This window comes from Pseudocoprococcus catus, assembly GCF_019734885.1.
Taxonomy (GTDB): domain Bacteria; phylum Bacillota; class Clostridia; order Lachnospirales; family Lachnospiraceae; genus Coprococcus_A; species Coprococcus_A catus.
The window spans coordinates 1-57,671 of sequence record NZ_JAAXCM010000041.1 but is presented as its reverse complement, the minus strand read 5'-3'; the positions used below and the strand labels follow the sequence as shown (position 1 = coordinate 57,671).

The window sequence follows — 57,671 nt, the reverse complement described above, 5'->3', positions numbered from 1 at the left end:
ACATCCGGTATAAATTGTTCCGTCTGCAGCCAAGAGTGCTGCTCCCACCTTAAAATGAGAATACGGTGTATAGGAAAATCGAAGCTGTTTTACAGCGGTCTCAATCAGTGTCTGAATCAGCGTTTCCGACAATTTTTCATTATGTCCAATAGGATTTATCCACTGCTCACCCATCCTTTTGCCTCCTTTATCCACAGAATTTCAACCTTTTCCAACACTATTCCTAATAGGTGCCGAAGCTCCTATGCCTGTATCTCTACTCTGGCCTATCTGCAAATCCTGCCCATACCAACGCCTCCGAAGAGCTATCTGTTGTCCTCCCGAATCAGATTCCTGATAGCCTCCACAGCCACATGAATGGCCCCATCTGTGTCATGAACCACCGGATTCTCAAGGCCCAGCTTCGCCCGTTCCTGATTGGCCATGACAAGGAAACAGGAGCCCACACGTACCCCCAGATGGCCGCCTACAATGAACAATGCCGCCGATTCCATCTCCGATGCCAGACAGCCCATCCGCTTCCAGGCTTCCCATTTATTCTGCAGCTCATAGCTCACCGGCATCAATTCCGGCGCATGCTGTCCGTAAAAGGCATCCTTGCACTGGACAACCCCGGTATGATACGGCATCCTCAAAGCTTTCGCTGCGGAAACAAGGGCTGTTGTCACACCAAAATCAGGCACTGCCGGATACTCAATAGGCGCATATTCTTTGCTGGTACCCTCCATACGAACCGCACCCGTGGCAATGACGATATCTCCGCTTTTCACATCCGGCTGCATACCGCCGCAGGTTCCGATTCTGACAAATGTGTCCGCACCGCACCGATACAATTCTTCCATGGCGATTGAAGCCGATGGCCCGCCGATACCTGTGGATGTCACGCTGACTTTTACGCCGTCCAAAGCACCTGTATAAGTCGTAAATTCTCTGTTATCCGCAATCAGCACCGGATTCTCAAGATACCCGGCGATCTTCACACACCGCTTCGGGTCTCCCGGCAGAATCACATACCGGCCCACTTCCCCTTTGGCCACCTGAATATGATACTGTCTGCTCGCATCTTCTGAATAATTAATCATATAGACACCCCCATTATTTTAACTTTACAAGACATCGCATGATACTGCTCCTTCCCCTAATATGCCATATCCTTATCATAACATGAAAAAGAGGCTGCAACAACAGCCTCTTTTTCCCTTACTGAGCCTTGACTTTTGTCCAAAGCTCAGCAAATAATTTCTTAATATCCGTATCCTGATAACGGAAAATTTCATCTTTTTCGTAGCCGACACGCGGTACATATGCCTCGATACCTTCGTAATCCTCTTCCTGTGCCTGCTCATAAGCAGCCACAACCGGTGAACTGTAACCGACATATTGGGTATTTCTGTAAGCTACGTCATCTCTCAGCATAAAATCCATAAATTCGTAAGCCAGTTCTGTATTCTCACAATCCCTGGTCATAACCATGGCATCATACCAGAGGTTCGTTCCCTCTTCCGGCATCAAAAAGCCCAGATCTTCATTTTCCGACATAATATAGGCACCATCACCGGAATAAACAACTGCCAGTGCTTTGTTACCGGAAATCATGTTGTCAATGACATCATCGCCGGCATAAACTGGTTTCATGGTATCTCTCTGCTGAATCAGCCATTCATAAGCCGCCTGAATCTCGTTTTCATCGTGGGTATTCATGGAATATCCCAGGGCTTTCAGGGCGATCATAAAGGAATCTCGCTCAGAGTCATACATATACAGATTACCTGCATATTTCGTATCCATCAGCAGATTCCAGCCTTCACTGAGATCCGCTGGATCCACAACTGTTGTATCATAGAGAATACCCACATTACCCCAGAAATAAGGAACAGAGTAAACATTGCCCGGATCATATTCTTTGTTCATAACATCCGGATTCAATCCCTCTGCATTGGTCAGACGATCCCAATCGATCGGCTGCAGATAATCTTCCCTGATCAGACGCTCGATCATATAATCCGAAGGAATCAGAATATCATAGGCATCTCCGGCCTGAAGCTTTGTATACATCATCTCATTTGACTCAAATGTTTCATAAATAACCGTGCAATTGTACTCATCCTGGAACTCTGTCAGAAGATCCGGATCGATATATTCGCCGGCATTATAAACCCTCAGCACTCTTGCCTCTTTGTTATTGCTCTTGTTGGCCACACAGGTCACAAGACTGAGTACTAATGCAAAAACAGCTACACCTGCCACCAATTTCTTCATGTTCTGATTATTCTTCTTGTTGTCACCGCCGCCCAGTCTCGGAAGCAGATTAGCCAGAAGCAGAATCACAACAATCACCACAATAACAATGGTTGACAGCGCATTAATCGTCGGATTGATACGTTTTGTCATGTTATAAACGACAATTGAAATGTTCTTGACGCCGTTTCCTGATACAAAATAGGAAATAACGAAATCATCAAAAGACATAGTAAAAGCCAGCAGCGCACCGGCAAATATGCCCGGTCGGATCATCGGAAGAATAACTTTCGTCAGTGCCTGATACGGTGTGGCACCAAGGTCCATGGCCGCATTGGCCAGATTCGGGTCCAGGCTTCTCACCTTCGGATACACACTGGTAATGACATACGGCGTACAGAAGGCAATGTGTGCCAGAAGCATAGTCATATATCCCTTCTGGAATCCCAGAGATGAGAACAGCAGCATCCATCCAATGGCTGTAACGATATCCGGATTCAGAATCGGAATATCATTCATACTGAGCACCATATCTTTGATAATCTTCCGTGACTTTGACAAACCAATAGCTGTCATTGTTCCGAGAACTGTTGACGCAATGGTTGCCAGTATAGCAATCGTCACAGAAACATAAACTGCTGACATAATCTCGCTGTTTTCCAAGAGCGCTTTATACCAGCGCAGGGAAAATCCTGTGAATTTCGACAATGATTTCGATGAATTAAATGAAAATACCATCGTCACCAGAATCGGCAGATAGAAAAAAGCAAAACATATCGCAATATAAAATTTTGAAAATAAACTGTTTTTCTTTCGCATGGCCGCCTCCTAATTGTCCTGTACATCCATCTTCTTCATGAGACGCATGGCCACAAGAATCAGAACCGCCAGAATCAGTGAAATGGCACTGCCAAAATTCCAGTCTCCAACAGATACAAACTGAGATTCGATCAGATTACCAATGAGGACAAACTGCCCGCCGCCCAGGAGCTTCGGAATAACGAAAGAAGAAATCGCCATCAGGAAAACCATCACAATACCGTTGATCACACCGGGCATGGACAGTTTCAGAACAACCTTCTGAAATGTCTGGAACGGATTGGCGCCCAGATCCATGGCTGCCTCAATGAGAGAATTGTCCATTTTTCTCAGTGAAGTATGAATCGGAATGATCATAAACGGCATAAAGTTGCAGACCATACCCACAACAACAGAAAAATTCGTATACATCATGGTTACCGGATCAATACCCAGCATACCGAGAAGACCATTGATAATACCGTTGTCTGACAAAAGGTTCATCCACGCATAGGTTCTCAGAAGCATATTAATCCAGGTCGGAATGGTTACCGCCATAATCAGCATATCCTGCATCTCCTCCGGACATTTTGCAATAAGGTAAGCCATCGGATAGCCAAGAATCAAACAGACTCCGGTTGTCAGGACACCCATCTCAATGGACTTGATAAATACTTTGATATAAGTTGATTCATTGATTTTCGCAAAATTCATCAACGTAAAATTCAGTGTTTTCACCGGATTACCGCTTGTAGTAAATGCATAGATTGCAATGAGTACCAGCGGAATCAGTACAAACAGCACCAACCAGGCAAAATACGGCCCTGTTAATTTTCTAAAATGCTTCATCTAGTAACTCCCCATCTGCCACATAACATGAATGTCTTCCGGCGTAAATGTCAGTCCCACTTCCAGTCCGACAGCAAAATAATCCGTTGTGTCAATTCTGTAATCGCGGTATTTAGTAGTAACAATTATCTCATAATGCACACCCTTGAAGGTAACAGACTTGACGATGCCCTTCAGACTGGCCTTATCCGGCTGCACAATATCAATATCCTCAGGACGGATCACCACATCCACCGGCTCATTCTCAGGGAAGCCTTTATCCACACAGACAAACTCAAAATCATCAAAAGCTACCAGGAAATCCTTGATCATAACACCTTCGATAATATTCGACTCACCGATGAAGCCTGCCACAAAGCGGTTCTCCGGTTCATTGTAAATGTCAATCGGTGTCCCGATCTGCTGAATGGTTCCCTCATTCATAACAACAACCGTATCAGACATAGAAAGGGCTTCTTCCTGGTCATGGGTAACAAACACGAAAGTAATACCCACTTCCTTCTGAATCTTCTTTAACTCAATCTGCATCTCTTTACGAAGTCTCGCATCCAATGCTCCCAACGGCTCATCCAGCAAAAGCACCTTCGGCTCATTCACCAGTGCTCTGGCAATAGCCACACGCTGCTGCTGGCCCCCGGACAACAACGTCACATCCTTAGAACCATAATTTGCCAGACCAACCATAGCCAGCATACGCTCTACCTTTGTCTTGATCACAGCTTTGTCCATCTTCTTGATATTCAAACCAAAAGCCACATTGTCAAACACATTCATATGCGGAAATAATGCATACTTCTGGAAAACGGTATTAATCTCACGTTTATAGGCCGGAATTTTTGAAATATCCATGCCATCAAACAGCACTTCACCGCTGCTGGCCTCCTCAAAACCGGCAATAATACGCAGTGTTGTTGTTTTGCCGCAGCCGCTCGGCCCCAGCAGTGTCAGAAACTCATTCTGATGAATGTCCAGATTGATGCCCTTCAAAACCTGTTGGTCATCAAAATTCTTCGTCAGATTCTTAAGCTCAATAATCTTCTCCATGGTCTTCTCCCTTGCCAATTTAGATTCAGGACTTATTCGCCAGTCCTGATACAGAATCCGGTTCCGAATTCATGCACGTTCATTACATTAAAATGAAGGTGGATTGGAAACCCATATCACCTTCGCCTCGGATTCTCCTGCGTTCTTCAGATAATGTTCTCTATCTCCCTTCAGATAGAAAGTCTGCCCCTTTTTCAACATATATTGTGCCTTGCCGTAATGCAGCTCCACCTTTCCCTGAAGGACATAACCGAACTCCTCCGCCTCATAAGGGCCGTATGTCTCCGATTCGCATCCCGGATGCAGCTTAATCAGAATCGGCTCCATGCTGTTCTTCTGGGCATTCGGCACAATATAGGAAATGTCATAGGCCTCCTGCTCATTGATAAAATAATCATTGGCCGTAAATACCACACGCTCATCTCTGTCATCGGAAAAAAATTCGCCCAGTGAAGTACCGAGGGCCTCAAGTATATCCTCCAGCGTTGCAATAGACGGAGACGTCAGATTCCTCTCAACCTGAGAAAGAAACCCCTTCGTCAGCTCACTGCGGTTCGCCAGCTCCTCAAGGGTCAGCTGATTCTTAATCCTGAGCAGCTTAATCTTTGCACCTATATCCACGCTGATTCCTCCTTAACTTTTAGTTCGATATTACTAAACAAATCTATTATAGATTAATTCCTGTCGTTGTCAAGTATTTTTAAACAAAAAGTTTAGTAAAATAAAACTGACATCTTGCAGACATATTTTCTATAATTGAATCTCTGCACAATGTCAGCTTTTTCTTATTGTTCTTCCAACTGTTCATGATTTGGCATCCGCTGTTTCTCAATCATTTTCTGCAATTCTTCCTGATCAATTCCCAACACAAGCAACGTCTGAAGTTTTTCACTATCAATCAATTTCTTTTACCTTATACATTGCAAAAATTATGCCTGTTTTTATATGCAGAAAACCCCAGAGGCTGACACCTCTGGGGTTTTCTTTTTTCTCTTGGAACTTTTAATATCTTTCTTCGAAGACATTATATCATATGTGCTTTACACAATGCGCTTCTCCATTGCGCTGTTATTCGCCCTTTTCCTGTCTGTGCTTTGCTCTCATCAATGCCATTCTCTCTTTCGCTGACATTTTCTTAAGTGCTGCTTTTCTTGCCTCTTCCTCTGCAAAGGCTGCATCATCAAGGACACGCTGTTCGAAAACTCTTCCTTCAATAGCCACAGATTTCACAATGGCATCCGACAGGGCATCCAGTTCGGACGCATTGGAACGGTTTGCCGATGAGTTGATGGTCATTCTGGCATTCAGGATCTTGCAGTCCTTCAGATTCTCATCAATATACTGCTCCATTAATGAACCGGATTTAATCGCCCATGAACCGTTTTCGATGATGCCGAAGACACGTTTTGACAGATTCAGTACCTTCAGATGGTGCAGGAAGTCTTCCATCACCGGATAAATATTCAGGTTATAAGTTACCGATGCCAGTACAATATGGCTGTATTTGAAGGCTTCTGCCACCAGATAGGATACATGAGTCTTTGACACATCGTATACTCTCACATTGGTAACGCCTTTTTCACACAGCTGTGCTGCCAGTGCCTGGGCTGCGGATTCCGTGTTGCCGTACATAGATGCATAGACGATCATAACACCGTTTTCTTCCGGAATGTAACGGCTCCATTTATCATGCTTGTCCAGATAATATCCGAGATTGGTACGCCATACCGGGCCATGAAGAGGACAGAACATCTTAATCGGTGCAGTTTTAGCCTTTGCTAACAGCTGCTGCACAAATGGTCCGTATTTTCCAACAATATTGGTGAAATATCTTCTGGCATTGTCAATCCAATCTCTGTCGAAGTTCACTTCATCATCAAACAGACGGCCATCCAGTGAGCCAAAGGAACCGAATGCATCTGCTGAGAATAAAACGCCGTTGGTTGTATCAAATGTTACCATGGCTTCCGGCCAGTGAACCATCTGTGCCATCAGGAACGTAACGGTATGTTTACCAAAGCATCTTGTATCTCCCTCTTTAACTGTATCTTCACGGCCATCCACGTCAAAACCAAACTGGCGCATGAACATAAATGCTTTCTCATTGCTGATAACTTTACACTCTGGATAACGGATCAGCACTTCTTCAAGAGAAGCAGCATGGTCCGGTTCCATGTGGTTAACAACAAGATAATCCAGCTTTCTGCCGTCCAGAACCGCTGCAATATTCTCAAGAAATACGCGACATCCTGACCAATCTACAGTATCAAAAAGCACTGTTTTTTCATCCAGCAAAAGATAGGCATTATAGGAAACACCCTCCGGAATCGGATGAATATTCTCAAATAACTCAATTCGCTTATCATTAACGCCAACCCAATATAAATCTTCTGTTACTTTTCTTACTCCGTTCATTCTGCGCCCTCCTATCCTCTTGTTACCGCACTGATCATTTCACTCTTTGATACACCGCATTCCGGACAGATCCAGTCTTCCGGCAGTGCCTCAAATGGCGTTCCCGGTTCAATTCCTGCATCCGGATCACCCTTTTCCGGATCATATTCATAACCGCATCCCATACATACATAGCGGCCATCTGCCGTTGCTGTTGTCTTCGAGTATAATGGCATTTCACGTTTAACCGGTTTGGCATTCGGATCCGGTTTCGGCAGATCACTGTTCAGTTTTTCCGTCAGCAATGGCAGAATTGTTCGAATATCACCGACAATACCATAATCTGCGTGTTTAAAAATCGGTGCCTTTTCATTTCTATTGATAGCTACAACTGTATGTGCCTTTTCAATACCTTTCAGATGCTGCTGTGCACCGGAGATCGCACAGGCAATATAAAGTGTACCTGTAAATTTCTCGCCGCTCATACCTACAAATCTTTCTCTCGGAAGGACTTTCAGACGTTCAAAAGCCGGTCTTGAACATCCAAGTGCTGCCCCCGCTGCCTGAGCCAGATTCTCCATCAGGTACATGTCACTCTTAACCGCAATACCCATACCAACAGAAACAACACGTTCAGCCTCATCAATCGGTGTCATCGGATCCGCCGTTAATGAAAAATCAAATCCATCATCAATCAACAATTCCACCAGTTTGTCCACATTCGCTGCATCACTGCCTTCATTAATCATCTCGCGCAGTCTTTTTTTAGGATCCCATGCTCTTGTTGGTTCGTTCACAAAATTCATACTCATATAATGGCACCTCCGTTAAATTATATCTTTTATTTAAAAACAGTAATTATTATTGATTTAATATAATTATATATATAATAGCAAAAGAAGTCTGTAACAGCTGTTACAAACTTCCATATTTTACAAAATTTTTTCCAGCTTTTCTTTATCCAAAATACGTATCTGATTCCGTCTGGTCTCTATGATGCCTGCCTTCTGCATCTGCATAAGAGTCCTCGACAGGGATGGTCTGGCTACGCACAGATAATCCGCCTGTTCCTCTCGGTTCGTCTTCAGCTCCACCATCCCCTTCTTATCCGTCTCCTGCAAAAGCCAGGCAGCAATCCGCTCCTGTACACTGGAAAAACCAAGTACATTCAGCTTTCTTACAGCCATCCATTCTTTGGTTGACATGCTCTCATACAGATTCTGGATCAGCTGCTTATGGTGATCGCAGGCTTTGTCACAAAAACTATACAGATACTGCCACGGCACTTCCAGTACTTCCACCGGTTCGCATGCTACTGCCTCATACCAGTAGGCCCTGCCTTTTGTTGCCAGATGACTGCTGTAATGCTCTCCAAGCAGTGCTCCGGAAGCAACATGATACAACGCATTCACCTTGCCGGATGGCATATAACAGATAACTGATACCGTTCCCTTTAATACGGCATAAAAATAATCTGCTTTGTCTCCCTGGCAAAATATCGTTTCATTCTTTTTATATGTATGCATCTTTGCACCGGAACAGACAAGAATCTGTCCGATACTCTCTTCTGTAACATTTTTAAACAAGCTATTTTGTGCCAGACTCGGAGCTAAGAACTGTTCATCCTCTTCTTCCGGCGCGGACCTATAATTGCATTTTGTCATATTGTATTCCCCACTTACACTTTTGACTTGATATGTTTTTATCTGTTATCTTTATTTTAACAGTCCCAAAGGCCAATAGCCAGCTTTATTTCAATTCCACACACCAGTATCCAAAATCACCGCTCCTCTGTTTTTCATGACTCACCGGTTTAAATTTTCTAAAGCCAAACATAGATGCCATATATTGTTCCCTATGCTGCCAGATACCCGGTACTCCCATCAGATAAATATCTTCATGCTCTGCCATATCATCAATCCCATCCTTATCTTTCCTTCGTTCTACTTTTGCCAAAATTAAATGCCTGTAACAATAATAACCATGAAGCAGAAAACTATTGCTGCCATAAACCCAACAGGACATCGGCATACGTCCGATATCCTGAAGTTCCATCCGGACACAGTCCTCTACACTGTCATCCTCAAAAGGATACATCTGTGGAAGCTGCGACATCAACAGTTCATAGACGTTCATCGGACATTCCTTCCCCTTTTCATGAATAGATTCTGTTTCTTCAATTTCTGCATCTGAAGCCAACGCCATAGAGCTTTCTTCAATTTCTGTATTTCTTTTATCCATATTTCTCAATTCCGCTGCATTTTCCAAATTAGATTCTAAAGCCAACTCTTCTTCCGGAATCAGCGGATTCTCATCCGCATGCTGTACGGGCTCCCTCTGCAATATCTCCCGCAAATTAAAGCCATCTGCAGACTGTTCATCCTGCTGCTCAGCATTTTCCTTCATATCGGCCCCATCATCTTTTTCATCCACTGCAGCGTCAGCATTTGCATTTCCAAACCTCACTAATTTTTCCGAAAGTTGCTCTCTGTTAACAAATTTATCTGTTTCTAATGGCTCATCATCCCACCGTGTGCCATAAACATTGCCATTCTCCCCTAATAAAACCATTCCCGCAACACGACTTAAATCATATGCCGTCCCCATCAAATGCGCACTGTCCATAATAATCTCCATTTCTCCTGTCTGCTGACGGATCTGAACTTCTCCGACTGCAATACCTATGTAACCGCCGGATTCCCGAATCAGCATATACACCCGATAAACATCATTCTCACTATTATAGATTCCCGACATATGAATCAATATACGGCACTGGTCATCCCTGTTTTCAACCCGCACAAACCCACTGTTAATTGTTTTTCTTCCATCTTCATATAAATACATATAAGAAATAAAACGCCGATACTCCGCCACAGAAATCCCCTCCTAGGCCATCGATATAATTCTTTTCACAATCATTTTTTCACCACAGCGCTTATTCATATATATATGCCTGCACATCAAAAAATATGCAAAAAAATTATCATCAACTACAACAGAAAAATGCAGAGTTAATGATAACTTTTTTTATCTTACTTTATAAACCTTTATTCTCCAAGTTCTACCATTCGACGAATGCATCTTCCGGCACCCTCAATAACATTCTCCGGCAGCCGGATTTCTTCTCCACCCCGGCCTTTAAGACAGTTATAAATATCCATCAATGTTGTGATTTTCATATTCATGCATGTCAGCGGAACAGCCAACGGATAGAAGGCCTTGTCCGGACAGTCAAACTGCAGATGTTCTACAATACTGTTTTCCGTTCCGATAATAAATTCTCTGCAGTCAGATTTTCTGGCATAATTCATAATACCTGTTGTGGAGCCGACATAATCGGCCTGTTCAACCACTTCCTGACGGCATTCCGGATGCACCAGAAGCAGTGCATTCGGATGGGCCTTGCGCGCTTTCTCCACATCTTTGGTGCTGACAACAATATGTCTTGGACATCCGCCGTTATAAAAGGCAAATGTTTTCTCCGGCATCTGCTCTGCCACATAACGGCCCAGATTCGGATCCGGGATAAAAAGAATCTTGTCATTGTCCAGACGGCTGCAGATCTGTACTGCAGAAGAAGATGTGACGCAAACATCACACTCTGTTTTTAATTCAGATGTTGTATTGATATAAGCCACAACTGCATAATCCGGATACTTTGCCTTTAATTCACGAAGTCCTTCCAGATCCAGTTGTTCTGCCATTGGACATCCCGCCAAAGGATTCGCTAACCATACCTTTTTGTCTGGACTAAGAACTTTACAAGTCTCTGCCATAAACCGCACGCCGCACATAATCACGCCTTTGCAATTACTCTTTGATGCCTGCACACTTAAACCATAAGAATCCCCCATATAATCGGCAACTTCCAGTATTTCCTGACCCTGGTAAGCATGAGCCAGAATACAAACATCCTGTTCCTTTTTCATACGCATAATTTCCTGCTGAATTTCTGCAATTGTCATCTTTTTTATGCCCCTTTCACTGTTACCAAATCTGTTATAATATATATCATTGATTATCAGTCCACCGCAGCTACCCGACTTTATCCTTATGTTCCCATGGCTGAAGCGGTGCCAGAAAACCAGCCTTTTTCAGCTCCTCACCAATTAAATCCAAACGTTTCTCACTGGCCGCCTCTACCAGATGATAATGATAGCCTGAAGTAGCTGTACTCAGTACAGTTGACTGACTGTCATTTAATGCTGCAATAAACTCTGCAACATCCTGTCTTGAACGAATATCCATCTCTGCACTCACACGCCCGTAAACTCGATGACTGATACTGACATTGCACACTTTGCCGCCGCAATCCACAATCAGATTCAATTCTTTTACCGCATCACTTTGTGTATGGCGTACTTTAAATTCTCTCACACAGCGAGGTTCCTGTTCCATAACATAGCCTTTTGTTGTTGAAATAATTCCCGGTGTATACGCCCGAATCACCGCCATATCCTGAACAATCACCTGCCGGCTCACCCCATATTTTTCTGCCAGCTTTCTGGCCACAACAGGCTCTTCCGCATTCTGAAGGAGCTTCAAAATCGCATTTCTTCTCTCCGAAGCTTTCATTTTTTCAGCTCCTCTCACACTGCATGCAAATTCTTCATAGAAATGTCCAAAATTGGTGCTGAATGAGTTAATGCGCCGCTTGATACAAAATCTACGCCAATTTCACGAATACGTGCAATATTTTCCTTTGTAATATTACCTGAACACTCTGTCTGAGCTCTGCCATCAATCAGAGCAACCGCCTGCTTCATCACTTCCGGGGTCATATTGTCCAGCATGATAATATCCGCACCGGCCTCCACCGCCTCTGCCACCTGTTCCAGTGTCTCAGTCTCGATCTCAATCTTTCGGACAAACGGCGCATACGCCTTTGCCATCTGAATCGCCTTTGTAATGCTGCCTGCTGCTCCGATATGGTTATCTTTCAAAAGAACACCGTCGGACAGATTGTATCTGTGATTACATCCGCCGCCGACACGAACCGCATATTTTTCAAAAACACGACAATTCGGTGTGGTTTTGCGTGTGTCGAGCAATGTCACGCCGCTGCCCTCCAAAAGCTTGACCACGCTCCTTGTATAAGTTGCAATGCCGCTCATTCGCTGCAGATAATTCAGTGCAACTCTTTCCCCTGACAGAAGGACTCGAATGTCCCCTGTCACCTTTGCCATCAGATCACCTTTTTTAACCTCATCGCCGTCCTGACAGAACATCTCAATCTCCATACTTTCATCCAGAAGCTTAAAAACTCTGGCATATACATCCATCCCTGCAATCACGCCGTCTTCCTTGGCAATCAGATCTACCGTTCCCTTTACATTTGTTGGCATCACCGCATTGGTTGACACATCCTCGCTTGTAATATCTTCCTCCAACGCCATGCGAATCAATTTGTCTGCCTGAAGCTGCATTGTAATACTATTCATTTTCTCTCATCCTTCCTATTCCTTCTAATACAATCTGATGATACCTCTCAAGCAGTGCCTCTTTATCCTCATATCGCTTCAAATCCGTCTCTGCCTGACACGGATCCGGTGCCTGACCAAACAGCATATCATAGGCTGCCCTTCTGGCAAACACAAGCGATTCCAACAGAGAATTGCTGGCCAGACGATTCTTGCCGTGTACACCATTGCAGCTTGTCTCACCACAGGCATAAAGGCCTTTCATAGACGTCCGGCTGGACAAATCGACTTTAATACCACCCATAAAATAATGCTGGGCCGGTACAACTGGAATCGGCTCTTTGATTGGGTCAAATCCTTCTTCCATGCAATGCTGATAAATATTCGGGAAATGCTCTCTTATGGTCTTTTCCCCAATCGGACGCATATCCTCCCAGACAAATTCCGTACCGTCTTTCTCCATCTGTGCAAAAATCGCCTGGCTGACAACATCTCTTGGCTGAAGTTCATTTGTAAAACGCTGTCCGTTTTTGTCATATAATAATGCGCCTTCACCGCGCACCGATTCAGAAATCAGAAATCTTCTTCCCCTACTTCTGGAAAAGAGTGTCGTCGGATGGATCTGTATGTAATCCAGATGTTCCACCTCAACTTGATGTTCCATGGCAATACCAAGGCCATCCCCGGCAATATGCGGATAATTGGTGGAATTCTGGTACAAACCGCCGATACCACCGCAGGCCAGTACCACATACTGTGAACGGATCGGATAAACATGATTCTCCTCATCCATGGCTACTACACCGCCGCAGATATTATCCTTCTCAATCAGATCCACCATGGTCATATGCTCACGGATTTCAATATTCTCTTTTGTCAAAACCTGTTTCAGCAGTGTACTTGTAATCTCCTTGCCCGTGATATCCTTATGAAACAAAATTCTCGGTCTCGAATGGGCACCCTCTCTTGTGAAATCAAGTTCTCCATCCGCTGTTCTGGCAAAATCCACCTTTCTGGAAACCAGATCCCTGATAATGTCGTTGGAACTGCGGATCATCAAATCCACGGCACGTTCATTATTCTCATAATGTCCAGCACGCATTGTATCTTCAAAATAGTCTTTATAATCATCTTCCCCACGGAGCATACAAATACCGCCCTGTGCCAGAAAAGAATCTGACAGATCGGCTTCCTGCTTTGTCAGCATCAATATTTTCTTCCGCTCCGACAACATCAAAGCGCAGTACAATCCGGCTGCACCGGTTCCCACGATAATGACGTCATAATATTCATTCATTTTATTTATACCTCTTTCCCGCTAAGGTTTTACTGCTTTCGTCATTATACAACCTGACATATCAGCTGTCAAGACAGATGATATGTCAATGCTTATATATCTAACATATTATCTGAATTTCTGACATAAAAAGCACAAAAAAAGAATTCAGACAACCAAGATCTGAATCCTTTTTTTGTGCTTTTTATGTCATTTATACGCGTTAAGCCTGCTGTGAGTCTCTCTTTTATTTCAGTTTCTAACTTACCGCACAGTCTCCTTTTAAGCGTTCAGCAAAATGTCCGTCAATCGTGCAAACTGCTCCAACGTCAGTGCCTCACCCCTCACAGATGGTGAAAATCCTGCTGCTGCAATAGCTGCTGCAATCTGGTCCTTTGTAAAGTTCAATTCCGAAGAATTGTTCAGGCCATTCTGAAGTGTCTTGCGGCGCTGGTTAAAAGACGCTCTGATAATTTTAAACAGCATCTTCTCATCCTTCACCTGTACCGGCGGTTCTTCATAACGAGTCAAACGAATGACCGCTGAATCTACATTCGGGCGCGGCATAAAGCAGTTACATGGCACATTAGCCACAATATACGGCTCCGCATAGTACTGCACCGCCAGAGACAGCGCCCCATAATCCTTGGAACCCGGACCGGATTTCATGCGGGCTGCTACTTCCTTCTGCACCATAACCGTCACATTGGCCAACGGTACATGCTGCTCAAATAATGCCATAATAATCGGTGTTGTAATATAATACGGCAGATTGGCCACAACCTTGATCGGTCTGCCGCCATTCTCCTCCTGCACCAGTTTTTCAAGATCAAGAGACAGAACATCTGCATGAATCACTTTTACATTGTCATAATCTGACAAAGTTTCCTGAAGAATAGGGAGAAGATTTCTGTCAATCTCTACCGCAACAACTTTGCCTGCCGCCTCTGCCAGATACTGTGTCATCGTTCCGATACCCGGACCGATCTCCAGAACCATATCATCCTTTGTCACACCGGCCCCGGCAATGATCTTGTCCAGAACATGTCCGTCAATCAGGAAATTCTGTCCGAACTTCTTCTGAAAACAGAATTCGTATTTCTTTATTACCTCAATCGTTCTCTGCGGATTGGATAGTTTTTCCATAAATATAAAAATACCTTTCTAAATAAACTCTTTACCTTTTGTACCTGATTCTGTTAAGAAACTTCATTTTCTTTTCAGAAAGCGGTCACATATTCGCCACATTTCTTTTCTATAATAAAGCCATAAAAAAACAAAAGCAAGTGCTAATAACACATTATATAGATTTTTTCTTTTCTTTTTCATAATCGGATGAGGCCGCATGCAATGACTTTTGAATAAAGCGGCCGCATCCAATCCTCCCCTTTTTATTTGAATAAACGAATTTGCAAAATGGTCAGAACAAATAGTCTGACCATTTTTATTTACGCGAGCAACGAGCCAAAGTCAGTGCTTGCACGAGACCTTGGCGTTGCTAAGCGCCAGTGGCGCTTGTTTAGCAACGACCGAAACGGAGTGTAGAGGCCGCGATAACTTGAGAAACTCGCGGAGCGTGTTTCTCATAGTTTGCAAAGTAATAACTCTAACCCAATATGACCGTCATATTGCAGACGCTTCTTCCAGATAGTCGGTTCAAATAAACTATAGCATCATTATAATGGACGAAACACTTTTTGTAATCATTTACAGAGACATCCGATACATTTTTACAGCATTTTCCCAGGTTATATCCTCAACTTCTTTCGTTGTGATTCCCTTGATCTCCGCAATAGCCATCACCACATAGGGAAGATTCTGTGAAGAATTGCGTTTGCCGCGGTTTGGCACCGGTGTAAGGTAAGGAGAATCTGTCTCCAGTACCAGTCTGTCCATAGGGGCATAGTCCACGACTTCCTTCAGCACTCTGGCGTTCTTATAAGTCAGCACCCCGCCGATGCCAAGATACATCCCCATATTCAGATATTCTCTGGCCATTTCCACCGAATAAGAAAAGCAATGGACAACACCGCCGATTTCTGATAACTTCTCTTCTTTGGCAATATCCAGTGTATCCTTTGCTGCATCTCTTGAATGGATAACAATCGGAAGTTTTTTCTCCCTGGCAAGGTTCATCTGGCGTCTGAACCAATATTGCTGATTTGCCCTGGCCTTTGGATCCTTTTCCCAATAATAATCAAGTCCAATTTCTCCGATTGCCACAACCTTCTCATGCTCTGCCTGCTCACCGAGCCATTGAAAAGTCTGTTCATTTAACTGGCCGGCATCACTTGGATGTACGCCTGCTGCCGCATAAACAAAAGGATATTGGTCCGCAAGAGCAATACTTGACGCTGTAGATGCAAGATCAGCGCCGATATTCACAATTCGCCCGATTCCTGCTTCCTGCATGCCATCCAGCAGACTTTCTCTGTCTTCATTAAACATCTTGTCATCATAATGTGCATGTGTCTCAAAAATCATTCTTTATCTCTCCACTCTAATCAATTTTAGGCAGATCCCATCGGTAAGTAGCCGCCAGAATACGAATAATGACCACCACTACTGCTCCCAGAATCATACTGGCCGATTTGTGATAAGGCATCAGCCAGATACAGACACCGGCACCGATCAGTGATGCACAGGCATAAATCTGCTTTACCAGAATAAATGGGATCTGCTGCGCCATCATATCACGAATCATACCGCCGCCGACACCGGTGATAACACCGACAAATAACAACAGAAACCTGTGGTGGACAAATCCGATCTCATAAGCTGTTTCCACACCAATGACCGTGAAGGCTCCCAGACCAATGGCATCCAGAAGAATCATTATTTTCTCATAATAAAACAATGCCTTGCTGTCAAGCATTTGTTTTTTGATATAAAAAACAATAAAAAGTATCACCGCTGTCAGAACCGAATACTCTACATAAATCGGGTTCTTGAAGGTATTCGGCGGGTGAATGCCCAGCACCAGATCCCTGATAATTCCGCCTCCGACAGCGGTCATGACAGCCATCACAATAACCCCCAAAACATCCATTTTTTTGCGGATGCCGACCATAGCACCGGATGAGGCAAAAGCCACCGTTCCGATGATTTCTATGATAAATACAAGCATTTCCGTATTCACAAATTATTCCCTCGCTTTACACCCAAACCTTTACTGAACACTCCCAAGGAGCGTATAACAGATAGAAAATATCTCTCCTCTGTTTATAAAAAGCCCCAGAAACAACCCGATATTCTTCCGTGTCATCCCTGAGGCTCTCTTATTTACTTTTTAAGCTTCAGCCGTCAAACTCTAAAATCAACCGCCAGCCTAATGCCTGATTCAATTTCCGCTTATTAGCAGATCTCAGCACCTGCAGGCATCTTCTTCTCCGGAACCATCAGAGACAGATTGCCATCTGCATCTTCTGCACAGAGAATCATACCTTCAGACTTCACACCCGCAAGAGTCGCCGGTTTCAGGTTGGTCACAACCATGACTTTCTTGCCTACCATTTCTTCCGGTGAATAATGCTTTCTGATGCCGGAAACAATCTGGCGCACCTGATTGCCGATCTTCACCTGCGAGCAAAGCAGCTTCTTGGATTTCTTCACCGCTTCGCAGGCAATGATCTCACCTACCTGGAACTGCAGCTTCTCAAAGTCATCAAATGTAATCTCTGCCTTCGGCTCAATATCGATGCCTTCTTCTGTCTCAGCTTCCTCCGCAGGTTCTGCTGCCGGCTGTGCCTGTGCATTGGCTGCCTTGTCCGCTTCAACCTTCTCCATCAGCTCTTTGATGTCCACACGAGCAAAAAGAATCTCAGGCTTTTCAACGACTTTGCCGCCTGTTTCGAGAAGTCCGAACTGGTCAAGCTTCAAATAATCTCTTTCCTGTGTACCCAGCATATCCAGAATCTTGGCAGATGTATCCGGAAGATAAGCTGCCAGTGCAACGGCTGCCATACGGATACCCTCCATCAGATTGTAGAGAACGGTTGCCAGTCTGTCCTGCTTTGTCTCATCCTTCGCCAGTTTCCATGGTTCTGTCTCATCGATATATTTATTGCATCTTCTGAGCAGTGTAAATACTTCAGTAATCGCGTCTGCCACTCTGAGTTTCTCCATCTTGGCATCCACTTTCTCATGCATAGCCAGTGCAACTGCCTTCAGATCATCATCAACAGGCTCATTCACACCCGGATTGGAAATCACACCGCCGAAATACTTGTTGTTCATGGAAATGGTACGGTTCACCAGATTGCCCAGAATATTCGCCAGATCTGAATTCATACGTTCAACCATCAGTTCCCATGTGATAGAACCATCATTATCAAACGGCATCTCATGCAGAACAAAGTAACGAACTGCATCTACACCAAAATAATTCACCAGATCATCCGCATAAATCACATTGCCCTTTGACTTACTCATCTTGCCGTCACCAACCAGCAGCCATGGATGACCAAATACCTGCTTTGGCAGCGGCAGATCCAGTGCCATCAGCATGATCGGCCAGTAAATCGTATGGAAACGGATAATATCCTTACCGATCAGATGCAGGTCGGCCGGCCAGTACTTCTTGTAGAGTTCATCACTATTGCCGTCCACATCATAGCCAAGGCCTGTAATGTAGTTGCTGAGAGCATCGATCCATACGTAAACAACATGTTTATCATCAAAATCAACCGGAATACCCCATTTGAAAGAAGTTCTGGATACACACAGATCCTGCAGACCCGGCAGAAGGAAGTTGTTCATCATCTCATTCTTACGGGATTCAGGCTGAATAAATTCAGGATGTGTATTGATATAATCAATCAGTCTGTCTGCATATTTGCTCAATTTGAAGAAATAAGCTTCTTCCTTGGCATCAATGACTTCACGGCCGCAGTCCGGACACTTGCCGTCCACCAGCTGGCTTTCTGTAAAGAAAGATTCACATGGTGTACAGTATTTGCCTTCATAATAGCCTTTATAAATATCGCCCTGATCATGCAGTTTCTTGAAAATCTTCTGAACCTGCTTCTCATGATATTCATCTGTTGTACGGATAAACTTGTCATAAGATGTATTCATCAGATCCCAGATTTCTTTGATCTGACCGGATACATTATCTACAAACTGTTTCGGTGTAATACCGGCTTCACTGGCTTTAATCTCAATCTTCTGACCATGCTCATCTGTACCTGTCTGGAAACGGACATCATAGCCCTGCATTCTCTTAAAACGTGCAATACTGTCAGCTAAAACAATTTCATAAGTATTGCCGATATGTGGCTTGCCTGATGTATAGGCAATCGCCGTTGTAATATAATATGGTTTTTTTGCCATTTTTTCTCTCCTCCTGATCTATCCAACGCACCGAGGCGCAAATATTCATTCTAGTTACTAATTATAGTATAACCAAAACATGAATACAACTGCAAAATAACATAAAAATAGAAGAAGACTGCCATACTACTCCTATGCTATAATGTGCATAAACAATCCATACTGTCAATCAGCACACACCTTCGCTCTGAATAATAATACCCGCAAAGAGAGGAGTCCCTTTATTATGAAAAAAACATTTCGACAAATGACTGCCAGCCTGATCATTTCATCTATACTTTTATGCGGCTGTTCATCCAACAGTCTGCTGACATCAGCTGCCGCTCAGGACCTTTATGATCATCGTTACAGTGTTGGTTCCTCAAGCATAGAGGCCAATACTGAATTCGATGACTTTACACGGGAAATTTTCACCCAATCCATCAGTACGGATGCATTGACGCTGCATTTTGAACTCCAGGATCCATCCGCCTATGATATTGACCTTGATAACATAAATCTTGGCCGTATTGACCTGCAGAATCCGATTTCAACCTTTGTATCCGATATCAGCACCTCCGCCCTCCAAAGTGAACTGCACGATTTTGATTATGACAGCCTGGATAAAAAGCAGCAGCAAACCTATGATATTCTTGATGAATTTCTTGACACAGACCAGATGTATGACACCAGGGAACTCTTTTATTATCCCGAGTATTTAAGCAGCACTTCCGGTATCCAGAGCCTGCTGCCTGTGATGATGTCAGAGTACGCTTTTTACAGCCGTGCTGATATTGATGACTATTTGACACTGCTGAAAGATTTTCCTGACTATTTCAACAATATTCTTGATTATGAAAAAGCCAAAGCCAATGTGGGCCTGTTTATGTCTGATGAATCTGTAAAAGAGGTTGTCGATGCCTGTCAGACATTTATAGAAGATCCGAACAACAACATGCTCATAGAAGTCTTTCCTGATAAACTCGAAGCCATCTCTGATCTGTCAGACGCTGAAAAATCATCCTATATCGATCAGAATAATCATTCTGTAAAGAATTATGTCATTCCTGCTTATCATTCCCTCATTGATGGCTTAAACGCTTTGAAAGGCAACGGAACCAATGACAACGGTCTGTACTATTTTGACCATGGCAAAGAATACTATGAATATCTGATCAAAACTAAGACCGGTTCCTCCAAGTCCCCTGATGAATTGATCGAATGGCTGGATGATACCCTCAAAAGCAGTATGCTGCAAATGGTTGTTCTTATCTCTTCTGATGAAAAACTGTCTGATCAATTGGATGAAAACATGGATATTGCTATCAGCGATCCGAAGGACATCCTTTCTGCCCTTCAAAAAGATCTGAAAGACAATTTTCCCGATGCTGTCACAGATCAATATACCCTTAAATACGTACCTGAATCACTGGAAGACAGCATGAATCCTGCTTTCTATATGATTCCGCCGGTAGACGTCACTGACAGCAATGTCATTTACCTGAACAACAGTCAGATTACAGACAATCTGACTCTTTTCACAACGCTGGCCCACGAAGGCTATCCGGGACATCTCTATCAGCAGTCTGCCTTTTCAGCCACCAAGCCAGATCCATTGCGTCAGACTATGAATTTTCTCGGTTACGTTGAAGGATGGGCCACCTATGCGGAGAATATGTCTTACGAATGGACCGGACTTGACAGCTCCCTCATTCGCTGCCTGCAGCTGAATCAGGATATCACCCTGGCCCTCTACGGACGCATTGACCTTGGTATCCACTACGAGGGCTGGACTGAAGAAAATACGGCCGAATTTCTGGCTGATTATGGCTTTGATGATGACGAAACCGTTCATTCCGTTTTTCGGGCTATCGTAGCCGATCCCGCGTCCTACCTGCCGTACTGTATCGGCTACATGGAATTTAAAGAACTGCGGGAGGATACCGAAGAAACCATGGGAGATGATTTCGACTTAACACAATTTCATCAATGTATCCTAAATGTCGGTCCATGTTCCTTTGACATATTAGAGAAATATATACAAAAAGATTATATTGATGCTTGATTCTCCTGTTCAACTTGACATTCCCTCTTTAATCAACTAAACTATTGATTAGTGGTATGCGCTGCACAACTATGTGCAAGTGATCAACTTGAATTATCATTTCAGGAGGAGTATAGATATGTCAACAAAAGCTTATTATCCACTCAACGAAATCGGTGCCGGAAAAGTTGGTTTTTCCAAGACACGTTCTATCATCGAAGCTGCCTTCTACGGCAATAATGTTGTCAAAGTCAACACCTTAAAAGAAGCTTACAATCTGGCTAAGAATTCACCTGGTACAATCGTAACAGATATGCCTGTTTACAGAGGTGAAGAATTTGGTCTTGACAGCGATGCAAGAGTCCTTCTTTTCAACGATGGTGCCATTACAGGCCGTTATGCTACTGCCCGCCGTATTGCAGGTGAACCTGGGGTTGACTGTGATGCACTGGACAAAATTGTCATGGATGCGGTTTACACAGCAAGATTCAAGAAATTATATCATGCAACCGTTTATGCAGGTCTTGATCCTGAATTCATGGTTAAATGCCATCTTCTGATTCCGGAAGGCGAGGAGAATATTCTTTACAACTGGATGCTGAACTTCCAGTATATGTCCGATGATTATGTAAAGATGTATAAGGCTTCCAAACCTGTGGGTGACGGCAAAGAAGCAGATATCTATATCTTCTCTGATCCGCAGTGGATCCCGAATGAAGCACCTGGCGTCAGCCTTGACTGCTTAAGCGACCCTGCTAAAAAGACACTCTGCTACTTCAATACAGAAACCAACTGCGCATGCATCCTTGGTATGAGATACTTTGGTGAACATAAGAAAGGTACACTGACAATGGTATGGGCAATCGCCAACCGCAACGGCTATGCTTCCTGCCATGGCGGCCAGAAAGAATATCTCCTTCCTGATGGTTCCAAATATGTTGCATCCGTTTACGGTCTGTCAGGCTCAGGTAAATCCACTCTGACACATGCAAAACACGGCGGCAAATACGAAATTAAAGTTCTGCATGACGATGCCTTCATTATCAACACTGATACATGTTCATCCATCGCCATTGAACCAACCTACTTTGATAAGACAGCCGATTATCCTACAGGATGCGCAGACAACAAATTCCTTCTGACAGCTCAGAACTGCTCCGCTACAATGGATGAGGACGGCAAGATTCAGCTTGTCACAGAAGATATCCGTAACGGCAACGGCCGTGCCATCAAGTCCAAGCTCTGGTCTCCGAACCGTGTGGACAAGATTAACGCCCCTGTTAATGCGATCTTCTGGATTATGAAAGACCCTACAATTCCACCGGTTGTTAAGCTGAAAGGTGCATCCCTTGCTTCTGTTATGGGTGCAACACTTGCCACAAAGAGATCTTCAGCTGAAAGACTTGCTCCTGGTGTAGATCCTAACAAACTGGTTGTTGTTCCTTATGCCAACCCATTCAGAACATATCCGTTGGCCAATGATTATGCGAAGTTCAAGAAACTGGTAGAAGAAAAGAACGTAGACTGCTATATCGTCAATACAGGCGATTTCATGGGCAAAAAAGTCCAAAAAGAAGATACGCTTGGTATTCTTGAAGCCATCGTTGAAAAACGTGCAGATTTCCATCAGTGGGGTCCATTCTCCGATATCGAGATCATGGATTGGGAAGGCTTCGTTCCTGACATGCAGGACAAGAATTACACTGATCAGCTGAAAGCCCGTATGAATGACCGTGTCAATGAGATCAAGGCTTTCGCAACTGAAAAAGAAGGTTATGATAAACTTCCTGATGATGCACTTGCTGCTATCCAGAAAGTTGTCGATGAATTGAAATAATTGTTAACGCTGGTTAACTGAATTTTTAATAATCATTCCTGCAGGAGGAGATGTGCTGTCATCTCCTCCTGTTTATTTATTTTTGTTGCCCTCCCCTGACACAAATGCTATAATGAGCCTTAGAAAGAATGCGCGTTAATAAACAGAAAGGGCTTTTTTATGGACAATTATGATCAACTAAATGAAATTCTTGTTTATCTTTTTGATTACGCACTGGATATTGAACGGAATTTTCTTATCAGAGACACTTTCAAAGACATCTCCGTCAATGACATGCATGTCATCAATGCCATTGGCCTGAGTAATGAAGTCAACATGTCTTCTCTCGCCAGGAAGGTGGGGGTCACTGTCGGTACACTGACCATTGCCATCAATGGCCTGGTCCGCAAAGAATATGTACTCCGAACCCGCAGTGAGACAGACCGTCGTGTTGTTCTCGTATCACTCACCCAAAAAGGTGAGGCTGCATTCAGACATCACGCAGATTTTCACACAAGAATTGTGGATGCCATTCATTCTTCTCTGACGGAAGAAGAATGTAAAGTTCTGATCAAAGGCCTCTCCTCATTTGAAAATAACCTGAAGAATATCTGAGTCTTTTATGAACAGAGTCTGAATCCTAAAGACGCGAAACCAGACCGCACAAGCTGAAAGGTGGTAATAAATATGAAAGAAGAAACAACCCGATTATCTGCATCTCTGGAAGATTATTTAAAAGAAATATACCTTTTGAACCTTGAAGGTCAGGAAGTTCGAGTTACGGATATTGCACGCTCTCTGGGCATCTCCAAGCCAAGTGTCAACAGAGCCATGAACACATTAAAAGAGCTTCAGCTGCTTGAACATGAACATTACGGCAAAATTATTCTGACGGAATCCGGATCTGATATGGCCAAGAATATTCTTGATACCAACAAGATCATCTATCGTTTTCTCACTGAAATTCTTGATGTGGATGAACAGACAGCCATCGCCGAAGCCGATCTGATGGAACATGATATCAGCAAAGGTACCCGTAAGAAATTAAAGAAATTTATAAAAAAATCGGCAGACAAAAAATCTGCCGACAAAAAACCAAAATAGTTCAGATCATAAACACCGCATAAAAGATGGGCACTATCGCCCATTTTTTATTTTACCAGTTTAGAAATGGCCTTAAAACATGGATTGGTAGAATCCAGTGTCAGTTCAAACAAAACAGCCTCCGCTGTTGTCACCAGAATACCTTCCTGAATCGCCCTCTCAATGGCAATCTTCTTATCCTCTTCACGTCTTGAAGCCACTGCATCCACGACCATCACCGGCTGAAAACCTGCTGCTTTCAGATCCATACATGACTGCAGCACGCAAATATGGGCTTCTGTTCCCATAACAAGCATATTCTTCTTGCCCATAGCTTCGAGTTTATCCAGAATGGCTTTATTCCTGCAGCAGCTGAATGAAGCTTTCTCGCAATATTCTGTTGTGCCTGCTGCCTCATAAAGTGACGGCAGTGTATTGCCAAGTCCCTTTGTATACTGCTGCACGATCACAGTCGGAACGGATAAAACCTGAAGTCCTTTCAAAAGCATAGCTGCCTTCTCTTCACATGCCTTCGTTTCGTGCATGGCACTCATCAGCTTCTCCTGCATATCGATCACAACAGCCCCTGTTTCTTCCGGTAAAATTCTCATTGTAAACCCTCCATTATTGTTCTATCTAGTCCGACACATTTATCCCCCGTTTCGGACATGCTCTCCCATTCATTCTACCATTTATCCCTTCATCTGACAATATAAAACAGACGTCTGCCATGTATAATTTCGTAAAACTGTCGTCCAACAACAATTTTCCGCCGTCACAAATATGGAAAAATTCAACAAATTTTATTGACATCTTCTTTTGTAAATGATATATTAAGACGCAGATAAATATGTATGTCGAAGAAGACAATCAAAACACTTGTTTTGGTTGTCTTTTTTATTTTTCGCAGGCTGCCTTACCGTTTGCCTGCCCGAAATAAGGAGGTTTTTTTGATGAAAAGTACAGGAGTTGTCAGAAAGCTGGATGATCTCGGAAGAATTACGCTCCCTATTGAGCTCCGACGCAACTTGAATATCGGTGAACACGATCCCCTTGAAATCTTTGTGGATGATGACCGCATCATTTTGAGAAAATACGAAGCAAGTGATATCTTCACAGGCAATATGGATGAACTGATCGACTTTCACGACAAAAAAGTTTCTAAGCAATCCATCATGGAAATGGCCCGCCTTGCAGGTCTTCATGTCATTGAAAACGCATAAAAGATGGGAGATATCTCCCATCTTTTGTCTATTCATCAGGCTTTACCCGGCTTATTCTTCATGATCGATCAGATACTGATAAATATCCCTCTTCGTCACACCTCTGTCCGTTGCCACGTGCTTCATCGCTTCTTTTTTTGGGAGGCCTCGGCTCATATACAGCGCCATATGATCTTCAATGGACATACTCTCCCAGGACTGCTGCTGTTCCTCATCCAGTTTCCTCTGTGAGACTCCTTCCAATACCAGAACAATTTCCCCTTTCGGATCATTAGCCTGATAATAAGCATATGCTTCCCCCAGAGTCGCTCTGAACACCGTTTCATGGCGTTTTGTGATCTCACGGCATACAGAAACCTTTCTCTCCTCTCCTGCCGCCTCTATGAGCAGAAGAAGGGTCTTTAAGAGCCTGTGCGGTGCTTCATAAAAAACTGTCGTCCTTGTCTCTTTCTTCAGACGTTCAAGAACAACCTGCCTTTCCTTTTTATCTGTCGGCAGAAACCCTTCAAAACAAAATCTTCGGGTGGATAACCCTGACAGCGTCAGCGCTGTAATGCACGCAGCCGGTCCCGGAAGGGAAGTCACTTCAATCCCTGCCTCATAGCAAAAACGTACCAGCTCTTCTCCCGGATCCGAAATCCCCGGTGTTCCGGCATCTGTAATCAACGCAATGTTCACGCCTTCTAACATTCGATTAACCAGATACTTTGCTTTATCTATTTTGTTAAACTCATGATAACTTGTCATCGGTACATGAATATCAAAATGATTCAGTAATTTGATGCTGTTGCGGGTATCTTCTGCAGCAATCAGATCTACTGATTTCAATGTCTCAAGGACACGGTAAGTAATGTCATCCAAATTGCCGATAGGTGTTGCACATAAATATAATTTTCCTGCCATTGACGCCGTTTCCTTTCTAATAACCATAGATATCATAAATTTCTGAAGTATATATTCCCGGTTTCTCATACACGATCAGCGGTTTCTCGATCTTGATCATCGACTTTGCCCCGCGTATGCCTTCGATCAGTACCATATTCGGTTCACGATCTGCCATTGGATACACTAGCTTCATCCGCTTTGGTTCAAGCTTATACTTTGTCATCGTCTGAAAAATCTCAACCAGTCTGAAAGGGCGATGCACCATATAAAATCGTCCCCCAGGCTTCAGCACTCTGGCACCTTCACGCACCACATCATCCAGTGTACACATTACCTCATGACGTGCAATGGCCTTTGGCAGATCAGGGTTCTTCAGACCATGAGTATCTGTCATATACGGCGGATTCGTCGTAACAACCTCAAAAGAAGCAGCTCCAAATATCTGAGATGCTTCTTTGATATCCCCTGTTACGATATTGATCTTCTCCTGCAGGCCGTTGCAGGCCACACTTCGTGCCGCCATATCAGCGCTTTCTGACTGTATCTCAAGGCCCGTAAAATGTTCACCTTCTGTCTTGGCTTCCATCAGAATCGGAATAATTCCTGTTCCTGTTCCAAGATCCAGCACCTTTTCACCACGTTTTGCCCGTGCAAAACCTGACAGCAGCACCGCGTCCATTCCAAAACAGAATTTTGCCGGATTTTGGATAATGCGGTAACCATTTCTTTGAAGCTCATCAAATCTTTCCCCAGGTAATAAATATTCCATTATAATGATGACTTTCCTTCCTTGCGATCCATTGCCTCAAGAGCTTTCAGTTCTGCATCATTCACATTGCCTTTGTCTCTGCGGCGTTTTGGCCGAAACTTCAGCTGACTCACTTTGTATTCACGGATTTCTTTCTCATCGTTCTCAAGGTTTACAATGACCTTTACAAGCTGTCTGAGGACACTGACACTCTGCACCTCGCCTTTAAATCCATCATCTGTTGTCACACGATCACCGATATTCGGAAGTTTACTGTTCAGCCATTCATACGTCTCTTCCTCATTCTTCAGACAACACATCAGTCGTCCGCATACACCGCTGATCTTTGTCGGATTCAGCGACAGATTCTGCTCCTTTGCCATCTTAATAGATACCGGTGCAAATTCAGACAGGAAAGTATGACAGCAGAGACTTCTGCCGCAAATACCAATACCGCCCATAATCTTTGTCTCATCACGGACACCGATCTGACGCAGTTCAATACGTGTTTTAAAAACAGATGCCAGATCTTTGACCAGCTCACGGAAATCAATACGCCCGTCTGCCGTAAAATAAAAAAGGACCTTATTGTTGTCAAATGTGTATTCCGCATCGATCAGTTTCATCTGTAATTTATGTTTTGCAATCTTTTCAAGACAGATCTTAAATGCGTCTTTTTCTTTTTCTTTGTTCTTTTGTTCTATCTCATCATCTTCCGGCGTTGCAAGACGAATGACTGCCTTCAACGGCTGGATCACATTGCTGTTATCCACTTCACGCGGTGCGATGAGGACATGGCCATATTCAATACCTCTCGCAGTTTCTACAATCACATTCTGCCCCACTTCTATATCCATATCCAGCGGATCAAAATAATAGATTTTTCCTGCGTTTCGGAATCTCACGCCAATTACCTTTACCATTTTAATTCTCCTTTATTGTTAATAGCAGCATCTCCATCGTAATATCAAAATTGACATTGGCATTCAGACGTATCTTTGCCTTCTCCAATGCCTCCATTATATTGTTCAATCCTTCATAAGAAGACGTGATTGCTTTCTTCTGAAGATATTTATGTTCATCCTGATACACAAGCTGATTGATATCTTCTGTTGCCTTCAGAATCAGAACATCACGATACCAGACCATCATCAGATCAATAAGATCTCTGATATCCATCTTATACGCTGTCATATCATGAATGGCCGCAACAATCTCATAAACTTCCATATCGTCTACACGCTTTAAAAGTCTCAGAAGGAAATCCTGCATTTCCCTGAAATGTTCTGAAGTTGCCATCATGATCGCCTTACCCACATTCCCCTGGGCATAAGCAGCACATACTCTGGCCTGATAATCCGGAAGCTGATACTTCTGCATCAGATACTGCTGGATCATTTTCGTATCCACACTTCTCAGATTCATGATAATGCATCTTGAACGAACTGTCTGAAGCAGCACATCCAATGTATTCGTCAGGAACAGGATAACCGCATATTCCGGCGGCTCCTCAATGGTCTTCAGAAGTGCATTCTGCGCCTGCACGGTCATCTTCTCAGCTTCATCTATAATATAAACTTTATATTTGCTGCTGTAAGGTTTGATCACAATATCGTTGTTGATCTGTTCACGGACATCATCTACACCAATACTGTTGGCCTTCTCATGCGTAACCCACTTTACATCCGGGTGATTGCCGCTGTCAAACTGATGGCATGCCCGGCACATATTACATGAATCGCCATATCCCGCCTCACAAACCAGCGCCTTGGCGAATGCCTTCGCCAGCATGCTCTTACCTGATCCATTTTCCCCATTCAAAATATAAGCATGAGATACCTGATGATTCTTAAGTGCACTCTTAAAATGTTCAATAATCTGTTCATGTCCAATAATATCGCCGAAACCTGTCATACATATCACCTCTATCTACAGTATAACATATATTCACTATTTTTTGTACAATTGATGCTTTTTTACTCTGTGAATTTTTGTGAAATCCAACTTTCAAAACGCCTTTATGGTGCGGACAATTTCCAAACAACATTTATCAAGATCCAGATTCTCATACCTTCTGTCGATTCCAGCTTCCGCCAGTTTCTCCTCCGAAAAATCCTGTCTGTCAGCCAGGTAACGACGACACAGTTCCGCGTAATCCGGTTCATCCTGCATTCGCTCTCTGGACAATGCACGCTCCAGACGCAGACCATCCTCTACCTCAACATAAAGCGGCACTACCTGATCTTCTCCAAAATATTTTTTCAGTTGAACATACACTTCCAAAGTGCCAATCAATATAGAACTGCCTTCAGACAGATTGATCTGACCGTCATCTGCCGTAAAATAATGCCATTTTCCCTGAATTGTATCATAACTCCGGCTCTCAATAACTTTACCTTCCCGGCGCATCGCCTCATAAGCAGCATTATCAACAAAATAATAGCCTACACCATTTTCTTCCCCTTTACGCATAGGTCTGGTAGTGTATGGCACAATTTCCTTTAATTCCAATGCTTTATTTTCTTTTAAATATCTGAATATGGCATCTTTTCCGGATGCGCTTTTCCCCATCAGACAAAACAATTTTCCCATATCTATTTTTCACTTTCCTTATTCCTGCAAACAACCCTCACCGTTTGGTCTTTTTGTACACCGCTGACATGCAGCCCGTTCTCCAGCCATCTGAGAATTACCGATATTACCCGCTCTGTAATAACCTCTCCCGGTGTTACCAGCGGAATTCCCGGAGGATACAGATAAATATAATCCGCTGCCACCCTGCCATCCGCTGCCTTCAACAGGCAATTTTCCCGACAGCTCTGCTCCGCATCATAGACGGATATCCTTTGTTCCACAGCCGGCAATTCATTTAAATCATACACACCTTCATTTCTTGCCCTTTCAGATGTTTCCTCAGTTTCTTTAAGGCCACAGGCTTTTTGCCGCTGCTCAATCTCCTCATCAATTTCTATCAACGCCTGCAGCAGCCGTTGATAGCCATCCCGCGAATCTCCCACAGCCGTCATTGCCAGAACATAATCCGCAGAAACCATTTCCATTTGCAAATGGTATCTATTCAGCAATTTTTCGTGCAGTGCCTTACCAGTCATTCCTGTATCTCGTACAGATAAAACAAGTTTCGAACGATCATAGTCTTTTGAGTATTTTGAATCAAAATCCGAACACTCCGGCATTTTAATCCAGCGACAGTTCCCGTGAATTGCATTTCTCAGCTTCTCTAATTCCACAGTATAATCCGTATACAAAATCTTTCCTTTTTCCGACAGCATATGCAGACAGCTGTCAATACTTCCCATCAATATATAGGATGGACTGCTGGTCTGATAGATTGTCAGCATTCGGCGTATCCTTTCATGATCAATCAGTGTGCCGTTCAAATGAATAAGCGCAGTCTGCGTCATAGCCGGAAGTGTTTTATGTGTACTCTGTATCACAACATCAGCCCCCAAGGTAACCGCACTTTCAGGAAAATAGTCCGAAAAATTAAAATGTGCACCATGTGCTTCATCTACAATAACCGGCACATGATGTTTATGCGCAATCTCACAAATAGATTGAATATCCGATACGACCCCATCATAAGTCGGGGAAGTAATCACAATTGCCTGGATATTCGGATGAGTTATCCACATTTTTTCAACATCTTGTGGATAAATCCCTTCATTTACTCCATATTTTGTATTAATTGGTGGATAAACATAATATGGTTTCAAATGATGAAGCTCAATAGCATGATAAACTGCTTTATGGCAATTTCTGGCCGCCAGAATCTCTCCGCCATCACTGCATATTCCCGCAATCGACGCCAGGAGCCCCGCTGTACTGCCATTAATAATAAACACAGTTTCTTCCGAATGGTATAAATCTGCTGCAAAAGTCTGAGCATCTTTCAAAATACCTTCCGGTTCATGCAGATTATCAAAGCCATCTATTTCTGTAATATCCATCTCATAAAGATGCTCAGTTTCGCTCGGCCCCAACCGTCTTTTATGCCCAGGCATATGAAACGGATAAATATCCGACTGTCCATATATTTTTAGCATCTCAAATAATGTTTTACTTTTTGGTTGATCTGTATTATTTTTCATGTTTTACGTCACAAAGGGGGCTGCCGCGTCATAAGGCCGACAACCCCCGAATCTTTCATTAATGCTCCAGATATAATTTACATAAATCTGCTGTTTCAACAGGTTTCTCCATATGCGGCATTCCTTTTGTCGCTTCAATCCGGACAGTCTCAATGGCAGGATTAAAATGAGTATATCCTGCAATCGTCTCATCCATTCCTTCCGCTTCTCCGCCTCCAATAATATACATACTGTGATCAATCTGCTTCAAAGCGTATACCACATTAATCCTTGTATAATATCCAATCTGACTGGCGCAAGCAAAACGAGCCGCAAATCCGCCCAGATGTGCTGCTTCATAGAACATATCCGCCATCCCCGGTGCAATCTTAGTATGGTCAAAATAATATTTATTCTCAAAATCCGATTTAATCTTCCATTTTGAGTTCACCAAAACATAGTACAATGTACCAATAAGCGGCAGCTGCATCACATAGCTGAGGCACTTCTGCCACGTCTTCGGTCTTTTCACCATATGATCCAATGACTCAGGATTAATAAAGATAAAACGTCCATATAATGATGGCTCACTATGGCAGGCCATCACAGCAATGGAAGACGAATCGCCGCTGGTAATGATATCTGTCTTAGCTTTAATGATATGTTTGACAAAATCATTCACCGCCTGCACATATAAATAATTCGTATAAATCATCTTCTCTTTTCCCGAACGTCCGCAGCCCGGAAGATCAATTGTATAAACCGTATGACTCTCCGCCAATTCATCCAGGATGGCATGCCATTCACAATCAGCCCCCGACGATGTCAAGCTATGAATCAGCAAAACAGGCTTTCCTTCACCCTTCTTAGAATAATATATATTACCAAACCGCCAGCTATAATAAGACTTTTCCTTGGAAGTCAACAGTTCTTTGACTGTAGACAAAAAGAAAACCAGACGATTGATGCCATAAACTGTACCTGCCGCCACAGCCGTTATTCCAATTCCTTTAAGAAGCTTTTTTCTATTCTCTTTCACATTATCCGCTCCTTTCTGTCAAGTACTATTATTATATGTCATGTTCCCGATATTTACAAGACTCTATCCTCTCCCTGCCACATTTCCCATCTATTCACCTCCGATTCATCTCCTGCACTTTGTTAAGACCAGATGAACGTTGCACTTCTGCTTATTATACTCCAGAAAAAGTATGGATATTTTCTTAAATCTATTGTAAAATAAGAACACATATGATAAAAACTATAGAGAACATTTTCTTTAGAAAAGCATCGTCAAAGCTTTGTTTTTCCTTGAAAATCAATATTTTTCTCATTTGTTGTATCATGCTAACTTTTAGTAAGCACAGGCTATCTTTTGATATAGAAAGGTGTAATTTAATGAAGAATCAAATTGTCAATTTACTATCCCAGAACATCGATGTACTGAGCAGTGAAGAAATCTCACAGCTTATTGAAACTCCACCTAAACCGGAAATGGGCGATTTTGCTTTTCCTTGTTTTCGTCTCGCAAAATCTTACCACAAAGCCCCTCCTATGATCGCCCAGGATTTAAAAGACGCCATTGGCGATCAGGCATTTTTGAGTGAAATCAAAGTCATTGGCGGTTATTTGAATTTTTATGTTGATAAGGCTCAGTATGCCCATCAGATCATTGATAAGTATAACAGTACGGATAATTACGGTCACTCTGAACAGGGTGAAGGCAAAACAATCTGTATCGACTACTCTTCCCCTAATGTAGCCAAGAACTTCCATGTTGGTCATCTGAGAACAACTATTATTGGCAACTCTCTTTATAAAATATTCACCAAACTCGGATACAAAGTCGTTCGTATCAATCATCTCGGCGACTGGGGTACTCAGTTTGGCAAATTAATTGTTGCTTATAAGAAATGGGGAAGTCGCGAAGCAGTAGAAGAAAAGGGTATTCAGGAGTTAATGGATATCTATGTCAAATTCCACGAAGAAGCAGAGAAAGATGACTCCCTGAATGATGAAGCGCGTGCATGGTTCCTTAAAATGGAACAGGGAGATGAAGAAGCGCTTGAAATCTGGCAGTGGTTCCGTGACATTAGTTTAAAAGAATTTATGCGCGTTTATGATATTTTAGGCATGGAATTCGATTCATTTGCCGGCGAAAGCTTTTATCGTGACAAAACAGCCAATGTTGTTAAACGTCTGACTGATGATGGTTTATTAAAAGAAAGCCAGGGTGCTATGATCGTTCCTTTGGACGAATACGATATGCCTCCTTGTATTGTTGCAAAGAAAGATGGCAGTTCTATTTATGCCACACGTGACCTTGCTGCAATTCTGTATCGTAAGGAAACCTATAACTTCGAGCGCTGTCTTTATGTCACAGGTCTTGAGCAGAAACTTCACTTTGCTCAGGTCTTTAAAGTTATCGAATTAATGGGTAATGATTACGCCAAAAATCTTATTCACATTCCATACGGTCTTGTGAGCCTTAAGAGCGGCAAAATCTCATCTCGTAAAGGTAATGTTATCTTTGCCGAAGATTTATTACGCGAATCTATTAATAAAACCACAAGCATTATCGATGAGAAAAACCCTGATATTCCTGACAAAGAAGAAGTTGCAAAGCAAGTAGGTATTGGTGCTATTATTTTCAACGATCTTTATAATCAACGTATCAAAGATGTCATTTTTGACTGGGAGAAATTATTAAACTTTGACGGAGAAACCGGTCCTTATGTTCAGTATACTTACGCACGTGCTTCAAGCGTATTGAGAAAGATTGGCGAAGTACCTGATACCATTGATTATAATCTCTTAACAGATGAGGCTTCTATCGGTCTGCTGAAGGAGATTGAGCGCTATCCTCAAATTATTAAAGATGCAGCAGATCGCTATGAACCTTCAGTTATTGCTCGTTACAGTATCGATCTTGCACATGCATTTAACAAATTCTACCATGAATGCCAGATTAATGTTGAGGACGAAACGACAAAATACACACGTACAAATGTTGTAAAAATAGTACGTTATATAATTAAGGATGCTTTATCCCTTCTTGGTATTCAGTGTCCTGAACAGATGTAAATTTATTGTTCTTAGCAACTCATATCACTATCTTTAAAGCCAATGTTTCACGTGAAACATTGGCTTTGTTTTTATACTATTTTCATCAGATGTTTCACGTAAAACATTTTTATTCCATATTATGCCTTTTTCACAAATGTTTCACGTGAAACATCTATAATATAGGTAGATTATTTATGTGATAAATGGTATAATTTAATGAGTGTCAATAAAAGATATCGTTTAAACACCCCAATATGAATACTATAAGGAGGATTTATGAGCAGAATTATTGCTGTCGCCAACCAAAAAGGTGGCGTCGGAAAAACGACTACAGCTATTAATCTTTCTGCATGTCTGGCAGAAAAGAATAAAAAAGTATTAACTTTAGACATGGATCCTCAGGGAAACACCACAAGTGGATTAGGTGTCGACAAAAATCAGGCTGAAAACACCGTATATGAATTAATCTTAGATGAATCTGAGCTTTCAGATTGCATCTATTCAAGTGTGATGGAAAATCTATCTGTTATTCCATCCAATATTAATTTATCTGGTGCTGAAATTGAATTAATTGGATTTGAGAATAAAGAATACCTTCTGAAATCCAAGCTTGATATGATCAAAGACAATTATGATTATATTATCATTGACTGCCCACCATCATTGAATTTACTCACAATCAATGCTATGACTGCAGCCGACTCTGTAATTGTTCCTATCCAATGTGAATATTATGCCCTGGAAGGATTATCACAGTTAATACATACCATTGATCTTATTAAGGAACGCTTAAATCCAAAACTTGAGATTGAAGGCGTCGTCTTTACCATGTATGATGCACGTACAAATCTTTCACTTCAAGTTGTTGAGAATGTAAAAGAAAACCTGGATAAGAATATTTACAAAACAATTATTCCAAGAAATGTACGTCTGGCTGAAGCACCAAGTTATGGTATGCCAATTAATATGTACGATTCCCGCTCTGCAGGTGCAGAAGCCTACAGATATCTTGCCGAAGAAGTAATTGAGAAAGAGGATGAGAACGAATGGCTGTAAAAAAGAAAAAAGGACTCGGGCGTGGATTAGACGCCCTTATTGCGCCATCTGTACCACAAGCAAATCATTCTACAGCACCTGCTATATCAAATGATACATCAACTCTTCCGACACCTTCATCTGAAAAGGCAGCAACCAGTACAGAAACATCTACTCAACCAAATGTTGTTGAGAAAATTGTTGAGGTTCCGGTAGAAAAAATCGTTGAAAAAGTTGTTGAAGTTCCTGTCGAAAAAGTTGTTGAGAAAGTTGTAGAAGTTCCCGTTGAAAAAATTGTAGAAAAAGTTATTGAAAAAGAATCAGAGACAATGGTAAAAATTGATGAAATTGAACCTAATAGAAGCCAGCCCCGTCAAAACTTTGATGAGGATGCATTGCAGGAGTTAGCCGACTCCATCAAGCTTCACGGCATTATACAGCCACTGATTGTCCAGAAAAATGATGAATTCTACAAAATCATTGCAGGAGAGCGTCGCTGGAGAGCAGCCAGACTGGCTGGTTTAACAGAAGTACCTGTCATCATCAAAGACTATACACCAATGGAAAGCATGGAAATTGCTTTGATTGAAAATCTTCAGCGGGAAGATCTGAACCCAATCGAAGAAGCCATCGCTTTTCAGAAATTAATCGATGAATATGGTTTAAAGCAAGAAGAAGCGGCTGAAAAAGTTTCCAAAAGTCGTACAGCCGTCACCAATTCTCTTCGTCTCCTTAAATTGGAGGACAGAGTTAAGCAGATGATCATTGACGAAATGATTTCAAGCGGCCATGGCCGCGCTTTACTGGCTATTGCCGATCCGGAATTACAATATACACTGGCCATGAAAATCTTTGATAACAAATTAAGCGTTCGTGAGACTGAAAAACTGATCAAAAACATGCTCTCAGAGAAAAAAGAACGCAAAACCGCAGGCATTGATCCGCAAATGGTTATCATCTATCACCAGTTGGAAGATCGGATTAAATCTATTATCGGATCAAAAGTCCAGATTAATGCCAAAAGCAGCAAAAAAGGCAAGATTGAAATCGAATACTACTCAGAAGAAGATCTTGAAAGAATTGTTTCTCTATTAGAAACAATCAAATAATACACTGAAAAATAACCAGGAGGTAAAAATGGAAAGTAAAATCTTTGCCAAATTAAATTTCGACCCAGGCATATTAGTCATACTTTCGCTTATTTTGGCGATAGCTGCAATTATACTTGTTATTATGTTATTTTTAAAACAGTCACGACTTGAAGCCAATTATAAAATCTTTATGAAAGGCAAAAATGCTAAAACGCTGGAGGAAGCTTTTAAATCAAAATTCGAAGATATTGAGCTTGTACGTGAGCAAACAGATTTACTTCATAAGCGTATGATGTATGTTGAAAAAAGTCTTAATAAATCCTATCAAAAATGCGGTATTGTTAAATATGATGCATTCAAGGAATTAGGCGGTCAGCTGAGCTTTGCTTATGCCCTGCTCAACGACAGTAATACTGGCTTCGTTATTAACTGTATTCATAGTCGTGAGGGTTCCTATACATATATCAAAGATATTGTTCGCGGAGAATGTGAACTACCATTAAGTGATGAAGAGGCTGAAGCAGTCAAAACTGCCATTACATCCACTTCCCCTCAACCAACAACAACAACCGTCACCGGCGGAAAGAAAATACGTAAAGTAAAGAAAACAAAGGAAAGTACTGAAGAAACCTCTTCAAAAAGTACTTCCAAAGCTAAGAAAACCTCAGTCAGCGAAACTAAATAACTATGAGAAACACGCTTCGCGAGTTTCTCATAGTTATCGCGGCCTCTACACTCCGTTTCGGTCGTTGCTCGCGTAAATACAAAAAAAGGATGTGGATTGAAAATTATAAATTTTCAATCCACATCCTTTTCATTCATTGATAACCCTGACGCTCCTCCTAAAGGATTTCTGTAAAAGAAATTCCAGAATCAAACTGTTCCTATTTTATTCTTCCACATACTTCCATCTCAAATTTAATGACAGCACTTATGAGTGTTAAAATAAGCTTTCAAATCAAGTATCATACGTTGATTTTTAATCTCAAATCCATATTTTTTGAAATATTCCGGCATATGAGCAACATCATCGCTTACAAGATAATGCGCACCACTTTGATACGCTTTATCAAACATCATATGCATAATAAAATCACCATATCCTTTTTTTCTGTATTCAGGGAGTACCGATAATCCATCGAATTTAAACATACCGTCAAAGTCAAAAATCAGTCGTGCTGCACCTACAGGCACCTCATTCTCATTATATAGCAGCAAATAGATGGCCATGTCCTCGATATTATCATTTTCTCGCCACTGTTCTGCATTCATATCATCGTTATTAGTTTTTCCAAAAACATGATGATAAATTTTTCTGCATTCACTCAAATCATCATTCATTGTATTAAGGTAGACGCCTCTGATCATATCCAATCACTCCTTCATCTATAGCGGTTCTTTTGATGGTGTACCTGCTTTTCTCGGATATTTATTTCCTGTCATCTTGATCTTCTTTATTGGTACCAATGTTCTTGCAAAATCTGTCCCAGGCAAAACGAAACTGCAGACCTTCCCTGCTTCACCACCCAGGATTTTTATTGCTTTAGAAGACTCTTTTAACTCATTATCCACATTTCCGGATTTATAAGAAACAAACTGTCCCCCAACCTTTACAAAAGGCAGACAATACTCCGTTAATGTAGACAAATTTGCAACTGCTCGAGAAGCACATAGATCATATTGTTCACGATATTCTTTTCTATGTCCAAAATCCTCTGCCCGACCATGGCAAGTCTCAACATTTTGCAATCCCAGAGTCTCAATCACTTCGTTTAGAAAATTAATACGCTTATTTAAAGAATCCAACAATGTAATTTTCAAATGCGGAAAAGCAATTTTCAATGGAATTCCCGGAAAACCGGCTCCTGTTCCCACATCAATAATACTGTTTACACGTGTCATATCAACAGCATTAACAATTGATAAGCTGTCAATATAATGCTTATCAATAAATTCATCAAACTCAGTAATTCCTGTCAGATTCATAACTTTATTTTTCTCTACAACCATGTTGTAGTATGTTACATATTGACTTTGCTGTTCTTTACTCAGATCAATATGTAACGTGTTGATTTTGCTTTCGAAAGTGTTGATTAATTCCATATTTATCCTCATCTACTATTTGTTTTCCGAAGCCGATGACTCCTGTTCATGCTGCTTTTGGTTATTCTGAGACAGATAAATCAACAAAACTGATATATCTGCAGGTGTAACACCTGATATACGGGATGCCTGTCCGATAGAAACCGGCTTAATTTTATCTAATTTCTGCTGTGCTTCTATTCTAAGACCATGAATTTCTGAATAGCAGATATCATCCGGCAATACCTTATTCTCTAATTTCTTAAATTTCTCGACCTGACTCAGCTGCCGTTTAATGTAACCATCGTATTTAATACTTATTTCAACCTGATTTGTTACCTCATCCGGAAGGTTTTGTCTTTCTTCATCAATGTCCGCTAACATTTTATAGGTTAATTCAGGTCTTCGGATCAATTCCGCCAGTGTTGCAGCAGTTTTTAACGGTGTACTGCCGCATGCTTCCAATAATTTCTGGGTTTTCGGACCTGCACCAATATTAACATGGCTTACACGTTCAATCTCACGATAAATCAACACTTCTTTTTGAAGCAAGTGTTGATATCGCACATCATCAATCAATCCAATATCATGGCCGATGGCCGTTAATCTCTGATCAGCATTATCCTGTCTGAGAAGCAGCCTGTATTCAGCCCTGGAAGTCATCATTCTATATGGTTCATGTGTCTCCTTTGTCACCAGATCATCAATCAAAACGCCAATATAGGCATCTGAACGTTTCAGAATCACCTGATCACGACCAAGAACCTTCATTGCGGCATTAATTCCGGCCATTAATCCCTGTGCGGCTGCTTCTTCATATCCTGAACTGCCGTTAAACTGACCGCCGCTAAAAAGTCCATTAATCTTTTTAAATTCAAGTGTTGGTTTCAGCTGAATAGCCGGGATACAATCATACTCGATTGCATAAGCATTACGTACAATTCTGGCATTCTCCAGCCCAGGAACAGTATGATACATACGATACTGAACATCTTCAGGAAGCGAACTCGACATACCTCCCACATACATTTCATTTGTATGAAGACCTTCCGGTTCAAGAAATACCTGATGCCTATTCTTGTCTGCAAATTTAACAATCTTGTCTTCGATAGACGGACAATATCTTGGGCCTGTACCTTCAATAATTCCCGCATAAATCGGTGAACGATCCAGGTTATCTCTGATAATCTGATGTGTTTCCTCATTCGTGTAAGTCAGCCAGCAGGATACCTGCTCCTTCTGCACAGATGCCGGATCTGTTGTAAAAGAAAACGGCACAACTGCTTTATCTCCGAACTGCTCCACCATCTTACTGAAATCAATCGTCCTCTTATCCATTCTCGCCGGTGTTCCGGTCTTAAAACGCACCAGTTCAATGCCTTCTCTTCTGAGGGCATCAGACAGATCATTGGCTGCTTTTAATCCATTCGGCCCTGTATAGGTAATTGTCTCACCGCACAGACATCTTGCTTTCAAGTAAGTTCCTGTGGCAAGAACAGCTGCCTTGCAGGGATAAATACCGCCTGTATATGTTTTAACACCTGTTATGCTTCCTTCTTCAACGATAATATCGACAATCTCAGCCTGCTTAATGGTCAGATTCTCTGTATTTTCAAGGGTCTGCCGCATTTCACGACTATAATCCGCCTTATCTGCCTGGGCGCGCAATGAGTGTACAGCCGGGCCTTTTGAGCTGTTTAACATCTTAGACTGAATAAAAGTCTTGTCAATATTCTTGCCCATTTCACCGCCCAACGCATCAATTTCTCTGACCAGATGCCCTTTGGAACTGCCTCCGATATTCGGGTTACACGGCATCATTGCGATGCTTTCTACACTAATTGTAAAAATAATTGTCTTAAGTCCAAGCCTGGCACAGGCAAGAGCTGCCTCACATCCGGCATGTCCTGCACCAATGACTGCTACATCATATGCTTCATATTTGTATTCCACTGTTTTACTCCTGTTATTTTTACCGTAACGTTTCGCCTCACTTGCCTCAAAATTCTCCGGCTTATGGGAAAACATTGCTTTGAATTTTTTATTTGCCCATGCAGAAATCACTGAAAATAGTATCTACAAGGTCATCTTCCACAGCCTCACCAATAATATGTCCTAATTGTTCATAGGCATCCATCAAATCAATAGAGAAGAAATCTTCCGGCATCCCATCATTGATGCTGTTCATCACCATCTTCAGACTCTCGAGAGCTGCTGCAATGGCTGCCTTGTGTCTCACATTGGTAATGCAGAGTTCATCATTATAATGAATATCCCCTGCAAAAAACATGTCCTTTAATGTATTTTCAAAAGCATCCAGACCTGTTTCTTCTCTGGCTGAAATCTCGATAATCGGTGCCTGAAGATGCTGTTCAATATCTGAACATGAAACAACCGGCTTCAGATCGGATTTGTTCATCAATACAATAACCTTTTTATCACGGATCATACGGATAATATTCTCATCGTTCTGATCCATTTCTGTAGAGCTGTCTACAACATAAATAATCAAATCTGCTTCTTCCGCAAAACCAATAGCCTTTTTGACACCAATTTTTTCTACCACATCTTCCGTCTGACGTATACCTGCTGTATCAATAATATTAAGCGGTATGCCATGAATACTGACATTCTCTTCCAGTGTATCTCTTGTTGTTCCGGCAATTTCTGTGACAATGGCACGGTTTTCGCCCAACAGCACATTCATCAGAGAAGATTTCCCTGCATTTGGTTTTCCAAGGATAACTGTCTTGATACCTTCCTTGATAATTCTACCATTGTCCGCCGAATCAAGCATTTTCTGAAGTTCATCCATATACCCACGGACCTGAACCGCCAATTCATCGCCAAAACCTTCTGCCTGAATATGCTCGGGATCATCCAGCGCCGCCTCAATAAAAGCAATATTGCCTATGATTCCTTTACGCAGCTTCTCGATTTTTTGCTTAACGCTTCCTCTTAACTGACTCAGAGAGCTTTCCAGAGCCATATCACTTTTGGCATTAATGACATCAATAACAGCCTCAGCCTGTGACAGATCAATTCGTCCATTCAAAAATGCCCGCTTAGTGAATTCTCCCGGTTCTGCCAGTCTTGCTCCATATTTGAGGACCGTTTCCAACAGACGCTGCATAACAACAACGCCTCCATGACAATCAATCTCAACCACATCTTCTCTTGTATAGCTGTTTGGTCCTCTCATAATGAGAACCAACACTTCATCTATCATACAATCTCCATCATAGATATAACCATAATGGATCGTATGTGTTAAAACTTCACTCAGCTTCTTTCTTCCGCCCGGACTTCTGTATATCCGATCCGCAATCGCCACTGCATCATCGCCGCTGAGTCTTATTTTTCCGATACCCGCATTTGTCATGCCTGTGGATATCGCCGCAATTGTATCACTCTGCATTTCCTACCTCCTGAAAACAAGATGAAAAAAGCTGCCGCACCAAATAGGATACATGCCATTTTGATGCGACAGCTGTTATATGCCAGATTTATACATTCAAGAACGCCTCCGGCGTGCTGTCTGCATCAGACATTATCATTACTATCGTTATTCTCATTATTATCCGCAATTTTGTCGATTTCTTCTTCGCGGCTATAAGAACGTTCTTTTCTATAGCCTCTTTCGCGGTTATAATTATTTTCACGATTATAGCGATTTTCACGGTTATAACCGCTTCTTGAATTTCTCTCACGATAATCCTTCTTCAGGGTGATAACAACCTTACGATATGGTTCTTCCCCTTCGCTGTGTGTCTCCACATAACGGTCATTCTGAAGTGCAGAATGGATTACGCGGCGTTCATAAGGATTCATAGGTTCAAGAGATACAGGACGTCTTGTTCTCTTTACTTTATAAGCCAGATTCTTCGCAAGATTCTCAAGCGTTGCTTTTCTTCTTTCACGATAATTCTCTGTATCAACTTTGATACGAATATAAGAATCACTTTCTTTGTTCACAACCAGACTGATGATATACTGCAGAGAATCCAGAGTCTGTCCTCTTTTGCCAATAAGCAGGCCCATATCTTCACCATCAAAAACGATATTCATCGTTCTGTTTTCTTCATCATAGTCTACTGTACTGTTCACACTTACATTCATTGCTTTGAACAGCCTTGCCAGAAAATCCTTCGTATGATCCACAAGGTTAAACTTCTTACGTGCTTTGATCACAGCTGGTTTACTTCCGATCAGTCCGAGAAAACCTGCGCTTCCTTCAGTGATGACTTCATATTCAAGCTTATCGCTTGGCACTTCAAGCTTAATGGCAGCTTCTGAAATCGCATCTTCCACTGTCTTTGCACTTACTTCAATATATTCCATGCGTGTAATCCCCCAAATTAATCGTCATGTCGATTCAGCATATGTGCATATCCGGAAATAGACTTTTTATCAGCCTCTGCACTGTTCTTGTCAACCTTCTTGCTGCCTTTGCTGCTTGAAGAACCTGAACTGCTCTTTACTGCTGTCTTTGAATCGGTATCCCCCTTATTGGTATTGGCAATCTGGGAAATTGAACGACGATCGATATTCTTTGTCTTCATGGCCGCATATTCTTCAAGCTTAGCATTCTGCTCACCGCGTTTTTCAGCTTTCTTTGCAGCCTTTTCTTTATTTGCTTCTATAATTTCATCTACACTCTTATTATTGAAGAATTTATCAATAAACAGATAAATGATTGTTCTGAATACAGCACTTGCAATCCAGTAAAGGCCCATACCGGAAGGAAGTGTGATACAGAAAAATACTGACATCAGCGGCATCATCATGTTCATCGTATTCATGGTGCTGCCCATTGTTGAATCCAGATCCGGTTTCGGCTGATTTCTCTGGGACACTTTCAGGTTCGCCCACTGTGAAACACCTGCAAGGATCGGAATAAGAACACCTGGGAAAATACCACTGATACCCTTGCTGAAAATAACAGGCGCATCTGCGATATTCAGACCACCAGGAAGACTATTCATTCTGATAATCTCTGTAGAATACTGAGAAATTGCATTCACAACATCAGCATTGCCTGAAAATGCATCACTGATTATGCTCCATCCTGTACTTTTAACAACGTAAAGTGCATCAATTACTTTGTCGATATCTGTAATATCAAAGTTTGTAACTCTCAGACTCATTTCCTGAATCAGAGTTGTCATAATATCACCGGCACCTGATGCACTCATGATTGGCTGGGCAATATGTTCATAAATTTCACGTACCGGTTCAACATAAGCCGGAACATTATAGATAACACGATACAATGCGAACAGGATAGGCAGCTGGATCAGCATTGGCAGACATCCGCCTGTGGGACTCGCACCATACTTATCATAAATAGCCTGTGTCTCAGCCTGCATCATACGCATAGACTTTTCATCTTTACGGTTCTGATACTTCTTCTGAACCTTCTGAAGTTCAGGGTTCATCAAAGAAGACATCTTCGAAAACTTCTGCTGCTTGACTGTTAACGGAATCATCAGCACATTGATAACCAACGTAAACAAAATAATCGTCAGACCTACATTATTAATACCGAAAATCTGAAGGAATCGGTAAATGTAGTTCATAATAAAACCGAGGATAATTGCAAAAGGCTTTAAAATGCCCCCGGTCTGTGTCAAAACTAAAATACTCAACGTATTGCCCTCCTTGGTCTATGGAACAGGATCGTAACCACCCTTCGCAAACGGATGACACCTTAAAATCCTTCTGGCTGTCAGATAACTCCCTTTAACAGCACCATACTTCGTAATAGCTTCAATTGCATACTGCGAGCAGGTCGGAATATAAATACAGCATCCCCTTTTCATCGGCGATATATACTTTCTGTAAAATCTGATCATTGCTATTAAAACTCTACTCATTTTGCCCATTACTGCTCTTTTCCAAAACTCTGTGAATACCAGCCACATGTATCAACGCCTTCTCCAGTGTATGATAATCGATGCTCTTTGCATTGACACGAACAATAAAAATGATATCCAGTCCCTTTTTAAAATAATGTTCATTTAAACGATAAATTTCTCTGATCAAACGTGTCAGATGATGTCTGACAACACTATTACCAACCTTTTTACTGACAGATATGCCAATTCTGTTCTTCTCTGTTCCATTCTTCATCACGTACATGACCAGATACTTATTCGCACGTGACTTTCCATTACTATATACAGTTTTAAAATCCCTGTTTTTCTTTAATGATTCTGAAAATTCCATTCTATTCTTCCATTTCTCTCCAAAAAATATGTCATGGTTATCATCGAATCATCCCGAATAAGAAAGAAAAAGGCCACAAATCTGCGGCCTAAGCTGACATCTATGATACCATATCAAACGGTACAATTATGCTGATAAAACTTTTCTTCCTTTAGCTCTTCTAGCTGCTAAAACTTTTCTGCCGTTAGCAGTGCTCATTCTCTTTCTGAAGCCGTGTACTTTAGATCTCTGTCTTGTCTTTGGCTGGAATGTCATCTTCATAGGTATACACCTCCTTTATTTTTCCTGCGTAGTCTATATTTTTACAGACTAACGTTATTGTATTATCTAATCTATTCTATTATATTAGTTTGCCACCATTCCGTCAAGTAAAACAATTATTTTTTTTATGATTTTTTACAGCGTTTTCCACGACCTATCGACATATAGGTAACATGTAGATTTATCCACAATTTACTAACTACTGGTTGTGGAAAAATTTTGTTTTTCACAACCTTATCCACAAAAAGTGGATAACTTGTGGATAACTTGTGGATTAATACAGGATAACTACCAGATTTTCAGTGTTTATGCACCTTTAAAGGATGTGAATAATTTGAATAACTTATACACAGATTATTTTTTTCCACATTTTTCGACTATTCTTATGTAAACCTCTGGGGCATTTTTTCATTTTATACACACTGGTGGATAAAAGTTATCCACAATTTCCACACAAGATTTCGTCAAAAGCATTGTAAAAAAATTTAAAATGTTATAAAATATTTAGTAAGTAAACTATAATTAGGGGGATTATCGTGATTAATAAAATTCGAGAAAACTGGGATCAAATACTGGATATTATGAGAATTGAGCATGACATTTCTCCCGTTGCTTTTAACACATGGATTAAACCTTTAACTGTCTATTCTGTCGAAGGTCATACGATTACCATTCTCGTCAACAACGAACTGGAGCAAATGTGCAGCTATATAAAGAAAAAGTTCGAACAGCCTCTGAAAGTCACTATTTCAGAGTATTTTAATGACGTTTATGATATTCATATCACGACCAGTGAAGAACTTGGCAAAATTGAGGCCAACCAGACTGTAGAGCCGGAGAAAAAACCTGCTGCGTCGATCATTACTAACAAAACGCTGAATCCTAATTACACATTTGACACTTTCGTCGTTGGTAAAAACAATGAACTTGCCCATGCAACAGCTCTGGCTGTCGCCTCAGATCCCGGAGATTACGGCAATCCATTGTTCATCTATGGTGGTGTAGGACTTGGAAAAACACATTTAATGCATTCCATTGCACATTACATTCTTTCCTACAACCCTGATTACAAAATTATTTACACAACAACAGAAACCTTCTCCAATGAACTGATTTCAGCCATCAAGAACAAAACTCAGGAAGCATTTAAAAACAAGTACCGGAATATTGATATGCTTCTGATTGATGATATCCAGTTCATTGCCGGCAAAGACAGTACAATGGAAGAATTTTTCCATACATTTAATACCTTATATGAAAATAAGAAACAGATCGTTATTTCATCCGATAAACCACCAAAGGATATCGTCGGTGTTGAAGACCGTCTGATCTCACGATTCAAAGTCGGACTGACTGTTGATGTTCAGCCGCCGGACTATGAAACACGTGTTGCTATCCTTGTAAAAAGAGCAGAACTTGAACATATTAATATAGAAGTAGATGCTCTCCATTATGTTGCTGATCATATCAGCTCCAATATACGAGAACTTGAAGGTGCACTTCGCCAAATTTATAACTTCTCTCGTTTGAAACATGCTGATAAAATTGATACTGATCTGGCACGGGAAGCTTTAAAGGATATTATTGCGCCGGATGAAGCAAGGCCGATCACTCCGGAAGTTATTATTGAGACTGTAACTGAACATTATAATTATAAGGTAACAAAAGATGATATTCTTGGTAAAAACCGCAGCCGTGATATCTCATATCCTCGTCAGATTTGTATGTATCTTTGCGAAAAATACACCGGTCTTTCGCTGGCAGCCATTGGTGCTGCTCTGGGCAATAAAGATCATACAACCGTTCTTCATGGTATCAAAAAGATTAAGACAGATCTCGAGAAAGATGAGCAGCTGCGCAGTACTATCGATATTATCACCAAGAAATTAAACCCTCCAAAGTAGCATAAACTCTGGATAAAACGAGTTTTCCACCGAATTTCCACAGGAGTTATCCACAATTTGTTGATGGGTTATTCGCGCTGTGAATAACCTGTGGATAGTACAGTGGACAGCCGGTGGATACTCATTTTTTACCTTTCCCGCGAAGCGGGACGCGATTTTAAAAATTGTGGAAAAACACCATGTTATCCTGATTTTTTCCAATAGTTATACACAGTCATTTCATTAAAAAAGCCAGCATTTATCAAGGGTTCCGCGCTTATCCACATTATAAACGCCCCCTACAACTACTACAACATTATCATTTATATATTTATGTATATGCACTCCTCTTTTTTTTATGACTACAACTTTTGTGGATAACACCACCTTTATATAGAATATACGAAAGGATGTATCAACATATGAAAATCATTTGTAATAAATCAGCATTGCTGACAGGTGTGAATACGGTATTAAAAGCAGTACCTGCAAGAACAACAATGCCTATTCTTGAATGCATACTGATCGATACAACTTCTGGGGTCATCAAATTAACAGCCAATGATATGGATCTTGGTATTGAAACAACCATTGATGGCGATGTGCTTGACAAAGGATGTATTGCTTTGGAGGCAAAATTGTTTTCTGAGATTATCAGAAAACTCCCTGACAGTGAAGTTACCATCGAAACAGACAGCAATAATAAAGCACTGATTAAATGTGAAAAAGCAAAATTCAACATTGCCGGTAAAGATGGTGAAGATTTTGTGGCTTTACCTGAAATCGAAAAAAATCATTTTATTACACTTTCCCAGTTTTCATTAAAAGAGATCATCAGACAGACGATTTTTTCAATTGCTGATAACGAAAGTAATCGAATGATGTCCGGTGAACTTTTGCAGATTGATCAGGATCAACTGCGTCTCGTATCTCTGGACGGACAGAGAATCTCTATCCGTAAAATTACACTTAAAGAATCTTATGATCCGATCAAAGCAGTTATTCCTGGAAAAACATTGAATGAGATCAGTAAGATTTTATTCGGTGATATGGAAGATGATGTCCGTATTTATTTTACCGACAGACACGTGCTGTTTGAATTTGATCAGACAGTGGTTGTATCACGCCTTCTGGAAGGGGAATACTTCCAGATTGACAAGATGATTTCCAGTGATTACAATACCAAAATAACCATTAACAAAAAAGAGCTGCAGGGATGTATTGAACGTGCGTCTCTTTTGATTCGTGAAAGTGAAAGAAAACCGATTATTATCAATGTAACAGATGGTTCCATGGAGATGAAGATACAGTCGGCCATGGGTTCCATGAATGAAGATATTGATATCAGCAAAGAAGGACGGGATATCATGATTGGATTTAATCCGAAATTTATCCTGGATGCACTGCGTGTTATTGATGATGAGGAGATTACCATGTATCTGGTGAATCCAAAGGCACCTTTTATCATCAAAAATGATGAACAGTCTTATATCTACCTTGTTTTGCCGATCAGTTTCAACATGTAATTGTTCAGAGTCAAGCATCATCTCATAAAGCTGACATAAAATGTGTTGCATTTTGTCAGTTGCTTGACTCAAAATATACAGGAATAAATAAGGAGTAGAATGATGCAGACATTTGGATTAAAGGATGAACATATTAAACTTGGACAGCTTTTGAAAGCAACCGGTCTGGTAGGATCCGGCGTGGATGCCAAGATTGTTGTTCAGGAAGGACTTGTGAAAGTCAACGGTAAAGTTTGTTATATGCGCGGCAAAAAAATCGTGTCGGGTGATATTGTTGAATTTGAAAATGAAAAGATAGAAGTTGTATAGAGTATGTATGTAGAATCGCTGGCATTGGAGAATTACAGAAATTATGCACATCTTTCAGTTAATTTAAGTCCGGGCATTAATATTTTTTTCGGAGATAATGCTCAGGGAAAGACGAATGTGCTGGAAGCACTTTATATGTGTGCAACAACAAAGTCCCACAGGGGCAGTCGGGATCGTGAAATTATTCGGTTTGGTGAAGAAGAAGCTCATATTCGGATGCTGCTTTCCAAGGAGCATGTACGGCATAAGATCGACATGCACCTGAAGAAGAATAAATCAAAAGGGATTGCCATTGATGGCATTCCTATCAGAAAATCCGGGGAATTGTTTGGTCTTGTGCATATGATCTGTTTTTCACCGGAAGATCTGGCCATGATTAAAAATGGCCCGGGGGAGAGACGACGCTTTCTCGATCTCGAATTGTGTCAGCTGGATAAAGTTTATCTACATAATATTTCCAATTACAACAAAATTGTGAACCAGAGAAATAATCTTCTCAAGCAGATAGGTTTTGATTCTGCATTAAAGGATACACTTGATATATGGGATATGCAGATGGTGAATTATGGCAGAAAAGTCATTGAGACAAGAAAACTGTTTATTGCGCAGTTGAATGAATGGCTGGAGCAGATTCACGGAAGGCTCACCGGCAACAGAGAAAAGCTTCAGCTTGTTTATCAGCCGAGTACAGAGCCGGAGGATTTCGAGCGTGCACTGTTATCCAGAAGAGAGCAGGATATCCGGATGAAAATGTCAGGAACAGGACCGCACAGAGATGATTTTCTGTTTATGGTCGGAAATGTGGATATTCGCAAATTTGGTTCACAGGGGCAGCAGAGGACAGCAGCATTGTCCCTGAAACTGGCTGAGATTGAACTGGTGCGTCAGAGTATCGGGGGTGAACCGGTATTATTGCTGGATGATGTTTTGTCGGAACTTGACAGTTCCAGACAGAATTATCTGCTGGACTGCATTAAAGATATTCAGACCGTGATCACGTGTACGGGTCTGGATGAATTTGTCAATCACAGATTTAACATAGACCGCATCTTTAAAGTGACGGATGGAACAGTTGATTTTGTCAATGAGGTAGTAGGATAAAGCAGGAGGTTTGAGATATGAGTGAAGGATACGGCGCAAGTCAGATTCAGATATTGGAAGGGCTTGAAGCAGTTAGAAAGAGACCGGGTATGTATATTGGCAGTACCTCAGCGAAGGGACTTCATCATCTGGTATATGAGATTGTTGACAATTCCGTCGATGAGGCCCTTGCCGGTTACTGTGATCATATTGAGGTGACCATTAATAAAGACAATTCCATTACAGTTGTCGACAACGGACGTGGTATACCGGTCGGTATACAAGCAAAAGCCCATAAACCAGCGGTAGAAGTTGTATTTACCATTCTTCATGCCGGCGGTAAATTCGGCGGCGGCGGATATAAGGTATCCGGCGGACTTCATGGTGTCGGTGCATCGGTTGTTAATGCCCTGTCCGAATGGCTTGAAGTCAATGTTTATGTAGATGGTTATGAATATTATCAGCGTTATGAACGCGGTAAAGTCATGTGTGAACTGCAGAAGATCGGTCCGACAGAGAAGAGAGGAACAACGGTCCATTTCCTGCCGGATAAAGAAATATTTGAAGAAACAGTTTTTGATTATAAAGTACTGAAACAGCGTCTGAGAGAAATTGCTTTTCTGACAAAGGGACTTCGTATCTCTCTGACAGATGTCCGTGAGGAAGAGCCGATTTTGTCCTCTTTCCACTATGAAGGCGGTATCCGCGAGTATGTGGCTTATCTGAACAAGGCCAATACACCGCTGTATGATGAGATTATTTACTGTGAAGGTGAAAAAGACGGCGTACTTGTGGAAGTTGCACTTCAGCATAATGACGGCTACAATGAAAATGTTTACAGTTTCGTCAATAATATTACGACGCCTGAAGGCGGTACCCATCTGGTGGGTATGCGAAGTGCACTGACCAAGACATTTAATGATTATGCCAGAAAGAATAAGCTTCTGAAAGACAACGAACAGAGTCTGACAGGTGAAGATATCCGTGAAGGCCTTACGGCCATTGTCAGCATCAAGATCGGGGAGCCTCAGTTTGAAGGTCAGACAAAGCAGAAACTGGGCAACTCCGAAGCAAGAGGAGCCGTTGAGAGTATTGTCAGCGACAAGCTTAGTGTATTTCTTGAGCAGAATCCGGCCATCGGCAAGCTGATTGTGGAGAAATCTGTCATGGCACAGAGAGCCAGAGATGCAGCAAGAAAAGCCAGAGATTTGACAAGAAGAAAAGGTGCCTTAGACAGTATGAGTCTTCCGGGCAAACTGGCAGACTGTTCAGATAAAGATCCTGCGAAATGTGAGATTTACATTGTCGAGGGTGATTCCGCCGGCGGTTCCGCAAAGACAGCACGTTCAAGAGCCACACAGGCCATCCTGCCTCTGAGAGGTAAGATTTTGAATGTTGAAAAAGCACGTCTGGATAAGATTCTTGTCAACAATGAGATTAAAGCCATGATCACGGCTTTTGGTACAGGTATCCATGAAGATTTTGATATCACCAAGCTGCGTTATCATAAGATTATCATCATGACGGATGCCGATGTGGATGGTGCACATATCAGTACACTGCTTCTGACATTCCTTTATCGCTTTATGCCGGATCTGATCCGTGAAGGTTATGTTTATCTTGCAAAGCCGCCGCTTTATAAGATTGAGCGAAACAAAAAGGAATGGTATGCTTACAGTGATGATGAATTGAATGCGATCCTGACAGAGATCGGACGTGATCAGAATAACAAGATCCAGCGTTACAAAGGTTTGGGTGAGATGGATGCGGAACAGCTTTGGGAGACAACCATGGACCCTGAAAGACGTATTCTGATGCGTGTTTCCATGGATGACGCTGAAAAAGTCAGCATCGATGAGACCTTCAGCGTCTTGATGGGTGACAAAGTTGAGCCGAGACGTGAATTTATAGAGAAGAATGCAAAATATGTCAGAAATCTGGATATATAGTAAAGGTTCTGCGTTAAGAATTATGGAGGAAGAGAATGGACGATAAGATTTTCGATAAGATTCATGAGGTCGATCTGAAGGAAAGAATGGAAACCTTCTATATCGACTATGCCATGAGCGTTATTGCATCCCGTGCTCTGCCGGATGTCCGAGACGGTTTGAAACCGGTACAGAGACGAATACTTTACGCAATGATAGAGCTGAATAATGGTCCTGACAAGCCGCATCGTAAATGTGCGCGTATCGTCGGTGATGCAATGGGTAAATACCATCCGCATGGTGATTCATCTATCTACGGTGCACTGGTCAATATGGCTCAGGACTGGTCAACAAGATATCCGCTGGTAGATGGCCACGGCAACTTTGGCTCCATGGATGGCGACGGCGCCGCAGCCATGCGATACACTGAGGCACGTCTCAGCAAAATTTCCATGGAAATGATGGCAGATATCAACAAGGACACTGTTGATTTTCAGCCGAACTTTGATGAGACAGAGAAAGAGCCGGTTGTACTGCCGTCCAGATATCCAAATCTGCTGGTGAATGGTACAACAGGTATCGCTGTTGGTATGGCGACGAATATTCCGCCGCACAATTTGCGTGAAACCATTGACGGTGTCATCAAGATCATTGATAATCGTGTGGAAGAAAATCGTGAGACAACCATCGAAGAACTGATGGAGATAATCAAGGGACCGGACTTCCCGACAGGTGCCATGATCCTTGGCAAAAACGGTATCAATCAGGCTTACCGTACCGGTCGCGGCAAATTAAAAGTAAGAGCAGTGACGGATATCGAGACAATGCCGAATGGTCGTCATCGTATTGTAGCCACAGAGCTGCCTTATATGGTCAACAAGGCAAAACTCATTGAAAAAATTGCCGAGCTGGTAAAAGATAAACGGATTGAAGGGATTTCTGATCTTCGAGATGAATCTAGCCGTGAAGGCCTTCGTGTCGTGATTGAACTGAAAAAGGATGCTAATCCGAATGTTGTACTGAACCAGCTGTATAAACATACCCAGCTGCAGGATACGTATGGTGTGATCATGTTGGCGCTTGTCAATAATCAGCCGATGATCCTGAATCTGAAACAGATGCTTGAACTGTATCTGAAGCATCAGGAAGAAGTTGTGACACGAAGAACACGTTTTGAATTAAATAAAGCGGAAGAACGTGCACATATTTTACAGGGCTTATTAATTGCTCTTGACCATATTGATGAGGTTATCAGCATTATCCGTTCATCGAAAAATGTTGCAGAGGCCAAAACACGGCTGATGGAAACATTTGGTCTGACTGAGGTTCAGGCTCAGGCCATCGTTGATATGCGTCTGAGAGCTTTGACAGGTCTGGAAAGAGAAAAGATTGAGAATGACTACAATGAACTGATGAAGAGAATTGGCGAATTAAAAGCAATTCTTGCGGATGAAAAATTGCTTCTCGGCGTGATCCGCGAAGAAATTAAGCTTATCCGTGATAAATATGGTGATGACAGAAAAACATCCCTGGGCGTGGATGATGACGAAATTACCGTTGAAGATCTGATCAAACGCGAAAATACAGTCATTGCCATGACTCAGCTGGGGTATATTAAACGTATGACCATGGATAACTTCAGAAGTCAGAACCGCGGTGGCCGAGGCATTAAAGGTATGACGAAGCTGGATGAAGACTGCATTACAGAGTTGATGATGGCAAACACCCATGATTATATTCTGTTCTTCACTAATAAAGGCCGTGTATTCAGACTGAAAGGCTATGAGATTCCGGAGGCATCCCGTATTGCCAGAGGTACAGCACTGATCAATCTGCTGCAGCTTGAGCCGGGTGAAAAGGTAACAGCAACCATTCCGCTTGAAAAATATGAGAATGACAAATATCTTTTCATGGCTACAAAGAACGGTATGGTCAAGAAGACGTCTATCATGGAATACATCAATGTCCGTAAGACAGGCCTTCTGGCTATCGGTCTGCGTGAAGATGATGAACTGATCGAAGTTAAGGTAACAGATAAGTCTGATTTGATTTATCTTGTTTCCCAGAAGGGTATGAGTATCTGCTTCAAGCAGGATAATGTTCGTGCAACAGGCCGTACTTCTATGGGTGTCATCGGCATGGATCTGGATGCGGATGATCTGATTGTCGGCATGCAGGTCAGCAGCCAGGGCGAAGCAGTGCTTATCGTATCCGAAAAAGGTCTCGGAAAGCGAACCATGCTGGAAGAATTTAATGTTCAGAATCGCGGCGGCAAGGGACTTAAATGCTATAAGATCACAGATAAGACAGGTCTTGTTGTGGGCGTAAAGTGTGTCAACGCAGAGGATGAGCTGATGATCATTACAACCGGCGGTATTATTATCCGTATGCCGGTAGAAGGCATCTCTATTTTGAAGCGTATCACTTCAGGGGTTAAACTGATCCAGCTGGATGAAGGCTCTGTAGTTGCAAGTATTGCAAAGATCCGTGAAGATATGAAAGACGATGAGGAGACTTCAGTCGAACAGGCAGAAGGTGCTGAGGAGATAGCTGATGTTTCAGAAAATGATTCAGTGGATAATTCTGAGGAAAATGAAAAAGAATAGTGTATAAAGCTTTTGAATTGGGGATAAGTTCCCAAAGAAAAAGCAGAAATGTGGAAAAGGGCCGCAGCATCAGGAAAATGCTGCGGCCCTTTGTTTCGATGTCAGTGAAAGAAAAGAATACTCGGTCATTTGGAATAGTGGCTGACTAGTGTGTGTGGGCGTCGATATATTCAGTTCTTGTCTTGGAGTAAATAATCTTCTGACTGCTGTAAAGGCCATAGTATCCGGACAGCATATAGCTGACAGCAATGGTAATCAGATAATAAGGCATCCCTTCAAAGCCAAACAGTTCAAAGGAAATCAGCAGGGAGGTAATCGGGCTGTTGGTCACACCGCAGAACACACCGATCATACCGCAGCCGGCGCAGAGAGCAGCAGGAAGACCGAGGATTGGACCGATGACACAGCCCAGAGTGGCACCGATAAAGAACGAAGGAACGATTTCACCGCCTTTAAATCCGGCACCCAGGGTAGCTGCTGTAAAAATAATCTTCATCATAAACGCCCATGGCGGAACAGAACCTTCAAAGCAACGGGCGATCATCGGCATGCCGGCACCATTGTAATCATTGGTATGTAAAAGCAGTGTCAGAAGAACAACAATTAAACCACCGACAAAAACGCGAAGATACGGGTTGGCAATGTATTTCTTGTATGTATGCTCGGACAGATGCAGGGCAATGCAGAAGACAACACTGATGACGGCAAAAGCAGCTGCAGCAAGAATTGTCTGAGCAACGGTAAGGGCTGTCAGAGCCGGGAGATCCGTAATCGGAAAAACTTCCGGCATAGCGCCAAAATGTCTGGCCAGCATGGAAGCTGTCAGAGATGAAATAACACATGGTACCAAGGCAGAATAATGCATAATGCCGATGCTGATGACTTCCATGGAAAATACTGCGGCAGCCATCGGGGTACCGAATACAGCTGAGAAACAGGCACTCATGCCGCACATAATCATCAGTTTCTTATCTTTTTCATCAAAATGAAAGGTCTGAGCCAGAAAATCACCGAGACTTCCGCCAATCTGCAGGGCAGCACCTTCACGACCGGCTGAACCGCCGAACAGATGGGTGATCAGCGTCGATACAAAGATCAGTGGTGCTACTTTGACAGAAATATGGTTGTCCGACTGGATGGAGGACAGAACCAGATTGGTTCCTGTATTGTTGTACTGACCGCTTACCCTGTAGAGAAAAATAATCAGCAGACCGGCAAAGGGCAGCAGGTAAATGAGTATGGGGTGAGCGGTTCGGTAGCCGGTCACAAAACTCATGGCATAATAAAAAAGTGTTCCGACGGCTCCTACGAGAAGGCCTGTAAAGATGGCTGTAATCAGCCAGCGGATCAGTAAGATGACATTTTTTACAGATGGGGTAAAAAATGTTTTTAAATGTTCCATGTGGTCTTTAAAATTCATCGTTTTATCTCCTGTTAAAGATTTAGTAAAGATAAATTTATTATAGTGATTGTTGCACTGAAATGCAAGGGAATAAGGGGTTTTGAGCTTATTGACATCAAAAAAACGTCATTATATAATAAATTTATCTGCTTAAAAAGTTACGGAGGAAGCTATGAGAGAAATCAGTTGTAATGCGATTATCAGCAGTATCAAAGAAATGTGTATTCAGGCCACCCATTATTTGTCAGATGACATGAAGTCTGCACTTTATAAAGGTGTGGAGAAGGAAGAATCTCCGCTCGGACGTCAGATTCTGGAGCAGTTGTGTGAAAATCTTAAAATTGCAGGGGAAGATATGATCCCAATTTGTCAGGATACAGGCATGGCCGTTGTTTTTGTGGAAATTGGACAGGAAGTTCATATTGTTGACGGCGGTCTTGAGGATGCTATCAATGAAGGTGTCAGACAGGGATATATTGAAGGTTATCTGAGAAAATCCGTTGTCCGTGATCCGGTTGAAAGAATTAATACGAATGATAATACACCGGCTATTATTCATTATTCTATTGTTCAGGGTGATACATTTAAGATCACACTGGCTCCGAAAGGATTCGGCAGCGAGAATATGAGCCGGGTGGTGATGCTGAAGCCTGCAGATGGTATAGAAGGTGTGAAGAAAGTTATTTTAGAGACAGTTGATCTGGCAGGACCGAATGCCTGTCCGCCTATGGTGATCGGTGTTGGTGTCGGCGGCGATTTTGAAAAATGTGCCATCATGGCCAAGCATGCACTGACAAGGGCAGCAGGCGAACACTCTGATATACCTTATGTACGTGCGTTGGAAGAAGAGATGCTGGATAAGGTAAATCAGTTGGGAATCGGACCAGGTGGTCTCGGTGGAACAGTGACGGCATTTGCGGTTAATATAGAGACATATCCAACACATATTGCAGGATTGCCGGTAGCAGTCAATATATGTTGTCATGTGAATCGACATGTGACAAAAGAATTATAGGAGGCGGCGATGATGGACAGACATATAAAGGCACCATTTAATGAAGATGAAGTGAAAACGCTGAAAGCCGGAGATTATGTGTATATATCAGGTACTATTTATACTGCCAGGGATGCAGCTCATAAGAGAATGTATGAAGCACTTCAGAATGGCCAGGAAGTACCGATGTCATTGAAGGATAATGTTGTTTATTACATGGGACCGTCACCAGCCAGAGAAGGCCGTCCGATTGGTTCAGCCGGACCGACAACCAGCAGCAGAATGGATAAGTATGCACCGCTTCTCATGGATCAGGGACTGAAAGGGATGATCGGAAAAGGAAAACGTTCTGCAGAAGTACGAGAAGCAATTGTAAGAAATGGTGCTGTTTACTTTGCAGCTGTGGGGGGTGCAGGTGCACTTTTGTCTAAAGCAGTTAAAAAAGCAAAGGTGATTGCCTACGATGACCTCGGAACAGAGGCAATCAGAAAGTTGGAAGTGGAGAATCTTCCTGCAATCGTGGTCATTGACAGTGAAGGCAGTTACCTGTATGAGGATGTAGCAAAAAAATATCGAAAAATTTAAAAAAGATGTTGACAAAAGGTTTTAGTACCTGTATAATAACAAATGCTCACTGCAGTGACGGTGAGTGACTGGAGAAATACTCAAGAGGCCGAAGAGGCGCCCCTGCTAAGGGTGTAGGTCGGGCAACCGGCGCGAGGGTTCAAATCCCTCTTTCTCCGTTGGATGTACTTCAGAAAGCTTCAAAAACTTTTAAAAATAAATTAAAAAAGTTCTTGACAAAGTTTGAAAGAAATGATATCCTATAACGGTCGGTGCGAAACACTGACTTAGAGAAAAGAACATTGATAACTAAATAATAGAACAATCCCGAAAATTCCTAAAAAGAATTTTTAAGAACACAAACCAAAGTAAAACGGGAAGAGATAACAGCTAGCTG

The 57,671-nt window shown here is 42.0% G+C and carries 53 protein-coding genes and 1 tRNA gene (1 of these 54 running past the window's edge); 18 read left to right on the top strand and 36 right to left on the bottom strand.

Annotated elements, in window-relative coordinates:
* The 18 genes from HED67_RS12000 to metG all read right to left on the bottom strand — a co-directional run.
* Positions 1-174, bottom strand: the beginning of a protein-coding gene (locus HED67_RS12000) for a cytidine deaminase (protein WP_246612217.1). 288 nt of this gene lie to the left of the window's left edge; 174 of the gene's 462 nt are visible here — the first part of the coding sequence; it begins with the start codon at positions 172-174; its stop codon lies beyond the left edge, outside the window.
* Between the two features lie 131 nt (positions 175-305).
* Entirely contained in the window at positions 306-1,082 is a 777-nt protein-coding gene (gene udp, locus HED67_RS11995; protein ID WP_178440674.1) for a uridine phosphorylase, read from the bottom strand.
* A gap of 118 nt (positions 1,083-1,200) precedes the next feature.
* Entirely contained in the window at positions 1,201-3,057 is a 1,857-nt protein-coding gene (locus HED67_RS11990) for an extracellular solute-binding protein (protein WP_221718434.1), read from the bottom strand.
* 9 nt (positions 3,058-3,066) lie between these two features.
* Complete coding sequence (locus HED67_RS11985; protein WP_178440678.1) at positions 3,067-3,885, bottom strand: ABC transporter permease; 819 nt, start codon at positions 3,883-3,885, stop codon at positions 3,067-3,069.
* Complete coding sequence (gene potA / locus HED67_RS11980) at positions 3,886-4,929, bottom strand: spermidine/putrescine ABC transporter ATP-binding protein (protein ID WP_178440680.1); 1,044 nt, start codon at positions 4,927-4,929, stop codon at positions 3,886-3,888.
* Positions 4,930-5,016: 87 nt separating this feature from the next.
* Positions 5,017-5,550, bottom strand: coding sequence for a helix-turn-helix domain-containing protein (locus HED67_RS11975; RefSeq protein WP_178440682.1), 534 nt, complete (start codon positions 5,548-5,550; stop codon positions 5,017-5,019).
* 447 nt (positions 5,551-5,997) lie between these two features.
* Positions 5,998-7,344: an FprA family A-type flavoprotein gene (locus tag HED67_RS11970; RefSeq protein WP_178441796.1), complete on the bottom strand. Its 1,347-nt coding sequence runs from the start codon at positions 7,342-7,344 to the stop codon at positions 5,998-6,000.
* An 11-nt stretch (positions 7,345-7,355) separates the two neighbouring features.
* Positions 7,356-8,135 carry an FAD-binding protein gene (locus HED67_RS11965; RefSeq protein WP_178441797.1) on the bottom strand — a complete coding sequence of 260 codons (780 nt, stop codon included), beginning with the start codon at positions 8,133-8,135 and terminating at the stop codon, positions 7,356-7,358.
* A gap of 120 nt (positions 8,136-8,255) precedes the next feature.
* Positions 8,256-8,987, bottom strand: a complete 732-nt coding sequence (locus tag HED67_RS11960; protein ID WP_221718433.1) for a Crp/Fnr family transcriptional regulator — start codon at positions 8,985-8,987, stop codon at positions 8,256-8,258.
* Between the two features lie 85 nt (positions 8,988-9,072).
* Entirely contained in the window at positions 9,073-10,200 is a 1,128-nt protein-coding gene (locus HED67_RS17425) for a DUF6128 domain-containing protein (RefSeq protein WP_221718432.1), read from the bottom strand.
* Between the two features lie 173 nt (positions 10,201-10,373).
* Complete coding sequence (nadA, locus tag HED67_RS11950; protein ID WP_221718431.1) at positions 10,374-11,291, bottom strand: quinolinate synthase NadA; 918 nt, start codon at positions 11,289-11,291, stop codon at positions 10,374-10,376.
* Between the two features lie 70 nt (positions 11,292-11,361).
* Positions 11,362-11,901, bottom strand: coding sequence for a transcription repressor NadR (locus HED67_RS11945; RefSeq protein WP_178440463.1), 540 nt, complete (start codon positions 11,899-11,901; stop codon positions 11,362-11,364).
* A gap of 14 nt (positions 11,902-11,915) precedes the next feature.
* Positions 11,916-12,767, bottom strand: a complete 852-nt coding sequence (nadC, locus tag HED67_RS11940; protein ID WP_221718430.1) for a carboxylating nicotinate-nucleotide diphosphorylase — start codon at positions 12,765-12,767, stop codon at positions 11,916-11,918.
* Complete coding sequence (locus tag HED67_RS11935) at positions 12,760-14,043, bottom strand: L-aspartate oxidase (protein WP_178440459.1); 1,284 nt, start codon at positions 14,041-14,043, stop codon at positions 12,760-12,762. Before HED67_RS11935 ends, nadC begins: the two co-directional genes overlap by 8 nt.
* Before the next feature lie 261 nt (positions 14,044-14,304).
* Positions 14,305-15,168: a 16S rRNA (adenine(1518)-N(6)/adenine(1519)-N(6))-dimethyltransferase RsmA gene (rsmA, locus tag HED67_RS11930; protein ID WP_178440457.1), complete on the bottom strand. Its 864-nt coding sequence runs from the start codon at positions 15,166-15,168 to the stop codon at positions 14,305-14,307.
* 561 nt (positions 15,169-15,729) lie between these two features.
* Positions 15,730-16,506: a TatD family hydrolase gene (locus HED67_RS11925; RefSeq protein WP_178441350.1), complete on the bottom strand. Its 777-nt coding sequence runs from the start codon at positions 16,504-16,506 to the stop codon at positions 15,730-15,732.
* 16 nt (positions 16,507-16,522) lie between these two features.
* Positions 16,523-17,149: a trimeric intracellular cation channel family protein gene (locus tag HED67_RS11920; protein ID WP_221718439.1), complete on the bottom strand. Its 627-nt coding sequence runs from the start codon at positions 17,147-17,149 to the stop codon at positions 16,523-16,525.
* A 227-nt stretch (positions 17,150-17,376) separates the two neighbouring features.
* Positions 17,377-19,353, bottom strand: coding sequence for a methionine--tRNA ligase (gene metG / locus HED67_RS11915; RefSeq protein ID WP_221718429.1), 1,977 nt, complete (start codon positions 19,351-19,353; stop codon positions 17,377-17,379).
* Between the two features lie 226 nt (positions 19,354-19,579).
* On the opposite strand from metG, the gene HED67_RS11910 reads away from it, so the two are divergent.
* The 4 genes from HED67_RS11910 (at position 19,580) to HED67_RS11895 (ending at position 24,296) form a co-directional block, all read left to right on the top strand.
* A complete protein-coding gene (locus HED67_RS11910) occupies positions 19,580-21,397 on the top strand; it encodes a DUF885 domain-containing protein (RefSeq protein WP_221718428.1) in 1,818 nt (605 codons plus the stop codon).
* A gap of 118 nt (positions 21,398-21,515) precedes the next feature.
* Positions 21,516-23,213 (top strand): phosphoenolpyruvate carboxykinase (ATP), encoded by a 1,698-nt coding sequence (locus HED67_RS11905; RefSeq protein ID WP_178437882.1) that lies wholly within the window; start codon positions 21,516-21,518, stop codon positions 23,211-23,213.
* 159 nt (positions 23,214-23,372) lie between these two features.
* Complete coding sequence (locus HED67_RS11900) at positions 23,373-23,807, top strand: MarR family winged helix-turn-helix transcriptional regulator (RefSeq protein WP_221718427.1); 435 nt, start codon at positions 23,373-23,375, stop codon at positions 23,805-23,807.
* Positions 23,808-23,879: 72 nt separating this feature from the next.
* Positions 23,880-24,296: a metal-dependent transcriptional regulator gene (locus HED67_RS11895; RefSeq protein WP_178437877.1), complete on the top strand. Its 417-nt coding sequence runs from the start codon at positions 23,880-23,882 to the stop codon at positions 24,294-24,296.
* A gap of 47 nt (positions 24,297-24,343) precedes the next feature.
* Here HED67_RS11895 and HED67_RS11890 read toward each other — a convergent pair whose 3' ends face one another.
* Entirely contained in the window at positions 24,344-24,886 is a 543-nt protein-coding gene (locus HED67_RS11890; RefSeq protein WP_178437875.1) for an isochorismatase family protein, read from the bottom strand.
* 342 nt (positions 24,887-25,228) lie between these two features.
* Here HED67_RS11890 and HED67_RS11885 point away from each other — a divergent pair, with 342 nt between their 5' ends.
* A complete protein-coding gene (locus HED67_RS11885) occupies positions 25,229-25,498 on the top strand; it encodes an AbrB/MazE/SpoVT family DNA-binding domain-containing protein (RefSeq protein WP_178437872.1) in 270 nt (89 codons plus the stop codon).
* Positions 25,499-25,549: 51 nt separating this feature from the next.
* On the opposite strand, the gene rsmI is transcribed toward HED67_RS11885, so the two are convergent.
* The 7 genes from rsmI to HED67_RS11850 all read right to left on the bottom strand — a co-directional run bounded on the left by rsmI (position 25,550) and on the right by HED67_RS11850 (position 32,258).
* Positions 25,550-26,401, bottom strand: coding sequence for a 16S rRNA (cytidine(1402)-2'-O)-methyltransferase (gene rsmI / locus HED67_RS11880; RefSeq protein ID WP_221718426.1), 852 nt, complete (start codon positions 26,399-26,401; stop codon positions 25,550-25,552).
* A gap of 16 nt (positions 26,402-26,417) precedes the next feature.
* Positions 26,418-27,152 carry a tRNA1(Val) (adenine(37)-N6)-methyltransferase gene (locus tag HED67_RS11875; RefSeq protein ID WP_215633410.1) on the bottom strand — a complete coding sequence of 245 codons (735 nt, stop codon included), beginning with the start codon at positions 27,150-27,152 and terminating at the stop codon, positions 26,418-26,420.
* Positions 27,152-28,054 carry a PSP1 domain-containing protein gene (locus HED67_RS11870; RefSeq protein ID WP_178437867.1) on the bottom strand — a complete coding sequence of 301 codons (903 nt, stop codon included), beginning with the start codon at positions 28,052-28,054 and terminating at the stop codon, positions 27,152-27,154. The genes HED67_RS11875 and HED67_RS11870 overlap by 1 nt, the downstream gene beginning before the upstream one ends.
* Before the next feature lies 1 nt (position 28,055).
* Positions 28,056-29,045, bottom strand: coding sequence for a DNA polymerase III subunit delta' (holB, locus tag HED67_RS11865; protein WP_178437865.1), 990 nt, complete (start codon positions 29,043-29,045; stop codon positions 28,056-28,058).
* Between the two features lie 93 nt (positions 29,046-29,138).
* Positions 29,139-29,723, bottom strand: a complete 585-nt coding sequence (locus tag HED67_RS11860) for a guanylate kinase (RefSeq protein ID WP_178437863.1) — start codon at positions 29,721-29,723, stop codon at positions 29,139-29,141.
* A gap of 2 nt (positions 29,724-29,725) precedes the next feature.
* Positions 29,726-31,195: an aminotransferase class I/II-fold pyridoxal phosphate-dependent enzyme gene (locus HED67_RS11855; protein WP_260702753.1), complete on the bottom strand. Its 1,470-nt coding sequence runs from the start codon at positions 31,193-31,195 to the stop codon at positions 29,726-29,728.
* 103 nt (positions 31,196-31,298) lie between these two features.
* Positions 31,299-32,258: an alpha/beta hydrolase gene (locus HED67_RS11850; RefSeq protein WP_178437858.1), complete on the bottom strand. Its 960-nt coding sequence runs from the start codon at positions 32,256-32,258 to the stop codon at positions 31,299-31,301.
* 359 nt (positions 32,259-32,617) lie between these two features.
* Here HED67_RS11850 and argS point away from each other — a divergent pair, with 359 nt between their 5' ends.
* The 4 genes from argS (at position 32,618) to HED67_RS11830 (ending at position 37,096) form a co-directional block, all read left to right on the top strand.
* Positions 32,618-34,303, top strand: a complete 1,686-nt coding sequence (gene argS / locus HED67_RS11845) for an arginine--tRNA ligase (protein ID WP_178437856.1) — start codon at positions 32,618-32,620, stop codon at positions 34,301-34,303.
* A gap of 258 nt (positions 34,304-34,561) precedes the next feature.
* On the top strand, positions 34,562-35,341 hold the full coding sequence (locus tag HED67_RS11840; protein ID WP_215633406.1) for a ParA family protein: 780 nt from the start codon (positions 34,562-34,564) through the stop codon (positions 35,339-35,341).
* Positions 35,332-36,429 (top strand): ParB/RepB/Spo0J family partition protein, encoded by a 1,098-nt coding sequence (locus tag HED67_RS11835; RefSeq protein WP_246612216.1) that lies wholly within the window; start codon positions 35,332-35,334, stop codon positions 36,427-36,429. Before HED67_RS11840 ends, HED67_RS11835 begins: the two co-directional genes overlap by 10 nt.
* 28 nt (positions 36,430-36,457) lie before the next feature.
* Positions 36,458-37,096 carry a DUF4446 family protein gene (locus HED67_RS11830; RefSeq protein WP_221718424.1) on the top strand — a complete coding sequence of 213 codons (639 nt, stop codon included), beginning with the start codon at positions 36,458-36,460 and terminating at the stop codon, positions 37,094-37,096.
* Between the two features lie 233 nt (positions 37,097-37,329).
* Here HED67_RS11830 and HED67_RS11825 read toward each other — a convergent pair whose 3' ends face one another.
* From HED67_RS11825 to rpmH, 9 genes are all read right to left on the bottom strand, one after another.
* Positions 37,330-37,752 (bottom strand): GNAT family N-acetyltransferase, encoded by a 423-nt coding sequence (locus HED67_RS11825; RefSeq protein ID WP_221718423.1) that lies wholly within the window; start codon positions 37,750-37,752, stop codon positions 37,330-37,332.
* 45 nt (positions 37,753-37,797) lie between these two features.
* Positions 37,798-38,514 (bottom strand): 16S rRNA (guanine(527)-N(7))-methyltransferase RsmG, encoded by a 717-nt coding sequence (rsmG, locus tag HED67_RS11820; protein ID WP_221718422.1) that lies wholly within the window; start codon positions 38,512-38,514, stop codon positions 37,798-37,800.
* Between the two features lie 15 nt (positions 38,515-38,529).
* Positions 38,530-40,446: a tRNA uridine-5-carboxymethylaminomethyl(34) synthesis enzyme MnmG gene (gene mnmG / locus HED67_RS11815; RefSeq protein WP_260702752.1), complete on the bottom strand. Its 1,917-nt coding sequence runs from the start codon at positions 40,444-40,446 to the stop codon at positions 38,530-38,532.
* A gap of 88 nt (positions 40,447-40,534) precedes the next feature.
* A complete protein-coding gene (gene mnmE, locus HED67_RS11810; RefSeq protein WP_221718421.1) occupies positions 40,535-41,911 on the bottom strand; it encodes a tRNA uridine-5-carboxymethylaminomethyl(34) synthesis GTPase MnmE in 1,377 nt (458 codons plus the stop codon).
* 125 nt (positions 41,912-42,036) lie between these two features.
* Positions 42,037-42,834, bottom strand: a complete 798-nt coding sequence (jag, locus tag HED67_RS11805) for an RNA-binding cell elongation regulator Jag/EloR (RefSeq protein WP_178437839.1) — start codon at positions 42,832-42,834, stop codon at positions 42,037-42,039.
* Between the two features lie 17 nt (positions 42,835-42,851).
* Positions 42,852-44,141: a YidC/Oxa1 family membrane protein insertase gene (locus HED67_RS11800; RefSeq protein ID WP_221718420.1), complete on the bottom strand. Its 1,290-nt coding sequence runs from the start codon at positions 44,139-44,141 to the stop codon at positions 42,852-42,854.
* Positions 44,142-44,159: 18 nt separating this feature from the next.
* Positions 44,160-44,369, bottom strand: coding sequence for a membrane protein insertion efficiency factor YidD (gene yidD / locus HED67_RS11795; RefSeq protein ID WP_215633399.1), 210 nt, complete (start codon positions 44,367-44,369; stop codon positions 44,160-44,162).
* Entirely contained in the window at positions 44,362-44,721 is a 360-nt protein-coding gene (gene rnpA / locus HED67_RS11790) for a ribonuclease P protein component (RefSeq protein WP_215633398.1), read from the bottom strand. The genes yidD and rnpA overlap by 8 nt, the downstream gene beginning before the upstream one ends.
* A gap of 126 nt (positions 44,722-44,847) precedes the next feature.
* The gene (gene rpmH / locus HED67_RS11785; RefSeq protein ID WP_015512996.1) at positions 44,848-44,982 is read right to left on the bottom strand and encodes a 50S ribosomal protein L34; all 135 of its coding nucleotides are present in this window, start codon (positions 44,980-44,982) and stop codon (positions 44,848-44,850) included.
* Positions 44,983-45,518: 536 nt separating this feature from the next.
* Here rpmH and dnaA point away from each other — a divergent pair.
* The 6 genes from dnaA to gyrA all read left to right on the top strand — a co-directional run bounded on the left by dnaA (position 45,519) and on the right by gyrA (position 54,314).
* A complete protein-coding gene (gene dnaA, locus HED67_RS11780; protein WP_221718419.1) occupies positions 45,519-46,886 on the top strand; it encodes a chromosomal replication initiator protein DnaA in 1,368 nt (455 codons plus the stop codon).
* A 401-nt stretch (positions 46,887-47,287) separates the two neighbouring features.
* Positions 47,288-48,391: a DNA polymerase III subunit beta gene (dnaN, locus tag HED67_RS11775; protein ID WP_215633396.1), complete on the top strand. Its 1,104-nt coding sequence runs from the start codon at positions 47,288-47,290 to the stop codon at positions 48,389-48,391.
* A gap of 102 nt (positions 48,392-48,493) precedes the next feature.
* Entirely contained in the window at positions 48,494-48,700 is a 207-nt protein-coding gene (locus HED67_RS11770; RefSeq protein WP_015512994.1) for an RNA-binding S4 domain-containing protein, read from the top strand.
* A 3-nt stretch (positions 48,701-48,703) separates the two neighbouring features.
* Positions 48,704-49,801, top strand: coding sequence for a DNA replication/repair protein RecF (gene recF / locus HED67_RS11765; protein ID WP_221718418.1), 1,098 nt, complete (start codon positions 48,704-48,706; stop codon positions 49,799-49,801).
* A 17-nt stretch (positions 49,802-49,818) separates the two neighbouring features.
* Positions 49,819-51,729, top strand: coding sequence for a DNA topoisomerase (ATP-hydrolyzing) subunit B (gene gyrB / locus HED67_RS11760; protein WP_117528540.1), 1,911 nt, complete (start codon positions 49,819-49,821; stop codon positions 51,727-51,729).
* 35 nt (positions 51,730-51,764) lie between these two features.
* The gene (gene gyrA, locus HED67_RS11755) at positions 51,765-54,314 is read left to right on the top strand and encodes a DNA gyrase subunit A (RefSeq protein WP_221718417.1); all 2,550 of its coding nucleotides are present in this window, start codon (positions 51,765-51,767) and stop codon (positions 54,312-54,314) included.
* A gap of 145 nt (positions 54,315-54,459) precedes the next feature.
* Here the strand turns inward: gyrA and HED67_RS11750 are convergent, their stop codons facing one another.
* Positions 54,460-55,734 (bottom strand): chloride channel protein, encoded by a 1,275-nt coding sequence (locus tag HED67_RS11750; RefSeq protein ID WP_221718416.1) that lies wholly within the window; start codon positions 55,732-55,734, stop codon positions 54,460-54,462.
* Between the two features lie 154 nt (positions 55,735-55,888).
* Between HED67_RS11750 and HED67_RS11745 the strand changes: the two genes are divergently transcribed.
* The 3 genes from HED67_RS11745 (at position 55,889) to HED67_RS11735 (ending at position 57,453) form a co-directional block, all read left to right on the top strand.
* Positions 55,889-56,731 (top strand): fumarate hydratase, encoded by an 843-nt coding sequence (locus tag HED67_RS11745; protein WP_221718415.1) that lies wholly within the window; start codon positions 55,889-55,891, stop codon positions 56,729-56,731.
* Between the two features lie 12 nt (positions 56,732-56,743).
* The gene (locus tag HED67_RS11740; protein WP_221718436.1) at positions 56,744-57,295 is read left to right on the top strand and encodes a Fe-S-containing hydro-lyase; all 552 of its coding nucleotides are present in this window, start codon (positions 56,744-56,746) and stop codon (positions 57,293-57,295) included.
* A 70-nt stretch (positions 57,296-57,365) separates the two neighbouring features.
* A tRNA-Ser gene (locus HED67_RS11735) sits at positions 57,366-57,453 on the top strand.
* Positions 57,454-57,671 lie beyond the last annotated feature (218 nt).

What these genes read in the sequence shown, in the direction of transcription:
- HED67_RS11840 (WP_215633406.1), top strand. Translation starts at nt 34,562, where the DNA reads ATGAGCAGAATTATTGCTGTCGCCAACCAAAAAGGTGGCGTCGGAAAA.
- HED67_RS11825 (WP_221718423.1), bottom strand. Translation starts at nt 37,752, where the DNA reads ATGAATGATGATTTGAGTGAATGCAGAAAAATTTATCATCATGTTTTT.
- jag (WP_178437839.1), bottom strand. Translation starts at nt 42,834, where the DNA reads ATGGAATATATTGAAGTAAGTGCAAAGACAGTGGAAGATGCGATTTCA.
- gyrA (WP_221718417.1), top strand. Translation starts at nt 51,765, where the DNA reads ATGGACGATAAGATTTTCGATAAGATTCATGAGGTCGATCTGAAGGAA.
- HED67_RS11970 (WP_178441796.1), bottom strand. Translation starts at nt 7,344, where the DNA reads ATGAACGGAGTAAGAAAAGTAACAGAAGATTTATATTGGGTTGGCGTT.
- rsmA (WP_178440457.1), bottom strand. Translation starts at nt 15,168, where the DNA reads ATGGAAAAACTATCCAATCCGCAGAGAACGATTGAGGTAATAAAGAAA.
- nadC (WP_221718430.1), bottom strand. Translation starts at nt 12,767, where the DNA reads ATGAATAGTATTACAATGCAGCTTCAGGCAGACAAATTGATTCGCATG.
- HED67_RS11885 (WP_178437872.1), top strand. Translation starts at nt 25,229, where the DNA reads ATGAAAAGTACAGGAGTTGTCAGAAAGCTGGATGATCTCGGAAGAATT.
- HED67_RS11945 (WP_178440463.1), bottom strand. Translation starts at nt 11,901, where the DNA reads ATGAAAGCTTCGGAGAGAAGAAATGCGATTTTGAAGCTCCTTCAGAAT.
- HED67_RS11895 (WP_178437877.1), top strand. Translation starts at nt 23,880, where the DNA reads ATGAAAGAAGAAACAACCCGATTATCTGCATCTCTGGAAGATTATTTA.
- HED67_RS11855 (WP_260702753.1), bottom strand. Translation starts at nt 31,195, where the DNA reads ATGCTAAAAATATATGGACAGTCGGATATTTATCCGTTTCATATGCCT.
- recF (WP_221718418.1), top strand. Translation starts at nt 48,704, where the DNA reads ATGTATGTAGAATCGCTGGCATTGGAGAATTACAGAAATTATGCACAT.
- HED67_RS11860 (WP_178437863.1), bottom strand. Translation starts at nt 29,723, where the DNA reads ATGGGAAAATTGTTTTGTCTGATGGGGAAAAGCGCATCCGGAAAAGAT.
- HED67_RS11990 (WP_221718434.1), bottom strand. Translation starts at nt 3,057, where the DNA reads ATGCGAAAGAAAAACAGTTTATTTTCAAAATTTTATATTGCGATATGT.
- HED67_RS11920 (WP_221718439.1), bottom strand. Translation starts at nt 17,149, where the DNA reads ATGCTTGTATTTATCATAGAAATCATCGGAACGGTGGCTTTTGCCTCA.
- HED67_RS11740 (WP_221718436.1), top strand. Translation starts at nt 56,744, where the DNA reads ATGGACAGACATATAAAGGCACCATTTAATGAAGATGAAGTGAAAACG.
- HED67_RS11900 (WP_221718427.1), top strand. Translation starts at nt 23,373, where the DNA reads ATGGACAATTATGATCAACTAAATGAAATTCTTGTTTATCTTTTTGAT.
- gyrB (WP_117528540.1), top strand. Translation starts at nt 49,819, where the DNA reads ATGAGTGAAGGATACGGCGCAAGTCAGATTCAGATATTGGAAGGGCTT.
- metG (WP_221718429.1), bottom strand. Translation starts at nt 19,353, where the DNA reads ATGGCAAAAAAACCATATTATATTACAACGGCGATTGCCTATACATCA.
- HED67_RS11890 (WP_178437875.1), bottom strand. Translation starts at nt 24,886, where the DNA reads ATGAGAATTTTACCGGAAGAAACAGGGGCTGTTGTGATCGATATGCAG.
- HED67_RS11925 (WP_178441350.1), bottom strand. Translation starts at nt 16,506, where the DNA reads ATGATTTTTGAGACACATGCACATTATGATGACAAGATGTTTAATGAA.
- mnmE (WP_221718421.1), bottom strand. Translation starts at nt 41,911, where the DNA reads ATGCAGAGTGATACAATTGCGGCGATATCCACAGGCATGACAAATGCG.
- rpmH (WP_015512996.1), bottom strand. Translation starts at nt 44,982, where the DNA reads ATGAAGATGACATTCCAGCCAAAGACAAGACAGAGATCTAAAGTACAC.
- HED67_RS11770 (WP_015512994.1), top strand. Translation starts at nt 48,494, where the DNA reads ATGCAGACATTTGGATTAAAGGATGAACATATTAAACTTGGACAGCTT.
- HED67_RS11750 (WP_221718416.1), bottom strand. Translation starts at nt 55,734, where the DNA reads ATGAATTTTAAAGACCACATGGAACATTTAAAAACATTTTTTACCCCA.
- udp (WP_178440674.1), bottom strand. Translation starts at nt 1,082, where the DNA reads ATGATTAATTATTCAGAAGATGCGAGCAGACAGTATCATATTCAGGTG.
- HED67_RS11870 (WP_178437867.1), bottom strand. Translation starts at nt 28,054, where the DNA reads ATGGTAAAGGTAATTGGCGTGAGATTCCGAAACGCAGGAAAAATCTAT.
- rnpA (WP_215633398.1), bottom strand. Translation starts at nt 44,721, where the DNA reads ATGGAATTTTCAGAATCATTAAAGAAAAACAGGGATTTTAAAACTGTA.
- HED67_RS11830 (WP_221718424.1), top strand. Translation starts at nt 36,458, where the DNA reads ATGGAAAGTAAAATCTTTGCCAAATTAAATTTCGACCCAGGCATATTA.
- HED67_RS11905 (WP_178437882.1), top strand. Translation starts at nt 21,516, where the DNA reads ATGTCAACAAAAGCTTATTATCCACTCAACGAAATCGGTGCCGGAAAA.
- HED67_RS11960 (WP_221718433.1), bottom strand. Translation starts at nt 8,987, where the DNA reads ATGACAAAATGCAATTATAGGTCCGCGCCGGAAGAAGAGGATGAACAG.
- potA (WP_178440680.1), bottom strand. Translation starts at nt 4,929, where the DNA reads ATGGAGAAGATTATTGAGCTTAAGAATCTGACGAAGAATTTTGATGAC.
- HED67_RS11745 (WP_221718415.1), top strand. Translation starts at nt 55,889, where the DNA reads ATGAGAGAAATCAGTTGTAATGCGATTATCAGCAGTATCAAAGAAATG.
- dnaN (WP_215633396.1), top strand. Translation starts at nt 47,288, where the DNA reads ATGAAAATCATTTGTAATAAATCAGCATTGCTGACAGGTGTGAATACG.
- yidD (WP_215633399.1), bottom strand. Translation starts at nt 44,369, where the DNA reads ATGAGTAGAGTTTTAATAGCAATGATCAGATTTTACAGAAAGTATATA.
- rsmI (WP_221718426.1), bottom strand. Translation starts at nt 26,401, where the DNA reads ATGGCAGGAAAATTATATTTATGTGCAACACCTATCGGCAATTTGGAT.
- HED67_RS11835 (WP_246612216.1), top strand. Translation starts at nt 35,332, where the DNA reads ATGGCTGTAAAAAAGAAAAAAGGACTCGGGCGTGGATTAGACGCCCTT.
- nadA (WP_221718431.1), bottom strand. Translation starts at nt 11,291, where the DNA reads ATGACAATTGCAGAAATTCAGCAGGAAATTATGCGTATGAAAAAGGAA.
- HED67_RS11875 (WP_215633410.1), bottom strand. Translation starts at nt 27,152, where the DNA reads ATGGAATATTTATTACCTGGGGAAAGATTTGATGAGCTTCAAAGAAAT.
- HED67_RS11965 (WP_178441797.1), bottom strand. Translation starts at nt 8,135, where the DNA reads ATGAGTATGAATTTTGTGAACGAACCAACAAGAGCATGGGATCCTAAA.
- rsmG (WP_221718422.1), bottom strand. Translation starts at nt 38,514, where the DNA reads ATGGAATTAATCAACACTTTCGAAAGCAAAATCAACACGTTACATATT.
- argS (WP_178437856.1), top strand. Translation starts at nt 32,618, where the DNA reads ATGAAGAATCAAATTGTCAATTTACTATCCCAGAACATCGATGTACTG.
- HED67_RS11935 (WP_178440459.1), bottom strand. Translation starts at nt 14,043, where the DNA reads ATGAATGAATATTATGACGTCATTATCGTGGGAACCGGTGCAGCCGGA.
- HED67_RS11910 (WP_221718428.1), top strand. Translation starts at nt 19,580, where the DNA reads ATGAAAAAAACATTTCGACAAATGACTGCCAGCCTGATCATTTCATCT.
- holB (WP_178437865.1), bottom strand. Translation starts at nt 29,045, where the DNA reads ATGACAGGTTTCGGCGATATTATTGGACATGAACAGATTATTGAACAT.
- HED67_RS11985 (WP_178440678.1), bottom strand. Translation starts at nt 3,885, where the DNA reads ATGAAGCATTTTAGAAAATTAACAGGGCCGTATTTTGCCTGGTTGGTG.